The organism is Spirosoma harenae, from assembly GCF_054776975.1.
Map to the genome: position 1 here is coordinate 1 of NZ_BAAHBD010000009.1, position 57,671 is coordinate 57,671.

Annotated in this window: 48 protein-coding genes and 1 tRNA gene; 22 read left to right on the forward strand and 27 right to left on the reverse strand. The window is 46.3% G+C overall.

Going from position 1 to position 57,671, the window contains the following annotated elements:
• The first annotated feature begins 304 nt into the window (after positions 1 to 304).
• Complete coding sequence (locus ACYVE4_RS12890) at positions 305 to 871, forward strand: transposase (protein WP_461040403.1); 567 nt, start codon at positions 305 to 307, stop codon at positions 869 to 871.
• Between the two features lie 234 nt (positions 872 to 1,105).
• On the opposite strand, the gene ACYVE4_RS12895 is transcribed toward ACYVE4_RS12890, so the two are convergent.
• On the reverse strand, positions 1,106 to 1,618 hold the full coding sequence (locus tag ACYVE4_RS12895) for a DUF2480 family protein (protein ID WP_461040404.1): 513 nt from the start codon (positions 1,616 to 1,618) through the stop codon (positions 1,106 to 1,108).
• 158 nt (positions 1,619 to 1,776) lie between these two features.
• On the opposite strand from ACYVE4_RS12895, the gene dnaN reads away from it, so the two are divergent.
• Both dnaN and ACYVE4_RS12905 read left to right on the forward strand, forming a co-directional pair.
• On the forward strand, positions 1,777 to 2,898 hold the full coding sequence (gene dnaN / locus ACYVE4_RS12900; protein ID WP_461040405.1) for a DNA polymerase III subunit beta: 1,122 nt from the start codon (positions 1,777 to 1,779) through the stop codon (positions 2,896 to 2,898).
• A 110-nt stretch (positions 2,899 to 3,008) separates the two neighbouring features.
• Positions 3,009 to 4,265 carry a TCR/Tet family MFS transporter gene (locus ACYVE4_RS12905; RefSeq protein WP_461040406.1) on the forward strand — a complete coding sequence of 419 codons (1,257 nt, stop codon included), beginning with the start codon at positions 3,009 to 3,011 and terminating at the stop codon, positions 4,263 to 4,265.
• An 11-nt stretch (positions 4,266 to 4,276) separates the two neighbouring features.
• On the opposite strand, the gene ACYVE4_RS12910 is transcribed toward ACYVE4_RS12905, so the two are convergent.
• From ACYVE4_RS12910 to ACYVE4_RS12965, 12 genes are all read right to left on the reverse strand, one after another.
• Entirely contained in the window at positions 4,277 to 4,582 is a 306-nt protein-coding gene (locus ACYVE4_RS12910) for a hypothetical protein (RefSeq protein ID WP_461040407.1), read from the reverse strand.
• Complete coding sequence (locus ACYVE4_RS12915; RefSeq protein WP_461040409.1) at positions 4,582 to 5,253, reverse strand: hypothetical protein; 672 nt, start codon at positions 5,251 to 5,253, stop codon at positions 4,582 to 4,584. The genes ACYVE4_RS12910 and ACYVE4_RS12915 overlap by 1 nt, the downstream gene beginning before the upstream one ends.
• 37 nt (positions 5,254 to 5,290) lie before the next feature.
• Entirely contained in the window at positions 5,291 to 5,467 is a 177-nt protein-coding gene (locus ACYVE4_RS12920) for a hypothetical protein (protein ID WP_461040411.1), read from the reverse strand.
• An 8-nt stretch (positions 5,468 to 5,475) separates the two neighbouring features.
• Positions 5,476 to 6,558, reverse strand: coding sequence for an MFS transporter (locus ACYVE4_RS12925; protein ID WP_461040413.1), 1,083 nt, complete (start codon positions 6,556 to 6,558; stop codon positions 5,476 to 5,478).
• A gap of 108 nt (positions 6,559 to 6,666) precedes the next feature.
• Entirely contained in the window at positions 6,667 to 8,160 is a 1,494-nt protein-coding gene (locus ACYVE4_RS12930; protein ID WP_461040414.1) for a serine hydrolase, read from the reverse strand.
• 74 nt (positions 8,161 to 8,234) lie between these two features.
• Entirely contained in the window at positions 8,235 to 8,792 is a 558-nt protein-coding gene (locus tag ACYVE4_RS12935; protein ID WP_461040415.1) for a YceI family protein, read from the reverse strand.
• A 4-nt stretch (positions 8,793 to 8,796) separates the two neighbouring features.
• Positions 8,797 to 9,483 (reverse strand): hypothetical protein, encoded by a 687-nt coding sequence (locus ACYVE4_RS12940; protein WP_461040416.1) that lies wholly within the window; start codon positions 9,481 to 9,483, stop codon positions 8,797 to 8,799.
• Positions 9,484 to 9,496: 13 nt separating this feature from the next.
• The gene (locus ACYVE4_RS12945) at positions 9,497 to 10,015 is read right to left on the reverse strand and encodes a QcrA and Rieske domain-containing protein (protein WP_461040417.1); all 519 of its coding nucleotides are present in this window, start codon (positions 10,013 to 10,015) and stop codon (positions 9,497 to 9,499) included.
• 64 nt (positions 10,016 to 10,079) lie between these two features.
• A complete protein-coding gene (locus ACYVE4_RS12950) occupies positions 10,080 to 11,735 on the reverse strand; it encodes a porin family protein (RefSeq protein WP_461040419.1) in 1,656 nt (551 codons plus the stop codon).
• Positions 11,716 to 12,291, reverse strand: coding sequence for an RNA polymerase sigma factor (locus ACYVE4_RS12955; protein ID WP_461040420.1), 576 nt, complete (start codon positions 12,289 to 12,291; stop codon positions 11,716 to 11,718). The genes ACYVE4_RS12950 and ACYVE4_RS12955 overlap by 20 nt, the downstream gene beginning before the upstream one ends.
• A gap of 63 nt (positions 12,292 to 12,354) precedes the next feature.
• Positions 12,355 to 13,194, reverse strand: a complete 840-nt coding sequence (locus ACYVE4_RS12960) for a hypothetical protein (RefSeq protein ID WP_461040422.1) — start codon at positions 13,192 to 13,194, stop codon at positions 12,355 to 12,357.
• A gap of 100 nt (positions 13,195 to 13,294) precedes the next feature.
• A complete protein-coding gene (locus ACYVE4_RS12965; RefSeq protein ID WP_461040698.1) occupies positions 13,295 to 14,440 on the reverse strand; it encodes an App1 family protein in 1,146 nt (381 codons plus the stop codon).
• 132 nt (positions 14,441 to 14,572) lie between these two features.
• Between ACYVE4_RS12965 and ACYVE4_RS12970 the strand changes: the two genes are divergently transcribed.
• The 7 genes from ACYVE4_RS12970 (at position 14,573) to ACYVE4_RS13000 (ending at position 19,411) form a co-directional block, all read left to right on the forward strand.
• The gene (locus tag ACYVE4_RS12970) at positions 14,573 to 14,938 is read left to right on the forward strand and encodes a Rid family detoxifying hydrolase (protein WP_461040423.1); all 366 of its coding nucleotides are present in this window, start codon (positions 14,573 to 14,575) and stop codon (positions 14,936 to 14,938) included.
• A 95-nt stretch (positions 14,939 to 15,033) separates the two neighbouring features.
• Positions 15,034 to 16,575, forward strand: a complete 1,542-nt coding sequence (gltX, locus tag ACYVE4_RS12975; protein WP_461040424.1) for a glutamate--tRNA ligase — start codon at positions 15,034 to 15,036, stop codon at positions 16,573 to 16,575.
• 59 nt (positions 16,576 to 16,634) lie between these two features.
• Positions 16,635 to 16,925: a hypothetical protein gene (locus ACYVE4_RS12980; RefSeq protein ID WP_461040425.1), complete on the forward strand. Its 291-nt coding sequence runs from the start codon at positions 16,635 to 16,637 to the stop codon at positions 16,923 to 16,925.
• A gap of 120 nt (positions 16,926 to 17,045) precedes the next feature.
• Complete coding sequence (locus ACYVE4_RS12985; RefSeq protein ID WP_461040427.1) at positions 17,046 to 17,825, forward strand: TIGR00266 family protein; 780 nt, start codon at positions 17,046 to 17,048, stop codon at positions 17,823 to 17,825.
• 157 nt (positions 17,826 to 17,982) lie between these two features.
• Positions 17,983 to 18,273, forward strand: coding sequence for a hypothetical protein (locus tag ACYVE4_RS12990; protein WP_461040429.1), 291 nt, complete (start codon positions 17,983 to 17,985; stop codon positions 18,271 to 18,273).
• A gap of 89 nt (positions 18,274 to 18,362) precedes the next feature.
• A complete protein-coding gene (gene gldD, locus ACYVE4_RS12995; RefSeq protein WP_461040430.1) occupies positions 18,363 to 18,950 on the forward strand; it encodes a gliding motility lipoprotein GldD in 588 nt (195 codons plus the stop codon).
• On the forward strand, positions 18,938 to 19,411 hold the full coding sequence (locus ACYVE4_RS13000; protein ID WP_461040432.1) for a c-type cytochrome: 474 nt from the start codon (positions 18,938 to 18,940) through the stop codon (positions 19,409 to 19,411). The genes gldD and ACYVE4_RS13000 overlap by 13 nt, the downstream gene beginning before the upstream one ends.
• A 15-nt stretch (positions 19,412 to 19,426) precedes the next feature.
• Here the strand turns inward: ACYVE4_RS13000 and ACYVE4_RS13005 are convergent, their stop codons facing one another.
• From ACYVE4_RS13005 to ACYVE4_RS13015, 3 genes are all read right to left on the reverse strand, one after another.
• The gene (locus ACYVE4_RS13005) at positions 19,427 to 21,037 is read right to left on the reverse strand and encodes an acyl-CoA carboxylase subunit beta (RefSeq protein WP_461040434.1); all 1,611 of its coding nucleotides are present in this window, start codon (positions 21,035 to 21,037) and stop codon (positions 19,427 to 19,429) included.
• A 28-nt stretch (positions 21,038 to 21,065) separates the two neighbouring features.
• Positions 21,066 to 22,076, reverse strand: coding sequence for an MlaD family protein (locus ACYVE4_RS13010; RefSeq protein WP_461040436.1), 1,011 nt, complete (start codon positions 22,074 to 22,076; stop codon positions 21,066 to 21,068).
• Positions 22,077 to 22,260: 184 nt separating this feature from the next.
• Positions 22,261 to 23,088, reverse strand: coding sequence for an N-acetylmuramoyl-L-alanine amidase family protein (locus tag ACYVE4_RS13015; protein WP_461040437.1), 828 nt, complete (start codon positions 23,086 to 23,088; stop codon positions 22,261 to 22,263).
• Positions 23,089 to 23,263: 175 nt separating this feature from the next.
• Between ACYVE4_RS13015 and ACYVE4_RS13020 the strand changes: the two genes are divergently transcribed.
• On the forward strand, positions 23,264 to 26,266 hold the full coding sequence (locus tag ACYVE4_RS13020; RefSeq protein ID WP_461040438.1) for a putative LPS assembly protein LptD: 3,003 nt from the start codon (positions 23,264 to 23,266) through the stop codon (positions 26,264 to 26,266).
• A 94-nt stretch (positions 26,267 to 26,360) separates the two neighbouring features.
• Entirely contained in the window at positions 26,361 to 26,609 is a 249-nt protein-coding gene (locus ACYVE4_RS13025; protein WP_461040440.1) for a hypothetical protein, read from the forward strand.
• Between the two features lie 54 nt (positions 26,610 to 26,663).
• Here ACYVE4_RS13025 and ACYVE4_RS13030 read toward each other — a convergent pair whose 3' ends face one another.
• From ACYVE4_RS13030 to ACYVE4_RS13040, 3 genes are all read right to left on the reverse strand, one after another.
• On the reverse strand, positions 26,664 to 27,662 hold the full coding sequence (locus ACYVE4_RS13030; RefSeq protein ID WP_461040442.1) for a bifunctional heptose 7-phosphate kinase/heptose 1-phosphate adenyltransferase: 999 nt from the start codon (positions 27,660 to 27,662) through the stop codon (positions 26,664 to 26,666).
• Between the two features lie 88 nt (positions 27,663 to 27,750).
• Positions 27,751 to 29,262, reverse strand: coding sequence for an NADH-quinone oxidoreductase subunit N (locus tag ACYVE4_RS13035; protein ID WP_461040444.1), 1,512 nt, complete (start codon positions 29,260 to 29,262; stop codon positions 27,751 to 27,753).
• Positions 29,263 to 29,355: 93 nt separating this feature from the next.
• Positions 29,356 to 30,168 (reverse strand): TerC family protein, encoded by an 813-nt coding sequence (locus ACYVE4_RS13040; RefSeq protein ID WP_461040445.1) that lies wholly within the window; start codon positions 30,166 to 30,168, stop codon positions 29,356 to 29,358.
• Positions 30,169 to 30,578: 410 nt separating this feature from the next.
• Here ACYVE4_RS13040 and ACYVE4_RS13045 point away from each other — a divergent pair, with 410 nt between their 5' ends.
• Both ACYVE4_RS13045 and tamL read left to right on the forward strand, forming a co-directional pair.
• On the forward strand, positions 30,579 to 35,639 hold the full coding sequence (locus ACYVE4_RS13045) for a translocation/assembly module TamB domain-containing protein (protein WP_461040447.1): 5,061 nt from the start codon (positions 30,579 to 30,581) through the stop codon (positions 35,637 to 35,639).
• A gap of 6 nt (positions 35,640 to 35,645) precedes the next feature.
• Positions 35,646 to 38,069 carry a translocation and assembly module lipoprotein TamL gene (gene tamL / locus ACYVE4_RS13050; RefSeq protein ID WP_461040449.1) on the forward strand — a complete coding sequence of 808 codons (2,424 nt, stop codon included), beginning with the start codon at positions 35,646 to 35,648 and terminating at the stop codon, positions 38,067 to 38,069.
• A gap of 143 nt (positions 38,070 to 38,212) precedes the next feature.
• Here the strand turns inward: tamL and ACYVE4_RS13055 are convergent, their stop codons facing one another.
• Entirely contained in the window at positions 38,213 to 38,926 is a 714-nt protein-coding gene (locus ACYVE4_RS13055; RefSeq protein ID WP_461040450.1) for an arylesterase, read from the reverse strand.
• Positions 38,927 to 39,037: 111 nt separating this feature from the next.
• Here ACYVE4_RS13055 and ACYVE4_RS13060 point away from each other — a divergent pair, with 111 nt between their 5' ends.
• From ACYVE4_RS13060 to ACYVE4_RS13070, 3 genes are all read left to right on the forward strand, one after another.
• Complete coding sequence (locus tag ACYVE4_RS13060; protein WP_461040452.1) at positions 39,038 to 39,730, forward strand: ABC transporter ATP-binding protein; 693 nt, start codon at positions 39,038 to 39,040, stop codon at positions 39,728 to 39,730.
• 113 nt (positions 39,731 to 39,843) lie between these two features.
• Positions 39,844 to 42,342: an ABC transporter permease gene (locus tag ACYVE4_RS13065; RefSeq protein ID WP_461040700.1), complete on the forward strand. Its 2,499-nt coding sequence runs from the start codon at positions 39,844 to 39,846 to the stop codon at positions 42,340 to 42,342.
• Positions 42,343 to 42,413: 71 nt separating this feature from the next.
• Positions 42,414 to 44,009 (forward strand): CehA/McbA family metallohydrolase, encoded by a 1,596-nt coding sequence (locus ACYVE4_RS13070; RefSeq protein WP_461040454.1) that lies wholly within the window; start codon positions 42,414 to 42,416, stop codon positions 44,007 to 44,009.
• A 2-nt stretch (positions 44,010 to 44,011) separates the two neighbouring features.
• Here ACYVE4_RS13070 and ACYVE4_RS13075 read toward each other — a convergent pair whose 3' ends face one another.
• The 5 genes from ACYVE4_RS13075 to ACYVE4_RS13095 all read right to left on the reverse strand — a co-directional run bounded on the left by ACYVE4_RS13075 (position 44,012) and on the right by ACYVE4_RS13095 (position 49,545).
• On the reverse strand, positions 44,012 to 44,629 hold the full coding sequence (locus ACYVE4_RS13075; protein WP_461040456.1) for an ABC transporter ATP-binding protein: 618 nt from the start codon (positions 44,627 to 44,629) through the stop codon (positions 44,012 to 44,014).
• Between the two features lie 97 nt (positions 44,630 to 44,726).
• Positions 44,727 to 45,521, reverse strand: a complete 795-nt coding sequence (lpxA, locus tag ACYVE4_RS13080; RefSeq protein WP_461040457.1) for an acyl-ACP--UDP-N-acetylglucosamine O-acyltransferase — start codon at positions 45,519 to 45,521, stop codon at positions 44,727 to 44,729.
• 91 nt (positions 45,522 to 45,612) lie between these two features.
• Positions 45,613 to 47,007: a bifunctional UDP-3-O-[3-hydroxymyristoyl] N-acetylglucosamine deacetylase/3-hydroxyacyl-ACP dehydratase gene (locus ACYVE4_RS13085; RefSeq protein ID WP_461040458.1), complete on the reverse strand. Its 1,395-nt coding sequence runs from the start codon at positions 47,005 to 47,007 to the stop codon at positions 45,613 to 45,615.
• A gap of 78 nt (positions 47,008 to 47,085) precedes the next feature.
• Positions 47,086 to 48,120, reverse strand: a complete 1,035-nt coding sequence (lpxD, locus tag ACYVE4_RS13090; RefSeq protein WP_461040702.1) for a UDP-3-O-(3-hydroxymyristoyl)glucosamine N-acyltransferase — start codon at positions 48,118 to 48,120, stop codon at positions 47,086 to 47,088.
• A gap of 186 nt (positions 48,121 to 48,306) precedes the next feature.
• Complete coding sequence (locus ACYVE4_RS13095; RefSeq protein WP_461040460.1) at positions 48,307 to 49,545, reverse strand: HD domain-containing protein; 1,239 nt, start codon at positions 49,543 to 49,545, stop codon at positions 48,307 to 48,309.
• A 125-nt stretch (positions 49,546 to 49,670) separates the two neighbouring features.
• Here ACYVE4_RS13095 and ACYVE4_RS13100 point away from each other — a divergent pair.
• A tRNA-Ile gene (locus ACYVE4_RS13100) sits at positions 49,671 to 49,744 on the forward strand.
• A gap of 340 nt (positions 49,745 to 50,084) precedes the next feature.
• The gene (locus ACYVE4_RS13105) at positions 50,085 to 50,498 is read left to right on the forward strand and encodes a response regulator (RefSeq protein WP_461040461.1); all 414 of its coding nucleotides are present in this window, start codon (positions 50,085 to 50,087) and stop codon (positions 50,496 to 50,498) included.
• Between the two features lie 309 nt (positions 50,499 to 50,807).
• On the opposite strand, the gene ACYVE4_RS13110 is transcribed toward ACYVE4_RS13105, so the two are convergent.
• Positions 50,808 to 53,399, reverse strand: coding sequence for a response regulator (locus ACYVE4_RS13110; protein ID WP_461040462.1), 2,592 nt, complete (start codon positions 53,397 to 53,399; stop codon positions 50,808 to 50,810).
• Positions 53,400 to 53,995: 596 nt separating this feature from the next.
• Between ACYVE4_RS13110 and ACYVE4_RS13115 the strand changes: the two genes are divergently transcribed.
• Both ACYVE4_RS13115 and ACYVE4_RS13120 read left to right on the forward strand, forming a co-directional pair.
• The gene (locus tag ACYVE4_RS13115) at positions 53,996 to 54,310 is read left to right on the forward strand and encodes a hypothetical protein (RefSeq protein ID WP_461040464.1); all 315 of its coding nucleotides are present in this window, start codon (positions 53,996 to 53,998) and stop codon (positions 54,308 to 54,310) included.
• Positions 54,311 to 54,407: 97 nt separating this feature from the next.
• A complete protein-coding gene (locus tag ACYVE4_RS13120) occupies positions 54,408 to 54,776 on the forward strand; it encodes a hypothetical protein (RefSeq protein WP_461040465.1) in 369 nt (122 codons plus the stop codon).
• Positions 54,777 to 56,291: 1,515 nt separating this feature from the next.
• On the opposite strand, the gene ACYVE4_RS13125 is transcribed toward ACYVE4_RS13120, so the two are convergent.
• Positions 56,292 to 56,525 carry a hypothetical protein gene (locus ACYVE4_RS13125; RefSeq protein ID WP_461040466.1) on the reverse strand — a complete coding sequence of 78 codons (234 nt, stop codon included), beginning with the start codon at positions 56,523 to 56,525 and terminating at the stop codon, positions 56,292 to 56,294.
• A 484-nt stretch (positions 56,526 to 57,009) separates the two neighbouring features.
• Here ACYVE4_RS13125 and ACYVE4_RS13130 point away from each other — a divergent pair, with 484 nt between their 5' ends.
• Positions 57,010 to 57,432, forward strand: a complete 423-nt coding sequence (locus ACYVE4_RS13130) for a response regulator (protein ID WP_461040468.1) — start codon at positions 57,010 to 57,012, stop codon at positions 57,430 to 57,432.
• Positions 57,433 to 57,671 lie beyond the last annotated feature (239 nt).

The following is a 57,671-nucleotide window of genomic DNA, read 5'->3' on the forward strand; positions in this document are numbered from 1 at the left end:
GCAGCAGTATTCATTAGAAAACCTCCTGTTTTGTAGTTTGGCGACCACAAAGTTCAGGAGGTTTTCGCTTTTTTAGTCAGACCAAAAATTCGGGATGACTCATGCCTATGATTTCCTCCCAAGGTCTGTGTCCTCACAGACCCATTCGCGTCAGCCTGAATTGACTTACAAGGAAGCCCTCCGGTCTGTGAGGACACAGACCGGGGAGTAAGAATAACACTACACATTATTTCCAGCCGGTGACTTTACAGGATCCGTTACGTCAGTAGTTTCCCGAAAAATCTATGATGTAACTATCACTTTTATGAACTCGAGCGACTTGATTGACCGTCCCCGAAACTCTCATATGGATTTCGATCAGGTATATTTCTGGACAAATACAATCAAAGACTGGAAGCGATTATTAGCACCCGATAAATACAAAGAAGTTATTATTGATTGTTGGCGCGAGTTAGTGAAGCGGCAAAAAATAGCCATTTATGCCTTTGTCATCATGCCTAATCATTTACATGTTCTGTGGGAGATGCTTGAGCCTAATGGCAAAGAAATGCCGCACGCTAGTTTTAATAAGTTCACAAGTCACCGATTCCTGAATGACTTACGTATTCGCCATCCACAAGTATTGCCATTCTTTACAGTTGACGATGATGAGCGTCGCCATCGATTCTGGCAACGTGATGCCTTAGCCATATTGATGGATGACCACGTCAAAATGAAGCAGAAGGTACATTATATTCACAATAATCCCTTGCAGGAACGCTGGAATTTGGCTAAACGGCCTAAAGAGTATGCTTGGTCGTCAGCTCAGTTTTACGAAACAGGGGTTGATGGATTTGGTATCCTAACTGATTATCGGGAACGATTTGGCTAATGGTTTAGCCTACAGACTTTCTAACTTAGATCCGTCAAATGCTATTTTGACGGAAAGTTTACGATCTGTGAGGACACAGACCGAGGATTAGTAATCAGATAGCTATTTGTACAATACACTCAACCAAGGTCTGTGTCCTCACAGACCCTCTCGCGCCAGCTGAAATTGACTCAGAAGGAGCGTTCCGGTCTGTGAGGACACAGACCGGGGAAATAGAGAATTAGGGGCGGACCCCTACCCTTTCGGCCGTTTATAAAGCGGTACGGTGCTGCATGGCTCCCCAAATAACAGGCTTTGTACAACCGGGCGCAATACACGCGTCAACTCGACATAAGCGGCCGTTGGTACAGGCACTTTCGAGCACCCTTTGACGACGACACGCGCATCGCGATAGTCTTCGGGGTTGATATGAGAAATGGCGTCGAAATAGAGTTTTTCTTCCAAATCGGCCAGGTTACCGAATACGATAGTATTTGCATACGGTTGCAATTGCAGCGTCAGGAGCATGTACGCCCAGGTTGGGATGATGGCATCTTCGGTGCATGTGATCGCTACGTTTTTACCGGAATACTGGCTCCAGCCATGCTCTTTCAGGAACGCCCGAAAGTCTTTTTCTTTCAGGATAAGGCCCATGAAAAGGTTATCTTTCAGGTCATAAACGACTCGTTCACCGGAGTGATAATACTCTTCGAGATCAAGCGTAATCAGACCACTATTGGCTACGCGATTAACAATTTCTGCTTCCATAGTTTCCGTTCTCAATAACCCGTAAACAGCGTATACCGCCTAGCCGTTCATTGCGGGTAAATAACTCGTTAAGGTTTGGAAATACCGAACTTTCGAGCCGCTTTTTTTGCTACTTTTGTTCTTATATCCCTTTACGAACCGACTTAGACACTTGGCCCATGAAATTTATTGTTTCCTCGTCTGTCCTCCTAAAAAACCTTCAGCATATTAATGGTGTCGTGGCCACCAATCCGATTGTTCCGATCCTCGAAAATTTCCTGTTTCGCATTGAGGATGGGACACTTACGGTGACGGCGTCGGATCTGCAAACCACCATGACAACCCAGATTCCGGTCGAGTCGAGCGATAATGGTTCAATTGCCATTCCAGCAAAACTACTGCTCGATACGCTGCGGAGTCTGCCCGAACAACCCGTTACTGTCAATATCGATACCGATACATTCGGTACTGAAATCCTAACGGATAACGGTCGCTATAAACTTTCTGGTGAAAACCCGATTGACTTCCCGAAACTACCGACCGTTAACAAAAATATGTCGATCGAGATGCCGTCGGATGTGTTGTTGGGCGCCATTAACAACACTGTTTTTGCGACTAGTACTGACGACCTTCGCCCAGCGATGACAGGCGTGCTGCTACAACTGACCGGCGAAAATGCCACGTTCGTAGCCACCGATGGTCACCGGCTTATTCGTTACCGCCGAACCGACCTTAGTGCATCGGGCAGTACATCAATCATTATTCCTCGCAAGGCGCTGCAACTCCTAAAAGCATCTTTGCCGGAAAATACACCCGTTACGGCGGAGTTTAGCCAGTCGAACGCATCATTTACGTTTGGTGGGACCAAACTGATCTGCCGACTGATCGACGAGCGGTTCCCAGATTACGAAAACGCGATTCCGACGAACAATCCGAACGTAATGACCATTGGCCGAACAGATCTGCTAAATTCACTGAAACGGATCATGATCTACGCCAACCGGACAACGCATCAAATTCGCCTATCGCTGAAGAAAAATTCGCTGACGATTTCGGCTGAAGATTTAGATTATTCCAACGAAGCCAACGAAAAACTCCTCTGCGAATATGATGGCGATCCGATGGAAATTGGCTTCAATGCGAAGTTGATGGCTGAAGTATTAAGCAATCTCGGCGCGAAAATGCTGTCGCTCGAAATGTCAGCTCCCAATCGGGCTGGTCTGCTGATTCCGGCCGACAAAGAAGAAAACGAAGATATCCTGATGCTGGTGATGCCAGTGATGTTGAATACATACGCTTAAAAATAGTGATGAGCTATGAACGATGAGTGATGAGTTGGCTGACGAGAAAGCAAAAATCAAGCGTCAGCCAACTCATCACTCATCGTTCATAGCTCATCACTTACCCCAAAATGGCCAAACGCACTGCTCCGGCTCTGGTTTTTATATTCATTACGCTGCTTATCGACGTTACCGGGCTGGGGATTATTATCCCGGTTTTTCCGAAACTGATTGAGCAATTGATTCATGGAAACATTAGTCAGGCAGCTAGTTATGGTAGCTTTCTAACGTTTTCCTATGCTGCCATGCAGTTCATTTTCTCTCCTATTCTAGGGGGGCTAAGTGATCGTTTTGGGCGTCGGCCAGTGCTATTATTTTCATTATTCGGTTTTGGTATCGACTACATTTTTCAGGGTTTTGCCCCTAGTATAGAATGGTTGTTCTTGGGTCGGATGCTGGCAGGTGTGACCGGTGCCAGTTTCACCACAGCAACGGCCTATATTGCTGATATCAGTACCCCCGAGAAACGGGCACAAAACTTCGGTTTGATCGGTGCAGCCTTCGGCGTGGGCTTCATTCTGGGACCTGCTTTAGGTGGCTTTCTAGGCCAATACGGTCCCCGTACACCCTTTTTCGTATCGGCTGGGCTAACGTTACTCAATTTCCTTTACGGTCTGCTTATTCTGCCGGAATCATTAGCTCCCGAAAACCGTCGCCCGTTCGATTGGAAGCGGGCCAATCCAATTGGGTCGCTGAAGCGTTTGGGGAAGTATCCGGTTGTTTTGGGACTAGTGGCCTCGCTTATTCTGATTTACATTGCCGGATTCGCCGTACAAGGAACCTGGACGTTTTACGTCATGGAGAAATTCAAATGGGACGAAAAAACAGTGGGTTTTTCGTTGGCAGCCATAGGATTATCATTTGCTATTGTACAAGGCGGATTGAGCCGACTTATTATCCCGAAATTAGGTCAGCTACGATCTGTTTATATCGGTATGATGTTCAGCGCGATTGGGTTTCTTTTGTTTGGATTGGCAAACCAAAGCTGGATGATGTTTGCGTTTATGACCGTCTACGCATTAGGGGGCATTGCCGGGCCGACTATTCAAGGGATTATTTCCAATCAGGTTCCAGCGAATGAACAAGGTGAATTACAGGGAGCCTTAACCAGTCTGGTCAGTACGACATCTATTTTCGGCCCGCTGATTATGGGGAATCTTTTCTCCTTTTTTACCTCAACGAAAGCCCCTGTTTACCTGCCGGGCGCGCCGTTTTATTTAGGCTCTCTGCTTATTCTCATCAGCGCCTTACTCGCCCGACGAGGACTAAAACGAAATGGAATTCATCTAACGACAGAACAGCCCGTAGTTCCTACTGAGCCAGTGTAGAAGGCATACGATTACACCCATCCCAACCAGCCTAATCCGAAACTAACCGTATTGCACGTAAAGCCAACGAGCAGACTATACGGCCAGGTTGTTTTCCAAAGCACCCGAACCCAAACGCTTTCGACCAGGGCCACCAGGATTTCAAGCAGAAAAATATTTCCGCCGTAATTGAAGTAGTAATACATCAGAAACGGCCAGGTCGATGCGCTAATTAATATACCTAACCATAGAATGTTACCAGATTTGTCCTGTTTACGAAGGAACAGGAATAAAATCGGAATTTCGATTAGCCAGGTTTTTACCAGATAAATCCACATCAGCGCTTTCGACTACGAAGGTACAGGACGCTCAGTAAACCCATTACGGCTACACTTCCAACGGCCAACCAGTTCAGGTCTGGCTCTGTGGATGACGTGTAATTCCGATCTGGTTTTTGGGAAGGTTCGGGTCGTTCATTTTGGTTGAGATACGGTTTTTGCTCAATCGTCCCATCGACATAGCTGTATTTTACACTATCATAGGCTATTACAAGACCATCGTTTCCTATTTTTTTGATCGTCAATATATCCTCAATTACCCGAACAGGATCAGCCTCCTCTCTGGTAAAAATTCCGCTAATCTTTACACTCGAGCGAAGCATATCTGGATTTTCTTCAAAATAGTGTTCCAGTTTCTTCTCCGATTTTTCACTGCCTTCCAAACGATCCGATTTTATAGCCTCTTCGCTGAATTTTTCTTTCGCGATGGCACAAATAACTGGTGGAGCAAGCCTATAAAACGGAATACATTTCTGCGGTTGGATAATCTGGTAACTACGGCCATGGAATGCCTCATAGGTTAAAAACACATACCCAGAATACTGCACCATATTATTAATCCGAACACAGTAGTCTACCCCTTGCTGACCATCAGGGATGACGTCAGCCCGACTTCGGAATACGTCGAGAGTCAGCAACAGGCTAAGAAAAATCAAGTTTAAGGGTTTCATATTCGTGTAATCAATTTGCCTTCATAGGCAATTCCCTTTACATCTGTTTACGCTTCCGAACACGACGAACGATGAGCAATAAAACCACCGCGACTACACCGACAATCAACGTAGTATCCAGCAGCGGAGAACCTGTAGGCTGACTTTTGACGATGTCAGCAAAGGCATACGAAAACGTAATAGAGAAAAGCAGTGCAAGCATGTATTTTTTCATGTTCAGGGTTATTTACGCAATGTTGACGGTTGGTTTTCTGATGACCAGAAGGAGTAATACAAACCCCAGGTCAACAGTCCCAGCAAGATCAGCTGAGTGAAAAAGGAGAAATACGTGTCGAGCGGAACAAAAGATACCAGGCCCCCAAGTGCGATCGCCAATCCAAACGTTGCTCCACTCACTGTGGCGGGTGTATTGGGGAAAAGACGCTGTAAAGCGACAATACTAACGGGCGTCAGTGATTGCAATAGGCCCGTTCCGACCATCAGCCAGAACAATTTTCGATGCCCCCAACTGAGTGCCGGTATAGCAATTGTCAGCGCAACCAGTGCATAGATTTTCCAGGGGATCCGGTCGGTCAGCCAACCGCCAACCAGTTTCCCTGCCATAGCTGCCATTGCTATGTACAGAAGCCAATCATACTGATCGCTGTAAAGCAGTTGAATCATATTCCACACTGCCGACCGTAATGCAATGGCAGTCAGCAACAGAATCATTAGATAATCGTGATTATCCAGTGGTGGCCGCTCGGTAGAGAGGACTTGTTTTTGGGCGAGTGGAAAATTCGTTTTTACTAATGTCAGCATAACGAGCGTTAATCCAGCCATAAGTGCATAACCCACACCAGAAAATTGCATCGCACCCGACCAGCCCCCTAACGCTAATCCCATAACTCCAAAGGCCGAGAAGATCCCAACGAAACGTGATTGTTCGGGAAAGCTTGTCAGTATTACCGCTCCGCCCGCTACGTGAAAAACAGCGGAACTTACGCCAGCCAACACAACCGCAGGCCACACAAACTGCGCATATAGCAACCCTACTGATACGATCATACCAGCCAATGAAAGTACAGAAGCTTTCCGGTAATGTCCGATCTGATCTAGCCAGACTCCGGCAGGAAGTTGCCCGCCAAAAGCCAGTAAATTATACACCATGATCGCACTACCGATTTGTAAGAAACTGGCATTATGCGATAAATGACCAATCAGAAAACCGGCCGAAGCATCTGAAAAGCCATGCCCTATTCCGAGCGTTATTACAGTAGTCTGGTATCTTACTGTTCTGGAGGGATTGTTGGCTATGACGTTCATACGTATCTGTTAGTCATTGAATTAACTACGACAAATATCGAACGCCAAGAGCGATTTTAACATCTGGGAAAACCTATATTTTACGACCAGAATACCTGTAGATTTCGATTATTCTTTCTTAAACTCCATACCATCGATAACCAATGTATTTACTTTCCCGGAAACGCCTAGAATAAATTGCGCGCTGGTCTTTCCATACCACGCTTTGTGATAAGGACCGTAAAACAGATCGTAGTGCCAATGGGATAAAGTAGCAATTAGTGCATCGTTATTAACATTGGCGATCAATCGATTACCGCTTACGGTTACATTCGTTTCACCGTACAAAGGGCTCATGTATTTTCCGGCGTAGGCTATTAAAGGCAGCGAAGGAGATGTGTTGGGAATACGCTTATCAATAAACGCTTTCTCAGCTTTTTTACGTTGCGCTTTCAGACCATCGTAGAGCGTCTTAAACTCAGCGCTCCAGTCGCGATTGCCGCCCAACGCAAACCAGTCGAAGGTTTTGTATAGCAACGCATGACGCACTTCGGCATGATCGTAATTGCCAAAAACATAAACGCCAAGCTTCTCATCCGGCAACTGCCCGGTAATGGCCGTTAAACCGGATAAACTGCCAGTATGGAAATTCACTTTATGTCCTCTATAATCGTGCTGATACCAGGCTAGACCGTAGGTGCGCCAGTTTGGTTTTAAAACCTGCATGGTTGGGTATTCATCCTCGGGAAAGAACGTTTGTGGGGTAAACATTTCTTTCCAGGTTTCAGGCTTTAGCAAACGGCCACCACTGTATTTACTGCTGTCGAGCATACAGATTACCCATTTGCCGATATCATCCGCCGATGACCAGACCGCGCCCGCTGAACCGATTTCACTATCGGCTCCGTATTCGATAACCCGAATCGTATCATTGATGGCATAATGCGGTTTTGTCAGATTATTATCCTTGATGTAACCGCGTTTGGGAGCGGTGCGAGTCATGCCCAAGGGTGTGAAAATTCGTTCTTTCAGAAATTCGGCCCAGGTTTTTCCAGTAATTCGTTCGATGATCCGGCCAGCGGCTGAATAGAATGTATTCTGATACTCGAATCCGGCCCGAAACGGATAACTCGGCTTCACATATTGCATTCGACGGAACACCTCATTGGCCGGAATACTCATGGCCCCACTCATAAAATCAGTACTCCCGACCCCTGTATCATGAATCAGCAAATCGCGAATGCGTAGTTCGCGGGTTACGTACGGATCGTACAATTGAAGCTCGGGAAGGTATTTACTGACAGGATCGTTCCAGGCAATTTTACCCTCGTCTACCAACATGCCCATCAGCGCGACGGTCATGGCTTTTGTGGTTGACGCACAGGCAAATAAGGTTTGTGTATCGACTGGTTCCGATTTACCTAACTCCCGAACGCCATACCCTTTCTTAAAAATTACCTGATTATCCTTCACTACGACGATCGACATTCCGGGCACTTCCCAATGCTTACGAACGGTTTCTACATAGGTGTCAAATGCCTGAATTCGGCTAGCCGATATTGGCTTCTGCGCCAGAAGCGGGAGTGTATACAATGCAAAGAGGATAGTAGCGCGCAATTTCATGAACAGTTATAAAATATGGCCAGGAGCGCAATATGCCAAAAAAAACACTGCATACTGCGCTCCTGGCCATATATTCACAAACTGAACACAACATTAAATCTGAGCATCATGCCATCTTCGGTTTTCATACCCATCAGCGAGGGCCGTTCAATGCTATAGTCGCTCATGCTGACCGGAAATTCGCCGGTGAGCGTCAATTTGTTACCTGATTCTTTCCTGGTTGCCTGTAAGGTAACTGGCTTCGCAATACCATGAAAGGTTAATGTACCTTTGGCAGTCAGCGCACCATTATCGCCCACTTTAATATCCGAACTGGTGAACGTCACATTCGGGTATTTTATACCGTCGAGTACTTCTATCGCGTGCGAATCTCGGTTGTTGTTATCGCTATCGAACGATGCCACTTTCACCGCAACCGCTACTGTTTCGGGCTGTTTAGTTTCGTCGTTATAGATCATTGCACAACTTACATCATGGCTAACGCCTTCCCAGCTATGGAGCGGATGTTTGGCCGCATAGGTAACTGTTGAAGCGGCCTTATCAGCCATGATTTTGCGCTTAGCAGTAGGAGCCACAAAAGCCAATAGCATCCCGATGGCTAGTAAATAGCCACATTTAATTGTGTATTTCATGATCTTAGAAAGTTAAGGAAACCACCGAAACCGCATACGCCCCAAACGTAGTATAGGCAGCCGCTCGGTGATAAGGTTTTAGATCAGGATTCTTTTCAATCATGTGCGCCAGAACATTGGTCGCTACCATTCCCGACAGGTGCAGAATGGCCAGGTATTTATGCAGTTTGATGGACGAAAACCCTTTTCTTGCGCCCACAATCGGCGGAGGAGTTGTCAGCGACAGGGCTAACGTAGTGCCATAAGTAATATTAATAAAGGTAGCCGATCGTTCGTGCCACTTTTTGGTATCCACGTACTCCTGACCTTTGGCGTTGTAGAGTTTAGCTCCAAGTAATCCCTGCGCGATAAAACCAGCCAACGTAACAAAACCGCCAATCTGGTGCGCTACAAGCATTGTCCGTCGAACCTTTAATTCTTTTGCTCGACCTTCGGGCGTCAATGGAGCGACATTCATACTACGCAGTAATCCTTTCGGTCCCCAGAATGCCCGCTGTGTAAATAGCATTTTATGCGGTAACAACTCCTGTTTATCAGTTGAGTCAGCCAGGCCAGCTAGCAATTCATCAGCCGAAGCATCCGGTTTGGGCTTCGGAGCACTAGTAGTATCCTTACGCACACCCGTGGAATCCTGTGCGCGTAAGGAACCTAGTCCGAAGCATAAAAGCGAAATAAAAAACGCGTACTTCATTCGGTTCAATTAGTTAGGCAGTTACTGTCAAGGTATTACCGTCACTACTTAGCGACGTTTTGTATTGAGTCAATGCCTTTGTAGCAGGCCCCACATCAACAGCTCCTGTCGTGCTATATTCAGAGCCATGATTCGAGCAGTAGATATCGTCCTGATTCGCCCGATATACTACTTCTGACCCTTCGTGAGTGCAGGTTTTGGAAAGCGCGACCACAGAGCCACTTTTTGTTTTGGCCACGATCAGGCTGCCAATGATAGCGTAATTACCAGCCGTTTTCAATTTACTATACGCTGCATTGGTCAGATCAACAGTAAAGTTAATGGCACCTGCCGAGGTAACAGCATTACCTGTAACCCCTGCGCCTGGTGTGGTCGTACCACCGCCGGGCGCAGGATCATCGGAGCCGCCTTTCGAGCAGGCTGTCAGACCTGTACCCATACAATAAAATGCCATCAGAGCTGCACTGCTCATGCCCAGGCTACGCAGGAATTCTCCTCGCTTCATTTGGTCGGTTGTTTGATTACGTTCCATGTTTGTTCGTTTCATGTAGTTACATCAATTAATAGCCTACTCTAGACTACTAGTAGAGGTTTGGTCATAATTTTAAACGAAGTGAGAAAAATGCGCCCGTGCTTAGTAAGTTAATATTGAAGAATCCAACCCCTCGTAAAGGCATCTTCATAAAGGGTTCAACTTGCCACGACAATCGACGACTAATCGCCCGTTCATAGCCTATTGACAGATTAAAATTACTGACTCCATATCCACCTGTACTAGTCGTTGTATCAGTACGCTGTCCATAATATGAATGCGTATAATTGAATTTATATTCTTCGTCTTTAATGATATAACTCGTTACACCTCCGCTTATAAACCAGCGACTCCATAATCGCTTATCAGCCTGAGGATGTAGAATAATATCATAACGCAAGTTGATTGGTATATCAATCATATTGCAACGACCATCAATTGTTTCTGGAGGTGAGTATGGCATCCCTCCCGGTTTGGGGTTTTTTGCCCATATACCAGCCGGTGCCTTATATTCATCTCCTAACGCCCGGTAGACTTTAGTACTCTGTAAAACGCCAGCCTGAACGCTCCAGCGCGATGCCAATCGATATTCCAGCATCAATCCGACATTTGTACCGGGTCGGGAAAAGTTTTTCAGGCCAACCGAACTTAAATCAGGCGCTACAACAAATCGTACACTTAATCCTTTCTGAACCGGCACTGCTGGTGTAACCTTTGTTGAAACCGTATCCGGTTGCGCAATTACGGGGGGATTCGTAAATGTCACTTTTGGCCAATTTGCAGGTCGAATAGCCAGTCCGTTCAGTGTTGGCAAAGCAACAGATGTCGGTTCATTCAAAATCGTTGCGGTTGGATTTTCGACCGTAGTCGAGGCTTCCTGCTGCGTAAATTCCTGCTGATTTCTTGTACGTTGGTTCGTTAGCGAACCAGAACGCGAAGTCGCATACGTTGTACCCAAAATCGCAAGTTCTTCACGATGAGCCGGTTTTTTACGCCGTTGCCGAATCACAGTACCTGTTTTAGAACGAAGTGTTTCTGCTGAGCGGTTGGCTGCCATTTTTCTCCCGCTACCTGTCAAAGAAATGACTGTCGGATCAGAACGATTGACTCGATTGTTTCCAGCGAGTCGGCGGCCAGTTTTTACCGAATACGCCGATGAACCGGATTTCGTTGCAACGTTGGCAACTTCAGGTGCCGTGGTTGGCTTCGATCGTGTCATTAATCGATCAGAATTGCTTTCTGATTTTTCAGCACTTTTCTCCAAGTTTGCCCCACCAGCCGACTCTCGAACGGCATCGGTTTTCTGCTCGGAAGAAGCAACCGGAGCGGCATCCGGTTGCTTTTCGTCGGCTGATTGGGGTGATTCGATTAAATGTGTTTCTTTCGATCCTTGTGCTGTCGCAGCCAATTCAGGTTCAGTATCCGTTTTAATAACCTCAGATTCTGGCTTTGTTTTCGTAGACGAAACGGTTTTATTTTCAGTCGAATTCGCTTTTTGATACACAAACCAGCCTCCTCCCGTCAGCAGCAATAGCAGCAGAACGGGTAATCCCCACCGAAGCAGGTTTTTCCAGACAAATGACCCAGCCGGCCGGGTTTGTTCGTCGACGTCAAGGCGGGCTTTCATATCCTGCCAGGCAGCCTGATCGAATGGGGGATTGAACTCTTCAGCTGACTTTCTGAAGAGCCCATCCAATTGGTCATCGGTTAGCTCTGACATACTCGTCGTAGTTGATTTGTTTCAATAACTGGCGCAAATTTTCGCGCGCCCGAGCCAGGTTTGATTTCGACGCACCTACCGAAATGCCAAGTTGGTTGGCAATTTCCTCGTGCGTAAATCCATCCATAACATATAAGTTAAAAACCAGCCGATAAGCAGGTGATAGCTGCTGAATCAAAGCCAGCAAATCTTCGTGGGCTAATTGACTGAATGCGTCTACCGATTCCGAAACGGCAGTTTGTTCAATTTTTTCAACTCCTTCATGATGATGACGTACTTCCCGACGATATTGATCAACAGCCGCATTGATCAATATTCGCCGGAGCCACCCTTTAAATGGCTGTGCTGGATCGTACTGATCCAACCGTGTAAAGACCTTCAAAAATCCATCATTCAGTACTTCCAGAGCCTCTTCACGACTCGGAGCATATCGTAAGCAAACACTCATGGCATACCCATAAAACTGCCGGTAGAGCAATTCCTGACTTTGCCGGTGATTGCGCAAGCAACCTGCCAGTAAATCAGTTAAAGGAGGTATGTGCGGAGTATTAGCCAAAATTATTCCGTCTGTCTTTATGGATGGAAGTTAATGAACAATGGATTTCTCCAGGCTCGTTAACTAGTTCGGTGCTTCAACTGACGTCGTATTCACGACAGGCCAGACACCGGGTTTTGGTACACTTACGCCTTTGGTAGCCCCACGTTGACCATTATCGGATCCGAAATAATAGAGTGGCCATCCTTTATAGGTCAACTGGGTTTTTCCTACGGCAGTAATCGTCGTAAAATCACTGCGTTTGAGCACAGAAGGAAGTTCGCCAATCGTAGACGATGTCTGAAAAATAGGCCAGGTCGCGTCGTTGCTCAAATCTGCTTTTGTGTAATTGTTTTTATTCTTTTTATCGTTGGCAAATGCATACAGCGTTCGCCCGACACTGTCCGTCAAAAAAATCGAATTACCAGTGCCCTCTTTGGTATCAAAAGTATAGTTTTTACCATCATTTCCAACCAGTTGTCGTGACGCCAGCATGACAGTATAATTCGGTTTAGCGACTAACCATACATTGTTGACATTTTCGCCAGCGACATCCCCAGCTTTTGTATCATTTTGATAGTAATAGAGTGGCCATCCTTTAAATGTTGTCTGTTTACTACCATCCGTACGGGTAATCGTGCCAAAATCCGCTGCTTTCAGGCCTGCTCCAAGTGAGGGATTTTCTTTGTAGAAAATTGGCCAAACCGTAGCGCAGTTTCCCGTACAACTCGATACGCCAGCCACGTCGGGCGCAAAAAAATAGAGTGTTTTACCGCCATCTCCCGTAATTACCTTACCCAGCGAGGTAGTGCCAACGGAAATGTCGAATGTAGTAATGGGATTTTCTTCATCCTTACAACTAAGTAAAACGGTGGCTAATAGGGCCATTGCTGCCAGGCCTTTAGCCCAAAGGGACGATCTCATTTATCAACTGTGTTTTTAGTATGAGAAAAAGAACAGTTGAACCGGTTCGTCTGGCAATACGGGCATTCAAAAGGAAGGGTTGCGTAACAGATCAAAAAATTTATTCATTATCCGCACGTCGGTCGGCCCGAATCTCCGGAATCGTGTCGGAATCGATCAGCCCTAACGATGCAGCATGTTCAGCCGCAGCGACTGTATCAGCAACCAATAACATTGGGACTTTATAGGTTTCAGTCGTACGTATCAATTCGCGAACGGCTTCATCTCGCTGATCTTCTGATACATCGCGAATATAGATGGCCAAAATTCGACTGGGATTCTCACGAACGACCTGCGCGTAGATTTCGGGATCCTGCTGCCCGCTATCGCCAATCAGTACAAACGGCAGTTGCGGATTCACATCCATCACCTTCCGAATCATGGCCAGTTTATGCGTATGATGCCCTTCCGATGACAGCAAATTCAGATTCAAACTAAAATCCCGAAGCAATAACGGTCCTTTGGGAATGCCCTGAATCCGAAAAAAATCAACCAGCAAATCATATAAATTCCAGGGACTACTCGACACGAAATAGATCGGGTTGAAGAGCGTTGTTAGGGGGCCACTTTGCAACGCCCGATAAAAAGCCGCAATCCCGGCAAATGGCAATCGACTATAAGCATTCCCCAGAAATGTCAGCCGAGCCGTTTGCAATAGATTCGTCGCATCAGTCACCAAAACTGTATCATCAATATCAGAAATCACCCCGAATTTGCTGAACGGTGGCGAAACCATCAGATAGCCATCTTTACTAACAGACTGGTTATCATGCAATTCGACTGCATCGGGCTGTACTACGCCATCCAGCGAATACCGAACTGGAAACCAGGCCCGCCCCGCTGGTAAATTATCTGGCGGATTAATTGTTAGCTCAAAAAACCCTTCGTCATTTGTACTGGTCGTATACGATTCTCCAAACGCTTCGATCCGTACAGCGACATCAGACACGGCGTCGCTCTCAAAGCGTTGGTAGGTAGCCAGCAGATTTTGCCAGAATGTATCGTGATCGCTTGGTGTGCTTAGGTCACACTGACGTAGCACTCGTCCCTTGAGCCAAACCGCAGTTGGACTACCAAAACCACGGTAATAAATAATTTTATACGGTTTTTCGGCATCAAGTCGGCCAACGAGCCGGGTCTTGAGCCGATCAAAATGGGTTTCTATATCAGCAACGGTATTCAGTAAACTATCTTTCCAGCTAGACATATTCATGCGGTCATCCGGGGTTTAGTGATAACTTTGTGGGTGAAAAAATCGTCAGTCAATAGTTGATAGTCTTAAGCTTTTGTCAGTTACTGACTATCGACTATTGACTGACGATTATTGACTAATAAAATCATGAGCAAACAAATTGTTTATAGCCCGCAGGCACCCGAGCCCATTGGCCCTTACAGTCAGGCAGTAAAAGCGAACGGAATGCTGTTCGTTTCCGGCCAGATTGCGGCCGAACTGGCGACCAATAGCGATATTAAAGCCGAAACCCAGAAGGTTATGGAAAACATTGGTGCCATTCTGCAAGCTGCCGGGCTCGATTACACGAACATCGTAAAGAGCAGCATCTTTGTCAAAGACCTGGGTAATTTTGCCGCCATCAACGAAGTATATGGCCGCTTTTTCACCTCCGAGCCACCCGCCCGCGAAACCGTTGAAGTAGCCCGTCTGCCGAAGGATGTTAATGTTGAAATTTCAGTAATCGCTATTTAATTGAGTGATTGAGCGAATGAGTGCTTGGGTGAATACTTCGAATTGCCTTTTATTCACTCAATCACTCATTCGCTCAATCACTCATTATTACTCTTATGTCAAGTCCCGTTCGCGTTCGTTTCGCACCCAGCCCTACCGGCCCACTACACATTGGTGGGGTGCGTACTGCGCTTTATAATTACCTGTTCGCCCGCAAAATGGGTGGCAAAATGCTCTTACGTATCGAAGACACCGATCAGAATCGGTTTGTGCCGGGAGCTGAGGATTACATTTTAGAATCACTACGCTGGGTCGGTATTGAAATCGATGAAGGCCAGGGCGTTGGTGGTCCCGATGCACCTTATCGGCAATCGGAGCGAAAAGAAATTTATCAAAAAGAGGCCCAGCGTTTAGTAGACGAAGGTAAAGCGTATTATGCATTTGATACCGCCGACGAACTAGACGCTATGCGCAAACGGCTGGAAGATGCCAACGCGCCAGCCGCGCAATACAACGCCATCACGCGAACGCAAATGCGCAATTCGCTCACGATGAAACCCGACGAAGTGAAGGCAAGAATCGAAGCGGGCGATCCATTTGTGATTCGGTTAAAAACTCCCCGCAAAGAAGAAGTTCGACTAAACGATCTGATCCGGGGCTGGGTAACGGTGCATTCGTCGGCTATCGATGACAAAGTTCTGCTGAAATCAGATGGTTTGCCAACGTATCACCTCGCTAACATCGTCGACGATCATCTAATGGGCATTACGCATGTGATTCGGGGAGAGGAATGGCTGCCTTCGGCTCCGTTGCACGTTTTATTGTATCGCTACCTGGGTTGGGAAGCGACAATGCCGCAGTTTGCGCATTTGCCGCTTCTGCTGAAACCCGAAGGCAATGGCAAACTTAGTAAGCGGGATGCTGACCTGGGTGGTTTCCCCATTTTCCCGCTTCAATGGACCGATCCTGTTAGTGGACAAGTAGCGCGAGGGTTCCGGGAAGATGGTTATTTGCCCGAAGCACTGGTTAATTTTCTGGCATTATTAGGTTGGAATCCCGGTACCGAACAAGAGTTGTTTACGATGGACGAACTGATTTCAACGTTCGACATTGCACAGATTCATAAAGCGGGAGCCCGGTTCGATATTCAGAAAGCGCAGTGGTTCAATCATCAATATATCCGCCAGCGTCCAGATGCCGAGTTAGCTCCAACCGTACAAAAACAAGCGGAAGAGGCCGGCTTTACGTGTTCTCTGGAAAAAGCTGAAACGATTGTTGCGCTGCTCAAAGGTCGCGTCAATTTTGCTCACGAAATTTTCGCCGAAGCTGGTACTATTTTCAATGCCCCATCCAGCTACGACGAAGCGATTGCAATGGCAAAATGGAACGACGATGCCGTTAAAGCCATAACCGCTTTCCGGGATGCTTTACAAACTTTCGATGGTAACTTTATTGCAGATAACATTAAGCATACACTAAGCGACGCAATGCAGCAAGCCGGTATCAAACAAGGCAAAATTATGCAAGCGATGCGCCTAGCGTTGACCGGCCTCGGTACGGGTCCTGATTTAATGCTGACGATGGAAATCATTGGCAAAGACGAAACGATTCAGCGATTGGAGCGCGCGTTAGTGACATTAAAAACACCTGCCAACTAACTTTTTAAAACCTAAAAGGTCTGCGAGACCTTTTAGGTTTATATTCAAATCTTAAACTCATGGCTAAGAAAAAGACCAATCCCGACGAAAACGATAAACCACGGGTTCATAAAGAACTCGAAGGCTTCGATATTAAGATCAACTCGTTCGGTGAAATCACCACGAGTTTTGATATTGATCGAATCAATCAGTTTCTCAACAAAACCGTTGACGATAAGAAACTTCGCCATCGCACAGACCTAAATCTGAAAGGCGAACCGGAGTCTGACGAAAAGGAAGATCAGGACGATGAGGATCGGCTGTTCGATGAAACCGACAACGATTTGCCCGACGATATCAACCAGCGTTAGAAGTTCGACCGGTCTAAATGCCCGGTTGGTCTTTTTTTAACGCCGTTCGTCAGAAAATTTGCGTTTATAATGACGCCGATTCCGTAGTTTTCGACCACTATCGACTAATCTCATAATCGCATGTACTCGCACGAAATCGACTACAAAATCATTGGAGAAGACATTCAGATCGTAGAAATCGAGCTGGACCCAAACGAAACCGTTATTGCCGAAGCCGGCTCCATGCTCTTCATGGAGGATGGCATCACCTTCGAAACCAAAATGGGCGATGGCTCACAGCCCGATCAGGGTTTCCTAGGGAAATTATTGAATGCTGGTTCGCGGATGATTATGGGCGAATCCTTATTCATGACGCACTTTACGAACCGGGGTGTTGGCAAACGCAAAGTAGCTTTTGCGGCTCCTTACCCAGGTACGATTATGCCGGTTAACCTAGCCAATATTTATGGCAATACGCTTATCGTTCAGAAAGATGCGTTTTTGTGTGCAGCACTTGGCACGAAGTTGAGCATCCAGTTTAATCAACGCCTAGGCGCAGGTTTCTTCGGTGGCGAAGGCTTCATTCTGGAAAAAGTACAGGGCGATGGCATGGCCTTCATCCATTCAGGCGGTGTTGTAATAGAACGTACACTCAATAACGAAACACTGCGCGTCGATACAGGTTGCGTAGTTGGTTTCGAACCCAGCATTAGCTTCGATATTCAACGGGCAGGTGGTTTACGCAGCATGATCTTTGGCGGTGAAGGACTCTTTTTAGCTACGCTCCGAGGTACGGGTAAAGTCTGGATTCAATCCATGCCGATCTCGAAACTGGTTCAGCGACTGGCCCCCTACAGCGCCCAATCGCACAAAGAAGGAGGTTCAGTACTAGGCCAGTTGGGAAACTTGTTTGAGGGTTAATTATGAACCGCAACGGCGGACCGGCAGGACTTATTTGATTTGACTGACCAACTATGATGTTGTTGTCGGTATCAGGGAATCAAATAAAATTGAATACGTAAGACATTTTCTGCCAAAATCGTGTTAATCAGCTAAATCAAATAAATCCAGGTTCAGAATGGAAGTCATTTGCACCAACGACAATTTTCCGGCACCCGTATTAGCGTTTTACGCAGAATTTGGCGTGCAAACGCCCAAGCGCGATAAAATGTACACAATCCGCCAGGTAAAACGTCATACAACGGGCGAAACGGGCGTGTTGCTAAATGAAATCAAGAACCCTGACGTGCCAGTCAAGCATCCGGTGATGGGGGAAGTTTGGTTTGAACCAACGTTCAATATCAATCGGTTTGCTACCTTAATGGGGCAACCGGTTCGGCAGGAAGAGCTGGAAAATGTCAATGTCTAAGCAATAATAAGTTGCATTCAGCAAAAGCCTGACACCAAATTGTCGGGCTTTTGCGTTTTTACGTAGCCGGAATAGGCAATTCATCATTTATGATAAAGTACGTTTCGATTCTTCTTTCGGGAATTCTGTTAGCTGCCTGCGGTAGCAAATCGTCCGATAACTACGTGCCGAAACCTAAAGGGTTTCCAAGATTAGATTTGCCCATCCAACGCTACAAACTCCTTGATCCTGTCCATCCGTATCAGTTTGAGTACAACCAGATTGCCCGGATTTTGCCGGATTCCTTTGCCCGCTCAGAACCACACTGGATTTTCATCAATTACCCAACGTTTCAGGCCAGCGTTCAGTTGACTTACAAGCCTATCCGCAATGACGTAAATCGATTACATGCCATGCTGGAAGATTCGTACAAACTGGCGGCTCGACACAACATTAAAGCGTACGCTATCGAACAGAAAAAAATCCGACTCAAGTCCGGGTTAGAAGCTAGTCTTATTGATTTGTCGGGCGAAGTACCGAGTCAGGTACAGTTCATCACGACTGATTCCACTACGCATTTCCTGCGTGGTGCCTTATATTTCAATACAGCGACTGAAAATGATTCATTGCAACCCGTTATTCAATACATTCGCAAAGATATTTTGCATCTACTGAATACACTGAAATGGAGAAAATAAAGGGAGGTACGATTTACAAAGTACGATTTACGATCTTTTCGAGCGCATGTATTGCTCTTTTACTGGTTCAATCAGCTTCGTTTGCACAGGCTAAAAAGCCAGCCGCCAAACCTTCCGGCAAAGCAGCCGCTGTGGCAACAAAATCACCTGGGCAAAAGATCTATGAACAAAATTGCCTGAGCTGCCATCAGACAGATGGTTCGGGCGTACCGGGTCTAAATCCTCCCCTGCGTGGTACAGACTGGGTACTGGGTGATAAAACCCGGCTTATCAATGTCGTGTTGAAAGGATTACAGGGCCAGGAAATTGAAGGCGATTCGTATGATAATTCGATGCCAGCCCACGATTTTCTTACCGATGCACAAATTGCTGATGTGTTAACGTACATCCGCAGCAGTTTCGGCAACAAAGCCGATGCCATTACGCCAGATGAGGTAAAAACTACACGAGGGCAGAAATAAGAACTGCAACAATGTCTACGTTTGAATCACCCCAACCGAAAATGGCTTCATTATAGGAGCATGATTAGCCGCGGCAATGCCTTCAGAAAGAATTTGTCGCGTTTGTAGTGGGTCAATCACGGCGTCGACCCAAAGTCGTGAGGCTGCGTAATATGGTGATAATTGCGCGTTGTACTGATCGGTAATTTTGGTTAGCTGGGCTTGTTCTTCTTCTGGTGTCATCGGCTGTCCTTTGGCTTTCTGGGCAGCCACCTGGATCTGAAGAAGCGTTTTGGCTGCCGAAGCACCACTCATTACGGCCATTTGTGCCGTAGGCCAAGCCAACATTAGTCGAGGATCGTAGGCTTTGCCGCACATAGCATAGTTACCCGCTCCGTATGAATTACCAACGACAACGGTAAACTTCGGTACTACCGAATTAGCCATCGCACTTACCATTTTGGCACCGTCTTTAATGATTCCTCCCTGCTCAGCACGGCTGCCAACCATAAATCCCGACACGTCCTGCAAAAACACCAGCGGAATCCGTTTCTGATTGCAATTCATAATAAAACGGGCCGCTTTGTCAGCGGCATCACCATAGATGACGCCACCCATTTGCATCTCACCAGCTTGCCCCGTCTTGCCTTTAGCTTTTACTACTTTACGCTGATTGGCTACAATGCCGACCGCCCAACCGTCAATCCGGGCATAGCCACACAAGAGCGATTGACCATAACCAGGTTTATATGCATCGAACTGCGAGTTATCCACAAGCCTATCCACAATCTCCTGCATATCGTATGGCTTGACACGATCTACTGGCAGGATTTGATATATTTCTTCGGGATTCTTAGTTGGTAAAGCAGGCTCAATACGATCAAAGCCAGCCGATTCTTGATGACCAAGTTTATCGAAAATGTGCTTAATCGCATCCAGACAGCTTTTATCGTCGGGGTATTTATTATCAACGACGCCCGAAATATCGGTTTGTGTGACAGCACCGCCGAGTGTTTCCGCATCGACATCTTCGCCAATCGACGCTTTGACCAGATACGGCCCGGCCAGAAAAATAGAGCCTGTACCTTCAACAATTAGCGCTTCGTCAGACATTATTGGTAGGTAGGCTCCGCCCGCTACGCAACTACCCATAATAGCCGCTACCTGCAAAATACCCATAGCCGACATGTGTGCATTATTACGGAATGTTCTCCCGAAATGCTCTTTATCGGCAAACACATCATTCTGTAAGGGCAAATAAACGCCCGCACTATCGACCAGATAAATGATAGGCAACCGATTCTCCATCGCGATTTCCTGTGCCCTGAGGTTTTTCTTGGCGGTTATTGGAAACCAGGCCCCTGCTTTCACCGTAGCGTCGTTCGCGACAATCACACACTGACGGCCTGATACATAACCAATTCCAACCACTACCCCCCCAGACGGGCAACCGCCATGTTCGGCATACATGCCTTCACCGGTAAATAGGCCGATTTCTGTAAAGGGTTTATCCTCGTCGGTAAGGTAGGTAATGCGTTCGCGGGCTGTCAATTTCCCTTTTCGATGCTGATCTTCAATTTTTTTTAGACCACCACCGAGCTGGGTTTGTGCAGTGCGTTGTGCTAGTTCATCAAGAAGCGATTGCATGAAAAATAGGAGTTCAGAAAACAACCGGTTACTGATTGATTTTCTTCGCGGTTGAATCAGTCGAAGTAACCGTGGTAGTTGTGGTGCTAGAGGCTGGTGTTGGCGCTACATATGGTTTTTCCTTTTTGCCAAAGAGCGAAAACTGTACATAGCGTTTGGGATGTTCACGCAGGTCCGTTAGTAATCGTTCCAGGCTGGCAGTAGTCGCGTTTACATTCCGATATAATTGTTCATCAGAAGTAAGCTTACCTAAAGAACCACGTCCGTTATTTACGTCAGCCAGAATCTTTTGCAGATTATCGACAGTTTTATTGACCGTCAGCAACGTTTGTTTCAGTTGCAATCCCTGAAGCGAATCGGCAAACGTATCAGCTTTGGCCAGAATTGGTTTGAGTTGCTTTTCGGTTTCAACCAGCGAGGCCGACAGATGACTTACATTCGCCAAGGTGGCTTTTAGCCCAGCCCGATTTTCAGCAATGGTCAGATCGAGTGTTTTAACACCCGCGTTCGCACTTTTTAGCGTTTGGTTGAGCATGGCACCTGTCTGATCGAATTGGGCCACTACCTTATTGAGTTGATAGGTGAGCGAGTCAACGTTGTCGAGTACAGGGAGTGTTTTTTCGCGAATTAATGCAGAGAGGCCCGTTTCCTTAGCAGCCACCAACATACCACCTTCTTCAAGTTCTGGTGCTTTCGGGGCGATACTTAATGTAATGAGTTTCCCGCCCAGTAAGCCATCATCGGCCAAAAAAGCTTTTGAGCCTTTTGTAACTCGAATACCCTTATTCAGCTCAATCGTAACTAATAGTTTATTACTCTGATTTTGCAGAATCTCAATACTTTTTACTCTACCTACCGATAAACCATTGATTCTGACTGGGTTCGACGGAACCAGACCATCTATATTATCGTAGACAACCTGATATTTATTTGTTGAGGAAAAGAAATCAGAACCTTTCAGAAATCTAAACCCAAAATAGAACATCATCAGCGACACGATAGCCAATAAGCCTACTTTTATTTCCTGTGAAATTTTCATGCGTTGTGTGAAGGTGAACAGCCTTAACGTCTGTGCCAATCAATCTGGTTGAAGCTATAACCAACTTTGAAGGCTGTTTGTCCCTAGACAATTAGATTTATTAGTATGTGTTGTTCGTCAATAATCAGCAGGAATAAAGCATTCTATCAAGACTTATCACAAGCCCCTGGCATTTTATAAATGATTATTCCGTCGTTTCAATCTCTTCTTTGTATTTCACAAAGGCTTTATAAATTGCTTCGGCCATTTCCTCCTGCCCTTCATCTGATCGCAGATAATCCTCCTCGTCCCGGTTGGTGAGGTAGCCACTTTCGATCAGGACACTAGGCATGGTTGTTTTCCACAAAACAATAAAACCAGCCTGTTTCACACCATTACTTTTACGACTTGCATTATGCCGAAAACTATGCTCCAGCTTTTCGGCAAAACTGATGCTACTGGCAATAAACGCATGCTGAAAATTAGCCAGCATAATCGTAGCCAGGGGTGAGTTCGGATCAAAACCTTTGTAGGTTTGCTGGTAATTCTTTTCCTGCAAAATAACCGCGTTTTCTCGACGAGCTACATCAAGATTACTTTGCGTTCGGTGCAACCCTAATGTATAGGTCTCGGTACCGTACACTTTGTTGCTGGATGGGCTGGCATTGCAGTGAATCGAAATGAATAGATCGGCTCGATTTCGGTTGGCAATAGCTCCTCGTTCCAATAATTCGACAAAGTGATCAGAAGTTCGCGTATAAATAACCCGAACATTTGGATGCCGTACCTTAATTTTACGGCCCAGTAACAAAATTAAATCCAGATTAATGGTTTTCTCTTTCGCATAGCGGCCGTGAGTACCGGGATCTTTTCCACCGTGGCCTGCATCAAGGACAATCGTACGAAGCTGATTAGGAGCGTTACTAACCGATGTGTTCGCTCCACCTGAGCGTCGGATAGTGTCTTGCGTTGGATCAGACCATACGGAATCAGGTGTGGTTAAGGCCAGCAAAGGCACCACGACTAAAATCAAAGTTGTTACTATTCCGGGAGCGGACAGCCCCTGGGGTTTAATAATTTTTAACAGCCAAAAACGTTTCAAAGCGATAGCAGGATAACTCTTCGTAAATACCTTTGTAAGCCATAGACTTAACAGTTTATGGGCAAATATAATTTTTTAAATAAACCTGAAAAACAGAGACTTTATTTTGTGGCTCTCGCATAAACGACCGTTAGGGATTCAGATTACTCTTAGTCTGATCTGGTTACTCTGGGCGGTCAACGCATTAGGGCAGGCTAAACCATCGACTCAAAAGTCCACAAAACCGTCGACAACAACGGCTCCGTCTACATCAAAAACGATTAAACCTGGGATTGTTTCACCTAATATCGTACGACCACAAAGCCGCACGACTATTAACAGCGATTCAATCCGTGTTGCCGCTCGCGATACAACTAACTCTGATTCGACCAGTGCAGATAGTTTTAAAACAACGGTCAAATACCAGGCCAAAGATTCAACAATCTATGCAGCTGATGGTCAGACAGTTGAGCTATTCGGTGACGCTAGTGTAATCTACGGTGATATATCCCTCAAAGCCGAATACATTCGGCTGAATTACCTCACCAATGAAGTCTATGCGAAAGGTCGATATGATTCAACGACTAAAAAGTTGATTGGTCGACCTATTTTCCAGGATGGCGAAGGAAAATACGATACCAAAGAAATTCGATACAATTTTAAATCCAGAAAAGGACGTATTCAGGGCGTAATTACTCAGCAGGGCGAGGGGAACATTCGGGGAACAACCGTAAAAAAAGACGCAGAAGATAATCTGTACATTGGCAAAGCGATGTACACAACCTGCAATCTGGCGACTCCGCACTTCCACATTAATGCCAGTAAACTAAAGGTAATTCACAGTAAGCAGGTTGTTGCCGGGCCGTTCAATCTGGTAATCAATCAGATCCCTTTGCCGATTGGATTACCCTTTGGCTTTTTCCCATTTCCAAAGCGAAAGGAAATTGGCGTATCAGGAATTATTGTGCCTCAATATGGCGAAGAACCAAACGGGCGAGGGTTTTATCTGCGCGACGGTGGTTACTACTGGGCAGTTAATGAGAACCTTGGTCTGCAATTCAAAGGACAGATCTATTCGCGTGGGAGCTGGGGCCTAGGTCTCTCATCGGCTTATAATAAACGATATCGCTACAGCGGCAGTGTAAATCTCCAATTTAACCGCAACCGCTCTGGCGACCGAGTCGATACAACCCAAAGTCCACGAAATGATTTCTCGTTTACCTGGTCCCACTCCCCTATTCCGCGTGGACGAGGAAGCTTCTCCGCTAACGTAAACGTCAGCAGTAACAGCTACAACCAGTTCAACTCCTACAGCACCCAATCATATATTTCCAACGTAGCCGGGTCGTCGATTCAGTATAGCCGTACGTTTGGGCAATATGCTCGGGCGGGTGCTAACATACGGGTAAACCAGCAGTTTGGGCAGGTTAATCAACGAACAGGCATTCGCGAAAATGGCAAAACCGACGTTTCATCGGATTTCAATTTTGGCATTAACCAGATCGCGCCTTTCGCGCTAAAAGGCGGAACAGGACGTTGGTACGAAAGTTTCCGGGTTGGCTTGGATGTGAGCGGCTCCATTGCCGTTAGCAATACCATCCGGAGTCAGTTGGATACGACGGGCTTAGGCTTTCCAGTCGTTACCAATTTAAGGACGGTTAGTACGCTTGAACGCTATCAGGATAGTATTACCCGCGCAACGAATCTTCGTCTGGGTATTGTTACAGCCGATCCTAATCTGATTGCGTTTAGTCTGGCCAACGCTAACCGCATCTGGCAGAATCGCACAATACAGGCTCGGTATAGCATTCCCATTTCGCTGCCTAATGTTAAGTTGCTGCGTTACATTAACGTAACCCCCGGTTTCTCATTGCAGGGTAACATTTATAGCAAAAGGCTGGAACCTAACTTAGCGTATAATGCAGTGCATGATACGATGAAAATTGATACGGCACGAGGCTTTTTTCCATCGTATAATTTCTCAATTAATGCGAGCATGAATACACGTTTCTACGGGACTTATTTTATTCGTGGAAAGCGTATTGAAGCGATTCGTCATACCGTTGCGCCGTCTATTTCCTTCAGTTATGTACCTGATTTCACAAATCCGTCTTACGGGCAGTTTTTTGTATTGGACGCCAAAGGGCCACTAGCCAATTTGCCGCTCTACCGTCGAACCATTTCAAGATTCCGGGGAATAGATGGCGGAACTAGTAGTGCCTCCAGTACAGCATCGGCATTTATAAGTTTTGGGATCGTCAATCAGCTGGAAATGAAGGTTCGGACCAGAAGCGACTCGTCGGGACAGGATTTTAAGAAGATTCCGATTTTCGATAACTTAAGTATCAACGGAAGCTACAACCTGCTGGCACCCGATTATAAGCTATCGCCCATTTCGGTTAACGCCAATACCCAGATTTTCAAGAATATCAGTTTCAACTTCTCATCCACCTTCGATCCATATGCAACGCGACCTTATGGAGGTATAGCTCAATATTATTTCCCTACTACCACTACGGTGCTAACCCCGCTATCCTATTCACCTTCACTGCAATCGTTGCAGGAACCTTACTTAGATCAGCAGTATGCTCGGGTTCCGAATCTTTATGCTTTTCAGGCCGGTCAAGGGTTTCTTCGCTTAACGAACTTACAGGCCTATGTGAGTGCCCGATTTGCACCAAAGCAAGCGGATAAAAAGAAAACCAGTACGAATGCGTCGGAAGCGACGATGAAGGCTATTAACAACAATCCAGAATTGTACGTCGATTTCAATATACCCTGGTCGATGAACATCAGCTATACATTCGGGCTGACGAAATTAACCCCTGAACTGTCGCAGGTGGTACAGGCGCTAACGCTGACGGGTGATTTAAGCCTGACGCCGAAATGGAAAGTTACGATCAATACAGGCTACGATTTTCAGTTCAATAGCCCAACGTTAACAACTATTGGGATTAATCGTGACCTCCACTGCTGGGAGATGGCCTTTAACTGGACACCTTATTCAGGTAACAATATTCGTTCAGGCAACTACTCGTTCGATTTACGGGTGCGGTCGTCGATCTTGCAGGAATTGAAACTGAGCCGACGTCGGAGTTTCTACGACAACGGTGGCTTCTATGGTCGATAAACGTTTTGTTGAATCGGCTGGGCAGCTCATTCTAATTAGCCAATATTACAAAAAACAGTAACTTGCAGCTACAATTACTTTCTGACTATTTGCTATGAACGACCGCGATAAACAACGCCTTGACGAACTGGAAGTAAAAACAGCTTATTTACTAGCTCGCCAAGATGAACAGGAAACCCGCATGGCTCAAATTATAGCTCGTCTGGTCTACATTGAAGCTCGTCAGTATCGGATCATGAAGGAGTTGGGCATGGACCCCGAAAAAATCGATACGCCCCAAACGGCTCAGCAAGATGCTAAATCGATTAATCTCACCGCTATTCCCGAACAACGGCTGAACTGATTCGTGCGTACCTTTTTCAGGTATCAAACTATTGTCAACTAGCCAACGGGAAGCTTAGACTAAATTCTCTTTTGCTTCCTGCTTCAACAGCATTTTATCGATGGGTACCACGCCTACCGATTCACAAACAAGTCCACCGCCCAGGTTCGATAGTCCGGCAATAATGCCTGGTGGCTGTTTCAGTGCCACACAACAAGCCGCAATACTAATCACGGTATCGCCTGCACCCGACACATCGGCAATCTTGCGAATATGAGCCGGAAGCCTCTGCTTCTCTCCGTTGAAATCAATAAATACGCCCCGCTCTGATAACGTGATTAGCGCACCCTTTAGATTAAGTTCTGCCTTCAATTGATTGACAGCCCTTTCAAATTCAGTATCATTATCTACGTCAAAGTCAATTTTTAAGCCTTCGCGAAGCTCTTTCAGATTAGGCTTAAAAAGTGTTGTGTTATGATAAGCTAAGAAGTTGCGTTTTTTCGGATCAACAACGGTTGGAACTCCTTGCTCGTTGGCGAAATCAGTAATCTCAGCAATGGCTTCTTTACTCAGAACACCTTTATCGTAGTCTTCAAAAATAACGACGTGGCACGTTGGAATCAGTTCTTTGGCCTTGGCAACCAACTGTGTTCGTTCGTCGGTCGTAATGTATTTGTCTGTTTCGGTATCTACCCGCACTACCTGCTGCGATCCGGCAATAATCCGTTCTTTGATGGTTGTAATCCGGTCGTTACTACGAATCAGTCCAGTACAATTCAGCCCCCGATCGCAAAGTTCCTGTTCGAGCTGGTCGCCCGGCGTATCCGTTCCTATGACCGAACAGATGATTGCTTCGGCTCCCAAGGCCTGTACATTCAACAGAACATTACCAGCTCCTCCCAGACGCAATTCACGACGATTAAACCGCACAACCGGTACAGGCGCTTCTGGTGAAATACGCTCGACATGCCCCCATACGTACGAGTCAAGCATGACATCGCCGATGATCAGTACACGAAGTTTATCGAACTGGTCGAACAATTCGTCGAGGGTCATATCCAAAACAGGATTCATAAAAAAAGACATATAATGTTGATGCAAAGAAACGAAAAAGGCGTCTTAGTCTGACGATAATCCTTTTTGACGGGCAGCTACAAATAATTTACCAATTTGTTAACCAGCCCGTTATAACTTCTGGTTTCAAGAAAAATCCAATGACAGGAATCGTTAGTCCTATTACTAACCAGATGGCTGGTTTAGGTAATGTACGGGTACTAGGAGATTCCGTTATAGCAGACCGAAAAAAGAGCAGGAAGGGTATTTTAAGGTAATAAATGAGCGAAATCAGGGCATTTAATATTCCTAAAGCGAACAATACAAACAACCAAGTTTCACCCGTCCGCTCGTAGGCGTTATAGAGCGCTGTAAATGAAAGTAGTTTAGCCGTGAATCCGACTGTTGGCGGTAATCCTGTTAGGCCAAGCATAACGACTGTTAAAGCTATCGATAGTAAGGGCTGTTTCGCTCCTAAACCAGCCATATTCCGGATTGTCAGATCACTCCCGTTGCTGTACGCCAGTAAATCGATCAAAAAGAAGGCCGCCAGCGACATAAATAAATACGTGCCAACGTAAAATAGAACGGCATTGAAACCAGCCTCATTCATAGCCACAACTCCAACCAACAAAAATCCGGCATGGGCGATGGTCGAGTAAGCCAGAAGACGTTTGGCATCCGTTTGTCGAAGAGCCGAAAGGTTACCAATCAAAATACCCGACAATGCTAATACGGCCAGTGGCGTTTGTAAGTCCGCCGTGGTAGCACCGCTCATTGATGATTCTATTGGTAAGGCAGTAACCGTACGCATCAATACCAATATAGCGGCTGCTTTGGGGGCTACCGAGAAAAAAGCAGCTACAGGAACGGAAGCGGCTTCGTAAGCATCGGGAGTCCAGATGTGAAACGGAACCCCGGCAAGTTTGAACAATAATCCTGCTAGAGTCAGCAGCAAAGCAACGGTAGCGACTGGTATTTCCTGCTGAGAAAGTCCAGCCCCAAACGCTTCAGCAGTCAGATCGAGTGTACCCGTCATGCCGTAGAGTAACGACATGCCATAGAGCATTATGGCCGAACTGACGGCACCAAATAACAAATATTTTATACCTCCTTCCGATGCTTTTTTATCAGCCACGAGTGCCGTTAATAGATACGAACAGATGGAAACCAGCTCAATGCTTAGGTAAATACTCAGCAAATTGACGGAGATCGTCATCAGGAATAAGCCTAACGTCATGGCAACGAGCAGCGAGTACCATTCCAAGGGTAATTGGGTGGGGTCATCCACCCGTTTCGACGAGATAAAATACTCGTATAGCAATACCCCAACAGCACTTAAGGCAATGACAACCTGCATAAAAATGGCCTGTGTATCCACAAAAAGCAGGTGCATAAACAGGAAACCACGTATCGGCGACCAAACTGCCCATACACCTGCAATCGACACAACCAGCACGCTGAAAACAGCCAGATACTCACGCGATTTTGACGGCCCGATAGCTCGAACCAATACCAATTCGATAATCAGCAGAATACAGACAGATACTGATAACCAAACCTCAGGCCCAAATCCACCCAGGCTATTAAGAATATCGTATAGTTGATCGGTAAGAGACAAAGCTTTTGAGTTGTCAGTCCATAGTCGTCAGTCGATAAGAAAAAATAGTCATACGGCTACTCTTGCCTGTCAACTAATGACCGTTGACTTTTTTTAAATCATTCCATCTTCTCCCGGTCGGCCTTCATAATTATGTAGCTTAACAGGTTTCTGTTTTTTACGAAGACGAATATTGAGGAATTCAACGAGTAATGAGAAAGCAATGGCGAAATACAAATATCCTTTCGGTACACTACCCACTTCCTGATTGAAAATAACCACTTCGGATAAGTGAGCTCCTTCGGCCAGCAGCATAAATCCAATCATAATCAGAAAGGCGAGCCCTAACATTTGAATTGTAGGATGGTCATTAACGAATTTACCTACTGGGCCAGCAAAGAACATCATAATCAGGATAGACAGCACAACGGCGATCATCATCACAGCCACGTTCTGCGTTAGTCCGATGGCGGTGAGGATTGAGTCGATGGAGAAAACGATATTGGTGATGGCAATCTGCGTCACCACGCTCGAAATAGTGGTTTTGCTTTTACCTGCCCCCGCTTCGTCCTCATGGTCAGACCCTTCCAGTTTATGGTGAATCTCTGAAGTGGCTTTGTAAAGCAGAAATAGCCCACCACCAAACAAAATCAGGCTTTGTCCAGTAAAAGCCGCTTTAAACCAACCCGCATCAAGATGCGTAAACGGTTTGCTAAGCGATATAACAAAGGAAATACCCATCAGTAGCACAAGCCGAAACGCCATAGCCAGGGCTAAACCAATATTACGAGCTTTGGGCTGGTCTTGGCGAGCTAGTTTGTTAGCTGCGATGGAAATGAAAATAATATTATCGATACCCAGAACGATTTCCAGAAATGTCAGGGTCAGCAGGCTGACAATAGATTCAGCAGTGAAGAGGTCGCTCATTCGTTGAACAGATGTACGGCTCAAAAATACCCCCTACGAACCGGGTCTGCAACAAATTCGATTAAGAAAGACGCATTTAATCGTGCAGAAGGTAGCCAATTCGGATGATTGGCGACTGATTTTCCTGAAACTAAGCAACACAACCTTGTTGGTTGACGTATTAAAGAAAGAGAATTATAGTTTAATCTGAGAATATGGCACGCTTCGTGACGAACCATAGTCGTATTCGTATACTTAGTAACGTAACATTGGATGACGGTAAAATCTAACTTTAACCGTAGCGCTTATTCGTACTGTCCGATCCTTTGCTAACAAGCCGTAACATAATCCATAATAGACGCGTTATCCATGTAGCTTTTGGGATACAAATGCGTCTCTAAACTGATTTTCTGACAGAACTGGTACTTGCTGTGTCGAAAATAATTGTTCGTATTTTACTTGGTTTGCTTGCGCTCGTCTTATTACTGGCGGGGTTTGTGGTGCTTGTAACCACTACACCCTGGGGCCAGCAATTTGTCACAAAGCAGGTAAATTCCTATCTGGCCAAAAAACTTCAATCACCCTTTCATATCGGTCGAATCAGTTATTCCATCCCTGACTGGATCGAACTGGAGGATGTGTTTTTCAAAACGCCCAAAGGAGATACATTGCTCAATGGGGGTCGAATGCGTGTCGATCTGGATATGTGGGGGCTCCTCAACAACCGCGTCGCAATCAACCAGATTGAGCTGGAACATATTCGACTGAATATCAGCCGGACATTACCTGATACAGCATTCAATTTCCAGTATATTTTAAACGCCTTCGATACAGGATCAGCACCGGAACCTTCCGACACGGTATCGACGCCAATGGCAATTAATCTGACAGGAATTGCATTACGGGATGTTCGGATTAAATACAAGGATGACGTAGCAGGTGCCGATGTCAACGCCTATCTCGACAGTCTTCGCGCTACGTTTAGCGATACCGATGTCGACAAATCAAAGTATCATTTATCTAGCGTAACAGGAACTGGGCTAAACGTGTACACACGATTGTACGAAGGTTTGCCTACTCCGCCGAGCGCCCCCAGCAAACCGGGCGATACCCTTAATCTGGCTCTTGGAAAATGGCAGCTTACCAATACAAAATGGGATGTACGCGTCGAAACAGCTGATTTCCAGACAAAAGGAGCGACAGAACGACTCGCTATGGAATCGGATTATTTCTATCTGGATGGCGAGAAAATTGGCATAAAATCGCTTGAGTTGACCAACGGAGATATTGCTGCATTACTGACGAAACCTACGAAAAAACCAGCAACTACTCAGCCGGCCTCTGCGTCAACAACAGGTCAACCGGGTTGGCAGGCTAAACTCACGAATGTTCGATTTGCCAACAATCGAATTCGATTCGACGACGAAACCGCTCCCCGTCAGAAACAGGGCCTGGATTACGGTCATCTTGACTTACAGAATCTGGGTATTGATGGTCGTTTTCTGGTTTATCAGGATTTAGGGAAACGTGGACAGCGCATTAGCGGGCAACTGCGAAATGGCCGTTTCCAAAGCACAAGTGGCTTCAACCTTCAGAAACTTGACGGAAATATTCTCTATACCGACACAACCACAACTGTCACAAATCTTTACGTTCAAACGCCAACAACGCTCCTCCGCGATCAGGTCATTCTACGTTACGACTCACTCGGTCAGTTGACCAATCCTCGATTTGCGAATCGGGTGAACGTTCGGGTTAATCTACGCGACAGTCGTCTTTCGGTAGGTGATGTGCTACAACTCGCCCCGGATTTGGCTACTACACCACCATTTGCGGGGAACAAGGGCGGTGTATTTCGAGCAAACGCCCAGGCGGTAGGTACGCTGGCAGCGCTTAATCTACCCCGGCTAGAGTTCACGATGTTATCGGGAACTAAAATCCGGGCCAGTGGTCGGTTAGCCAACGTGACTGATCCTGATCGATTGGGTGTAGTGATGACCGTTCAGGAAGCATCAACCAATTTAGCCGATATTAATAAGTTAGTCCCCAAAGGGACCATTCCCTCATCAATTGCGTTGCCTCCGTCAATTAAATTGACTGGTAAAGTCAATGGAAAATTAGACGATCTGATTCTGGATACGAAAGTGAATACAGCCTGGGGGACGGCTAATTTCGACGGACGGTTGGCTGGGTTTGTTTCCGGGAAGAAACAAACGTATAAAGGCACACTGGCTTTAGCTGATTTTGATGCAGGAAAGTGGTTAAAGCAAACCGGCACCGTTGGAAAAATAACCGGTCGAGCCACGGTCGATGGACAAGGCATTGATGTAAAAACACTCACGACCAACTTTGATCTGGCCATACAATCAGCAGAACTACAGGGATACACTTACCAGAATCTAACCGCAAACGGGCGATTGTCAAGCGGAAATCTGGATGTAAAAGGTGCGCTTAAAGATCCAAATGCGGCTGTGGCACTGGATATCAAAGCCGATCTGAAGAAAGAATTTCCCAGTGTGGCTGGCGAAACAGTTATTCAGGAACTGAATCTGCAAAAGCTCAAACTATACAAAGACCCGTTATCGCTCAAAGGTCGGATTGTCATGGATATGGCGTCTACCAATCCGGATAAACCTGTCGGTACTATTTCGGCAAGAGACGCGGTCATCAATCTTGATGGGAAAGAGTATCCCGTCGACTCGCTTTATGCCAAATTGGATGCGAACGGGGATACCAAGAGTGTTTTGGCTCAGTTGCCGGGGGCGCAGCTAACCTTAAATGGCGAGTTTAACTATCCAGAACTCTACGACATTATTGCGGGGGAAATCGGCCAGTATATTGCTTTACCTGGGCTTGCGTATAAGCGAATTCCACCTCCTCACGCCTTTACGCTCAACCTGAAAGCCTATCAAAATCCACTCTTCCAGGCATTTGTGCCAGCGCTGACCCGCATGGACACGATTCGATTGGATGCGTATCTGGATAATAAACGCGATACAACATTTTCGGGAACACTGCGAACGGGCGTGATTGTGTACGATACGACAATGCTAAAGGGCAGCACGTTTGCCTTACGGGGAGCCAATAACCAGTTAAAAGTTGATGGGCAAATTGATGGGGTACTTTATGATGGAATCAATATTCGTCAAACGAATCTGAACGGGGTAGCCGCTGATAATCGCTTCAAGTTTGCCATCGTCAATAAGGACTCGCTGAATAAGGATTTACATGGGTTGGCCGGTACACTTAGTATTGTCGATTCCAGTTATCGGTTCCAGTTTGCCCGAAATGGCTTGTTAACCAATTATCAGCGCTGGCAAACCGATACGAGTGGTTTTGCGCAATACGGTAACGACGGCGTACTGGTTAATAATCTACGGATCGAACAAGGTCAGCGAGCGCTTGAAATAAATAGTACCGAACAATACAACAATGCACCGATCAGGGTAACCGCCCATTCCCTTGATATAGCCAATCTGGCACGGTTAGCGAATCAGGATACCACACTGGCAGCCGGTGAATTGAATGGTACAGTCATTATTCGCGATTATATGGGCACGGATAATAAACTGGCATTTATTGGCACAATCTACGTTGATAGTCTGGAGGTTATGGATAAACCGATCGGTAATCTCACGGCACGTTTTAGAAATAGTTCCGATGGGCGCATCAGCGTCAACACCACGCTTATTGGCCCCTACAATGATGCCAGCGTTAACGGATTTTATAATCCGGAAGATGCAAAAAAAGCACTCGATCTGGCCATTAACTTAAAACGATTAGATGCCCGCACGATTGAAGCCTTTAGCTTCGGTGAATTACGACGGGCCAAAGGGCAATTGACGGGCGATTTCACGGTGGCGGGCGCTGTAGATAATCCGGTGATGAACGGTAGTGTCGCTTTCGACTCGGTGGCTTTTAACATCAAACAACTCAATGCGACCTACCACATCGACCAGGAGAAACTAGCCTTTGCGGGTCAAACGATTACGCTGAGCGATTTTAGTGTACGCGATTCGCTCGGCCGTACGCTGAACACTAATGGAACGGTTGTCCTCAAAAATTTGCCTGATGTAGCCTACAATCTGCGGGTTCAGGCCGATCATTTCCAGGTATTGAATGCGGCTCGTAAAGACAACGATTATGCCTACGGCCAAGCAGCCGTTAGCACAGATCTGCGTATTAAAGGAACCGGATCGAATGCCTCAATCAATGGTACTGTTCGATTGGAAGACGAGAGTAAAATTACGATGGTACTTCCCGATGAATCCATCAATGCGAATGAATCCAACGGCATCGTAACGTTCATCAATCATAATGATTCGCTGGCGTTAGCCAAGTATTTGATTCAACCCAAAGCCGATACGACTCGTCCCCGATTGGCTTTTGAAGAACTAAGTGCTTCCACGATTTCCGTCGATCTGGAGGCAGATGAAAAATCGGAGTTAACGATTATTGTCGATGAATTGAATGGTGATTATCTGCGGGCACGGGGCAACGCCCGACTCAATGTGGGTATTAATCCATCCGGCCAGTTGACGGTATTAGGCCGTTATGAAGTTACGGAAGGTGAATATTCGCTGACGTATCAGGTGTTGAAACGAAAATTTGAGTTGCAGAAAGGAGGATATATCAACTTCACAGGCGATCCACTCAAAGCCGATATTAACATGACGGCGATCTATAAAGTCTCTGTGCCGCCGGGTGATCTTATCGGTAGTGAAACGACCTCGTTAGATGCGACTGCGGCCAAGCGCAAACTGCCTTTTGAAGTGTACCTGACGATTAGCGATAATCTGGCCGCTCCTAAACTAGGGTTCGACATTCGACTGCCCGAAGCAGAAAGTGGTGCTGCCCAATCGAGTGCGCTTGGCACCAGTGTTGAGAACAAACTGAAAACGCTTCGGCAGGATCAGTCACAGATCAATAAACAGGTATTTGCTCTACTCGTTCTGAATCGGTTCTTACCTGAAAACACATCGGATTTCTTCTCAGGCTCCGACAATGGTGGACTAAATACCCAAGCCGAAAACATTGCCAGAAGCAGCGTTAGCAAATTAATTTCCGATCAGTTAGGACGTCTGGCATCGAACGTATTAAAAGGATTCGATGTCGACTTCAATCTGCTATCACAGGCAGGTAGCGCCAATACGGGTGGTACGACCAATGGCTCCCGAACTGATCTGAATGTTGGCGTATCGCGCAGTTTTCTGGCAGGTCGGGTAACGGTTTCGGTTGGTAAAAACTTTGTCCTTGATAACTCAGCCAGTGCTGCAACTCCTAGTCAGAATCAGGTATTCGATAACGTATCGGCCAATTATAATGTAACTCGCGATGGTCGGTATGTTCTGCGTGCGTACCGACGAAATGATTATCAGGCGGTTCTTGATGGATACATTATCGAAACGGGCATCGGTTTTATCATTACGATGGATTATAACTCAATAAGCGAAATCTTCCGGCGGTCATCGCCCGGTCCATCGCTGAATTAATGCGTTATGAACTACTTATTACGAATAGTATCCTACTACCAAAACCATTTGTCTGCCACAACCATTCTGGCAAGAAAAGGGCGGCTCATTGCAGCCCCCTTGCCTTATGCCCTATGCGTTCTCCTAAGCGCCTGTAATATCGCGAAACACTTGCCAGCCAATGAGCGGCTTTATATGGGCACAGATATAGTGATTCATGCCGACTCAACCATTTCGAAAGACGATCAGAGCGGTCTGGAGGATCAGTTGTCTGATATAGCCCGCCCACGACCGAATAAACAATTGTTTGGCTACCCCTATAAAGTAGGGCTTTATTATCTATTTGGCGAACCGAAAAAACCAAACGGATTTCGGGCCTGGTTTCGCAATAAGTTTGGTCAGGAGCCAGTATTTGCCAGTGCGAAAGCCATCACATCCAATGTCCCTATTTTTAAAGCAACTCTACAGAATCAGGGATATTTCGGATCGGATGCCAGTGGGAAACTAAAAGAAGATGGCTACAAAGCGCGGGGTGTTTACGATGTTGACGTAAAACAACGCTATTACATCGATTCTGTTGGCTTTCTGGTTGATTCGACTCCCGTTAAGAAGGCGCTTTTGACATCAAATCGCCGAACTGTTATCAAAAAGGGCGATCCATACCTGTTCGATAATATTAAACTAGAGCGGGAGCGAATTAGTCAGGCCATCAAGCAGCGGGGGTTTTACTATTTCTTACCGGATTACGTTGCTGTGCTGGCCGATAATGATTCGGTAGCGCATCGGACAAAGCTCTACTTCGCTATCAAACCCGATATTCCTGAGGCAGCCGCTGTTCCCTATTACATCCGGGATGTATTCATTTACTCGAACTACAATCTTTCTACGGCCCGTAACGATACGAATCGGCGAACGGCCTATAAAACCGACGAGCAGTTTCGGGTCATTGATTCTACCCATCGATTCAATTCGAAGTTATTCCGCGACATTGTGACCGTACAGCCGGGGCAACGGTACAACAGCCGCATGCAGGACTTAACGCTATCACGATTTATCAATGTCGGCGCATTTAAATTTGTCCGGAACCGGTTCGATCCTGATCAACAGGGCGATTCTGCTGTGCTGGATGTCCATTATTACCTGACTCCCTATCCCGCCAAATCCATACGAGTTGAGTTGGATGGCACGTCAAGATCCAATAATTTCAACGGAACACAAGTTATTGTAAGCTGGCGCAACCGGAATGCTCTTCGTCGTGCTGAGCTGTTAACCATCAATGCGAATGCTGGTATTGAGTATCAGGTTGGCGATGTGCAGGAAACGGTCACGAACTACCGATTCGGCACAGATGCTACTTTAAGTTTTCCCCGATTAGTAGCCCCTTTTCGCTTCCGATACGACCAACGACAGGCCCTCCCCAAAACAAATGCAACGATTGGTTATCAGACGATTATTCGGGGAGATCTTTATCGAATCAATTCCGCACAAACCACATTTGGGTACGCCTGGCGGCAAAATCAACAGGTTGAGCATGTGTTTCAGCCGTTCAGTATCAACTACGTCTATGTACCACTGAATAGCGTGGGAGAGCGCGTCTACGATATTTTGTTTGATCCTGAGATTCCGCAAATTATCAAATCACAATACCAGACTACCGTTTTTCAGTCTGACCAGTTGATTCTCAGTTCGCTCTATACATTCAATTATAACTCACCTGCGCGGTCAATATCGCCAAATACATTTCGCTTCACAGGAAATGCGGAAGTTGCTGGTAATCTGGCTAGTCTTTTCTTTCGAAAACAATTGCCGACAGATCCTCGAAATGGCATATTCGGCGTTCCTTACGCCCAATACGTTCGGTTCGACGCGGATTTCCGATACTACCGCAAATTGAATCCCAAAGTAACATTGGCCAACCGCTTCTTTGCGGGAGTAGGCGTTCCGTACGGGAACTACAATGGGTATCAATTGCCCTTCACAAAACAATATTTTGTAGGTGGTAGCAATAGTATTCGAGCATTCCGTCCCCGTGCCATTGGCCCTGGCCTGTTCACCCGCGACACGATCCGCAATCTACCCCCTTTTCAGGATGGCGGAGGTGACATTAAGCTGGAAGCCAATACCGAGCTACGAGCTAAATTCAATAAGTTTTTGGAAGGAGCCATATTTGTCGATGCTGGCAACGTCTGGACCTACTACAATCTGGAGAATTTTGACGGAGATATCGAGACGTTCTCGCCCAATTTCTACAAACAGATTGCTGTAGGCGCTGGTGTCGGTATTCGCCTTGATCTATCATATTTTCTGATTCGCCTTGATCTGGCAACACCACTCCGAAAACCATACAAAACAGATGGTAATGAGTGGGTTGTCGACAAAATGGCTTTCGGTAGCAGCGACTGGCGAAAGCAAAATCTAGTCTTTAATATTGGCGTCGGGTATCCGTTCTAACTTGTTTCAGATTCGTCTGTCTACTCAAAACTATTTTTGTCATCCTGACGACAGGAAGGATCTTATCGTTTCATAACAATCAGCTAAGGACAATTTGAGATCCTTCCTGTCGTCAGGATGACAAAAAATGGCAATCAATTCTCCTATTTCAAAATCGGCTGAAGCACTTTCCAAACTGTATTCGCTACAATTTTATGGCCTTCGGGAGTAGGATGAATACCATCCGGTTGGTTTAGTTTAGGAATACCGCCGACCCCTTCGAGCAGAAAGGGAATTAAAACGGCTTTGTTTTTATCGGCCAGTTCTTTAAAGAGTTCACGAAACTCTTTTGTGTACGAAGTCCCCATGTTGGGTGGAATCTGCATACCGGCTAATACAATGGTTGCGTCCGGGCTTTTCTTCCGAACCGTATCCATAATGGACTGTAAATTCTGCCGAGTGGCCGATAACGGTAAACCACGGAGACCATCATTACCACCTAACTCAAGCACAAAAACCGCTACAGGCTGACGCATTACCCAGCTAATCCGGCTTTTACCACCAGCCGTAGTTTCGCCACTCAACCCCGCATTGACAATGCTATAATTCAAACCTGCCGAATCTATTTTTTGTCCGACCAAAGCCGGAAATGCCTGTGCTGGTTCGACGCCATATCCAGCAGTTAAGCTATTTCCGTAGAAAAGAACAAGTTGCTTTTTCGATGGAGTAGCTGCAGAAGCCGAATCTACATTCGTAGCATTTTGGCGCGTTTTATCGCCTGTTTTCGTATCAGATTGCCCACAATTCCAGACCGTTAAGCCCAACAACAGTCCGCTTATCACAGAATACGCTGTTTTTCTGATTGTTAAGAACTTCATTCGTTATATGTCGGTTTGCTTTACACAAGAGAACGCCAGAATTACACTGAATTATTCCTTCCTCCGCGTAAATCTCCGTTATCTCTTTGTTTAGAACAACCGTTTTGCTCCATGAGTATCCTGCACGTTGAAAATCTTACGAAAACTTATTCAAGTGGCGGTCGTGAACTGACTGTACTCCACGACGTTAATTTTACGCTTGAGCCAGGCGATACCTTTGCGATTGTTGGGCCGTCGGGTAGCGGCAAAACGACATTACTCGGCTTATGCGCCGGTTTAGATCGGGCGTCATCAGGAAGTGTTTACCTGAACGACATTCGGCTGGATACACTCAGCGAAGATCAACGAGCAGCCATTCGTAATCAATATGTCGGATTTATTTTTCAGAATTTTCAACTTCTGCCTGCCCTGACAGCGCTCGAAAATGTAATGGTGCCGCTCGAACTTCGCGGGGAAAAAGGAGCCGCTAAAACCGCTCAGGCACTATTGGATCGGGTTGGATTAGGTCAACGTGGTCATCACTATCCTACACAATTATCCGGCGGTGAGCAACAACGAGTTTCTTTGGCGCGAGCGTTTGCCAACCGACCTAAACTCCTCTTCGCCGATGAACCAACGGGCAACCTTGATGCCGATACCAGCGCTACCGTAGTAGACCTACTATTCGAACTCAACCGCGAAGCCGGAACCACACTCGTATTAGTCACGCACGACATGGAATTAGCCTCTCGTACGCAGCGAGTTATTCGAATTAAAGGAGGAACGGTGGTTAGTGATCGAATGACTGAATTGTTGAATGATTGAATAAACACACGCGCCAGCTATTCTATCATTCAATCATTCAACAATTAAAAATGGACTCTCCTCGCTTTCATACCACGCTCCTCCCCCGCCCTGGTTTCAACTGGCTTTTTCGAATGGCCTGGCGCGACAGTCGCCGGAGTCGTCAACGGTTATTACTATTCATGTCCGCTATTGTTCTGGGCATTGCCGCTTTAGTGGCCATCAATTCGTTTGGCGATAATCTTGCCCGAAGTATCGACGATCAATCGCGTGAACTGCTCGGGGCCGATCTTACGATTTCCTGGACACGTACACCACCCGCTAAAACGCAGAAACTACTAAAAACGATTGGGAAAGATCGAGCTTACGAGGTTTCGTTTCCATCTTTAGTATCCATACCTAAAACGGGCGGTGTCCGACTAGCGCAGGTGAAAGGATTGCAGGGCGCTTTCCCGTATTATGGCGTTTGGGAGGTTCAGCCGATGTCGGGCATACAAACATTCCGACAAGCGGCTAGCCGGGTTGCATTGGTCGATGATGCGCTCTTGGTTCAATTAGGCGCTCAACCCGGCGATTCGGTTCGAGTCGGCAATTTATCATTCCTGATTGCTGGTCGCATAACTAAAACACCGGGACAGGCTTCCGTCGCGGCTACGGCGGCACCTACTGTGTTTATTCCCGCCAAATTTCTGGAAAGTACCGGCTTGTTACAGCGCGGCAGTAGAATTGGTTATAAATATTACTATCAATTCGCCCCTGGCAGTGATGTTGAAAAATTCATCAAACCGCTTTCTGCGCAATTCGATAAGGAAGGCATCAATTATGATACCGTTGCCGGTCGCAAAAAACAAACCGGACGCGCTTTTGGCGATCTGACAAAGTTTCTGAGTTTAGTCGCGTTTGTGGCTTTGCTACTAGGGTGTGTAGGAGTCGCCAGCGCCGTTCAATTGTACGTAAAAGAGAAAATTTCTTCCGTTGCGATTCTTCGTACACTGGGAACAAGCGGGCGTCAGGCGTTTCTGATTTACCTGCTTCAAACCGCTTTGATGGGTTTGCTGGGTGCTATTATTGGTGCGCTGGTTGGCTCAGCCATTCAATTAATTCTTCCGCGTGTATTTGGCAATTTTCTTCCGATTACCGTCGAAACAACGTTGTCAGTATCGGCTATTTTGGGCGGTATTGGCACAGGGTTGCTTATTTCGGTATTATTCTCGCTGCTACCGTTGCTGGCGATTCGGAACGTCTCTCCACTGCGAGCCATTCGTAATTCTTATGAAGACGATTTAAGTGGCCGCGACCCACTACAATGGCTGGTCTACCTGCTCGTCGTTGGCTTTATTGTCGGATTTGCTTATTTACAAACGCAGAATCTGATGCTGGCACTCGGTTTTACGGGTGGTCTGACACTGGCTTTTGGTGTATTGACAGCCCTCGGGCTTGGCCTAATCTGGATCGTTCGTCGGTTTTTCCCTGTCTCCTGGAGTTACGTCTGGCGGCAAAGCCTGGCGAATCTTTATCGCCCCAACAATCAAACGCTTATTCTTGTAACGTCAATTGGTTTAGGCGCTTTCCTGATTGCAACGCTTTACTTATCGCAGGGCTTATTGCTCGGACAGGTTGAATTATCAGGCAGCGGCAAACAACCAAACATGGTTCTGTTCGATATTCAAAATGAGCAACTTCCGGGCGTAAAACAACTGGTAACAGCGCAGAAATTACCCGTTTTACAGCAAGTACCCGTTGTAACAATGCGCTTATCGGATATCAATGGCAAGACGAATGAAACCCGAAAAGACACATCCTTTAAAACACCGAAGTGGGCCTTTACCCGCGAATACCGGGTTACTTACCGCGATACGTTGATTTCATCGGAAAAGCTTATTTCAGGTAAAGCGCCTTATCAGGCCAACGGAGCAATTTACGTCTCTCTTGAAAAAGATTTCGCTGACCGTATGCATCTCAAATTGGGCGATACACTCAACTTTAATGTACAGGGAGCGCCTATTCAGACCATTCTGGGTGGAACGCGCGAAATTGAGTGGAATCGGGTACAGACTAATTTTCTGGTCGTATTTCCGGCGGGTGTGCTGGAACAGGCTCCGCAATTTCATGTGCTAATGACGCGTGTACCAAGCAATCAGGTCTCTGCTCAACTCCAACGCGGTTTAGTCAGTAATTTCCCGAATGTGTCGGCCATTGATCTGGGGCTAATCCTGAAAACGATTGATGAGATTTTAGAGCAAATCTCGTTCGTTATTCAATTTATGGCCTTGTTCAGTATTCTGACGGGACTTTTAGTATTAGCTAGTTCAGTGGTTATCAGCAAATACCAACGACTTCGCGAAAGTGTACTCCTGCGTACGTTAGGAGCTAGTCGTGAGCAGATTCTGAGCATTAAGGTTGTGGAATATGGTCTGCTAGGTTTGTTAGCCTCTCTGTCGGGCATTTTGCTCTCATTGGTCAGTACCTGGGCATTGGCGCAGTTTGTTTTTGAAGTTCCGTATCGCCCTAACGTCGTTCCTCTGGCCGTCGTTGCTTCCGTCGTTACGATTATGACAATTCTGATTGGCGTTTTCAACAGTCGCGAAGTACTGACAAGACCCCCATTAGATGTATTGCGAGCGGAAGGGTAAAAAAGAGAGCAACCAGCATTACTAAAACACATCGTATTTATTTTGCTGTCAATCATCCCTAAGCCATTCCTATGTTCGGCCTGTTAAAGCGAATCTTTTTATGGATCATTGTGCCATTAATAGCCGCACAAGGGCAGCCAACGGGACAACTAGCCGTTACCATTCTTGACGCTACTACCAACCAGCCTACGCCCGTTCGGGTGCGAATCACGCGTAATAATCAACCTGTGTCGCAGTTACCTACAGAAGCCATTGCGGTTATGTATGGTCTCTGGGATCACGAAGATGGCTACGGATTCCAGCCCGATAGTTCGTTTTACGTAGCGGGTCATTTTCGGCTATCGTTGCCCGCAGGCACTTATGAGTTATCCCTATCTAAAGGCACTGAGTTCCTCCGGCAAACGCACAAACTGACTATTACAGCAGGAAAAAAGACGCCAAGAACATTTCGTCTGATGCGCTGGATAAATATGGCAAGCCAAGGGTGGTATTCCACCGACGGCCATATTCATCTCCGGCGATCACCTCGCGATAACCCACTCATTTTAAGCTGGTTGAAAGCCGAAGATGTACACGTTGGGGCCTTGTTGCGTATGGGCGATTTTTGGGAAACCTACTATCCGCAATATGCATATGGTGAGAAAGGCGTTTACCAGCAGGGCGATTATATGGTAACCAGTGGACAGGAAGACCCACGCACTTCCGAGCTGGGCCATGTCTTTGCCATAGGAGCTGCCGATCGCGTTCGAAAAAGTAGTCGGTACTATTTCTTCGATGAGGTTTTTGATAAAATTCATCAGTTGGGTGGTATTACGGGTTACGCCCATCAGGCTGAAACGTTCCATGGCTATAGAGGCCTAACGCTTGATGGCTTGCGGGGCAAAGTGGACGCTTTCGAATTGCTTCAGTTTTGCGTAGATGCTCATCCGCTACATGCTCAGCATTACTATCATTTACTCGATCTGGGTATTCCTCTCATTGCCACTGCGGGGTCCGATTTTCCGTGGTGTGGGCAAGATCATGGTCATGGACCTGTCGAGCATTCCTCCCGGATTGGCAATGCCCGATTTTATGCCTATCTGGGTAATACAGGGCAAAAGCTTTCGCTATCAACCTGGCGCGATGCGGTTGCTGCCGGTCATACGTTTGTTTCCAGCGGTCCGATGCTCGACCTAAAAGTGGCAACTGCGATTCCCGGCGATCATCTTGATATAAAAAAAGGAGACTCAGTTTCTATTACTGTTGATGCTTATGGCCATGCCAATCAGGTACCGCTCGATACGCTGGAGCTAATCATTCATGGGAGAGTAATTGGGCGTGTGACGACACACGAACCGGGCCAATCGACGCAGCATTTATCCCTTCAGCTTACCTTACCTCACGTAGAAAAAGGTCAGTGGATTGCGGCCCGTTGTTCAGCAGGTCCAAATCAGGCGGCTCATACAACGCCGGTCTATCTAACTGTCGATGGTGGAGGCTTTTATAATCCAGAAACCGCCATGCAATATCTGGATTTGAGCGAACGCTATTTAACCGAAATCGAGCAACAATTCACCCCCAATCCAGATAAAATTGATCAGCAGGCCTGGAAGTATAAAGAGGGTTTACAAACCCGGATCGCTGAAACCCGACGGGTTATTAATGAACTAAGAAGGAAATTAAAGTAACCTTATTTCCACTGTGTAATATCAATCACATTGGGGCAGAAATCGTATTCGTCGGGTTGATTCGAGCCGATCAATAGGAGTTGATCTGGACGCAATTGTCGAATTTGCTCATGATACCAGTTGGTTCCCTGACGGTCGAGATTTGACGTAGGTTCATCCAGAATAACGACTGGCGAATCCGAGAAAAACGCCAGGCCTAGCTTCACACGCTGCTTCATCCCCGACGAATAATATTTGATTTCTTTATGCCGGGCATGACTTAACAATAGTCGATCAGCCATCATGGAAGCGGTCATTCCTTCCTTAAATGGCTTAAATGTCAGATGAAATTGCAGTAGTTCATCTAAGGTCAGTTCCTCCACTAATTCCAGGTAAGGAGCAGCAATACTCACCTGCCGAAACCAGTTATCGGGCTCTATCGTCGTTCCATCTAGCGAATAAGTCAGTTTGCCTTCTGTGATGGGTAAACTTCCCGCCAGCAGTTGCAGGAGCGTCGACTTACCACTCCCATTCGGGCCAACGAACGTAAAGCTAGTTCCGGCAGTCAGCGTTAGATCGACACGCCGAAAAATCCACTCTTTCCGGTATTTTTTACCTAACTGCTCAGCCGTTATTTTCATAGATAGTGACGCGTGATGAACGATAAGTGATGAGTAATAGATGAATTCAGCTGAAGTACTTATTACTTATTGTTCATCACCGCTCCAGCGGCCATAATTACTCTCGCTCACCCGTTGCCGACGGACCTCGCATAATACCCCGCTCTGAACTACGAATGAAGTTTATAATTTCGTCCCGCTCATCAGAAGCCGGAAGCTCCAATTCGATCTGCGTCAAGGCATCGGCATTATTAAGCCCCCGCAAATACACGTATCGGTAAATTTCCTGAATCTGATTGATCTGTTCATTGGTGTACCCACGGCGACGGATGCCAACTGAATTAATACCTGCGTAGGTCAACGGTTCGCGGGCCGCTTTCGAAAAAGGAGGAACATCTTTCCGCACCAACGATCCGCCCGAAATAAAGGCGTGCGCTCCGATACGAGTAAACTGAAGCACCGAACACGAACCACCGATAATAGCCCAGTCGCCCATGTGTACGTGGCCCGCCATCTGCACGTTGTTGGTGATGATACAATAATTACCGATACGGCAATCGTGCGCAACGTGGGCATAGGCCATAATCAGGCAGTTAGTACCAATTTCTGTTTTCCAGTGTTCCTCTGTTCCCCGGCTGATGGTTGCGTATTCACGAATCGTTGTATTATCGCCGATAAACGTTCGGGTGTATTCGTTATTAAATTTCAAATCCTGCGGAGTCGATGAAATAACCGCTCCTGGATAAATTTTGCAATTACGGCCAATTCGAGCACCTTCGTTAATGACAGCGTGCGAACCAATCCAGGACCCCTCACCAATTTCAACATCTTTATGAATGATGGCAAAGGGTTCAATCACTACATTCTGCGCAATTTTCGCTTCAGAGTGAATATATGCTAATGGTTGAATCATATTTTTTAAGTGATGAGTGATGACCGGGCCGCTGGAGCGGTGATAAACGATGAGTGTTTTGGCGTATTCATCACCCATCACTTATCATTTATCACTTCTTTTTGACCAGGCTGGCAATCATATCGGCTTCACATACCAGTTGGTTGGCTACGTAGCCCCGGCCCTGCATTTTGACAATGCCCCGTTTCATGGGAGAGGTAAACTCACATCGAAATATTACGGTATCACCAGGCAAAACGTTGCGACGGAATCGACAATTTTCAATACCTACTAAAAACGGCCAGTAATTTTCAGGATCAGGAACGGTACTCAACACCAGAATTCCGCCCGTTTGCGCCATCGCTTCGAGCTGCATGACACCCGGCATAACCGGATTGCCCGGAAAGTGCCCAGGGAAGAATGGCTCGTTCATGGTTACATTCTTGATACCCACCACACTATTCTCATCCAGCGCAATGATTTTATCAATCATCTGGAACGGGTAACGGTGGGGCAACAACTGCGATATCCGATTGATATCCAGCACTGCCGGTTGCATAGGGTCGTATTTCGGAACCTGATTAGCTGCGTTTTTCTGGATCAATTTCTTGATTTTTTTAGCAAACGCCACATTGGCCGCGTGACCTGGTCGGGCGGCCAGAATCTGCGCCTTAATTGGCCGACCAATAAGCGCTAAATCCCCAACTACGTCGAGGAGTTTATGGCGGGCCATTTCATTAGGATGGTGCAGTTTGAGGTTATTCAAAATGCCATCCTGCTTATTAACACTTACTTTGGGCTTATGCAGCAAATCTGCCAGGTAATCCAGTTCGCCGTCCTGCACATCGCGATCCACAATTACGATGGCATTGGTCAGGTCTCCCCCTTTAATCAGATTCTGCTTGTAGAGCATTTCCAATTCATGCAGAAACACGAACGTGCGGCTGCTGGCAATTTGCTCCGGAAACTGGCTAATATCGTTCAGATATGCATGTTGGCTGCTAATTACGCGAGAGTTGTAATCGACCATTACCGTTATGCGGTAATCGTCAAGTGGTAAAGCCGCCAGTTCGATATCCTTTTCAGCATTCCGATAATGAACGTATTCGCTCACTTCGAAATAATTCCGGGTCGCGTTCTGTTCTTCGATACCAGCATCGCGCAGGGCATCGATGAATTGAATCGATGAACCGTCCATAATTGGAGGTTCAGGGCCATCCAGTTGAATCAGAACATTGTCTAACTGCAAACCGACCAGCGCAGCCAATGTATGCTCGACGGTATGAATTCTTGCGCCACTCTGTTCGATGGTTGTTCCACGAGAAAGATCGACGACATTATCCACATCGGCGTCCACAATGGGTTGCCCAGGCAGATCAACGCGCTGGAATTTATAGCCGTGATTGGTCGGCGCGGGCAAAAACGTCATCGTGGCCTGAACGCCCGTATGAAGTCCTACGCCCGATACCGAAACGGCTTTCTGAATGGTCTGTTGTTTGGTATTCATTCTTTCGTCAATAGTCGGATGTCGATAGTCGCCAGTCAACGTTGTCTTTAGGTAATCTATCGACTGACAGTTATTGACTTACGACTCTTTTTCATTTTTCTTTTCCAGCTTCGTTACGCGTTGTTCCAGATCGGGTAAGCGACGGAAAACAGCTAACGAACGCATACTTTCTTTCAAGCCAAAAGCGGGCGAACTATTAATAGCGGTTCCTTCTTCCTCTACATTCTTTCCAACGCCCGATTGGGCACCCACTTTAGTCCCATTGGCAATAGTCAGGTGACCAGCAAAACCAACCTGTCCGGCAATAACACAATTATCCCCGATTTTAGTCGATCCCGATACACCCGATTGGCCAGCGATTACCGTGTTCCGACCAATTTCAACGTTATGGGCAATCTGAATCAAATTATCCAGCTTTGCCCCCTGTCGAATAATGGTCGATCCCATGGTCGCGCAGTCAATAGTCGTATTCGAGCCCACATTCACAAAATCTTCCAGGATCACGTTGCCGAGTTGCGGAATTGTTTTGTAGGTACCGTCGGGCTGGGGTGCAAAACCGAATCCTTCGCTACCGATCACTGCATTAGGATGAATTACGCAATGCCGGCCAATCACACAATTATCCAGTATTCGGACTCCGGGATGAACAATGGTATTATCACCGATCTGTACATTGTTTCCAACGTAGGCGTGTGGATGTATCTTCACATTATTCCCGATCTGGCAATTCCGACCGATATAGGAGAAGGCTCCCCGATACACCTGTTCCCCAATCTGACTCCCATCGCCAATGTACGATGGTTGTTCAACCCCCACCCGCGCAAAAATTAATTGCTTATGGTACTCTTCCAACAGGCGCGTAAAGGCAGAGTAGGAATTTTCAACAAAAATTAGTGCTGATAAAACAGGCTTTTTAGGCTCAAATGACCGATCTACAATCACCGCCGACGCCCGTGTGGTGTATAAATGCGGTTCATATTTTAGGTTCGACAGGAACGAAATATCGCCTGGTTTACCTTCTTCAATTTTCGCTAATCCAGTGATTGCCAATGAATCATTTCCGGCGACTTCGCCCCCCAGCAGTGTGGCAATCTGCTTGACTGTAAACTCCATATATGTATGACGGCCGTCGCAAAGCACCCAATATTGGCGGGCGATCAGGCCGCTAAGGTAACGAAGAAATTGCACTTTTCTGCAATGGGTCGATTAAGAGGAGCCTAGAAAATGGGCTAAACAAGGCGAGACGATGGCACCAACAAAGGGTTATGCCACTTTCTACTTTCTAAATTGTATTAGCCATTAACTCAGGTTTCTGGCCCAGCAGACATAATAACGACGTACAATATTGGTTAGCACCTGAATATTCGACAAATCCGAAGCATCTGCAATGTCGATCACCTGGCCCGTTTTAAGTTTTATCGCGATTCGATCTCCCGATGGCAAATAAGCCGCGTTAGTCGCCTGTCCTTCCACCAGAAAATAGGAAAGCCAGTCCTCCGGCATCCCCGTCTGGCGCATCTGTTTTTCGAGTTCGGTTAATAACTCCCCGGCAAACGGCTCAGTCGATAACATAATCTTAAATAGATTCCGATCCAGCAACATCTGGCAAAGTTTCGCCAACACCGGATCAGTATGGGTAGCCCCTTGTTTGATACAAGCCCACACATCGAAATCATCTAATTGTGTGAAAGCATCCAGATAGTTACGATCCGTCTGAAAATTAGTCATGGATACACTTTCGCACAGAAATAGGCGAAACGCAGCTGATGCCACAAGGGATTCTGCACCGCCTTGCCGACTCAGGAATCGCGCCCGGCGCAAAATCTGAATCAACATCGACTCGCAACAAATGGATGTTTTATGCAGATAGACCTGCCAATACATCAGTCGTCGGGCATTGAGGAAATTTTCTACGCTCAGAATACCTTTCGCTTCGACGACCAACTGATCATCGACCAGATCGAGCATTTTTATGATGCGCTCCGCTCCGATAGCCCCTTCTGCCACACCCGTATAATACCCATCGCGGTTGAGGTAATCCATCCGATCCATATCGAGCTGACTCGACACAAGCTGATGAAAAAAAGGCCTTTCGTAGGTCCCTTCGAACATTCGAATTGCCAGCGATAAGGCACCGCCAAACTGTTGGTTGAGTTCATGCATGAGCATGAGTGAAATCTGCTCATGATGTACGTTCTCTAACAAACAACACTCCAGCACATGCGAAAACGGACCGTGGCCAATGTCGTGCAATAAAATCGCAATCTGGGCTGCTTCACATTCATCGCTACTGATCGAATGGCCTTTACTTTGAAGGGTTGCCATTGCCTGACCCATCAAATGCATGGCACCCAGGGCGTGATGGAAACGCGTATGTAAGGCTCCTGGATACACGTACTCCGATAAGCCTAACTGTTTAATTCGTCGAAGTCGCTGGAAGTAAGGGTGCTCAACTAAATCGAAAAGGAGTTCGCTCGGAATCGTAATAAAACCGTAAACGGGGTCGTTGAGAATTTTCTTTTTGTTAGGCGCTGGCATTAGGCAAATATACCGGACAAGAACACAGGATTACAGGTATATTCTCCGAAAATCGGGCCAATACTATTCATTCTCTCAAAAAATCTGTAAATTTGCTCCGCTGAATTGAACTATCAATCAGCAACGGGCTTGTAACTCAGTTGGTTAGAGTAACTGACTCATAATCAGTAAGTCCTTGGTTCGAGCCCAAGCTGGCCCACGTTGATAATGAAGCACTTACACGTAAAACTGTAGGTGCTTTTTTGTTTGGTTTACATGCTGGTTTACACAACTCCTTCAGAACCGTTTTTCCCTATACGCACCTCCTACCTCTAAGCAATGCGGTAAATACCGCTAAACACAGGGCAATGGCGGGCTAATTTCTGGCTGGTAATGGTAAAGGCCCTATATAGAAGTTTACCACCTTGCCACCCAAAAATGATAACTTTTATCGATATTTAAGCGGATTACCTTACACACTAAAAAAGCTGGGTATGCATGCCTATTGCCACTAGTGATAGGTTTGTTTAGCTTTCAATAACCGTACGTACAAGAGCCTAATGGATCGACTGATTACTCAAGCTGTCTTTGTCGCCGATGATGACGAAGACGACCGTTTTTTATTACAACTGGCCTTTGAGCAACATAGTCCAGAGTGCCAACTAATCTTTGTCGAAGATGGAATGGCGTTACTGGAAACACTTGAAGTGACATCAGTAAAACCCTGTTTGATTATTTTAGATTTGAACATGCCTCGCTTAAATGGGTTTGATGCGCTAGTCGCCTTGCGAGCTAATCCATCTTATGAACACACTCCGGTCGTCATTTTAACGACTACGGACTCCGCTGACTACATTCATCAGGCAGAGGCTTTAGGTGCTAATGACTTTATCACTAAGCCACTAAATTTAAAATTATTAGGCCAACTGGTTCTGCAGTTGCGGCATCATTGGCACCTTGACGCCTGTTTATAGGACCCTTTGCCTTTATAAATAAGAATCAGGTAATGGCGTATTGACGGTTCCAGCAACACTCTGGAAGGTGATAGTGGTATTACCAGTAGGCTCGAATGATGTGAACCGGATCAATCGGTACGCCGAATCAACGCTTAGACGCGGGTTATTGCGGTCTGGATGGGTAATACGAATGCTGTAGGTGAGCAGTCGTGGGGAAATTACAGGGTGAGCGTGGATGAAGTGGAAAAGCAGACGGGGTGCGACTTGCTGTCGAATGTGCCGGAGAGTGTGCAGAAGGTGGTTGAGAGTAGGATTGATCAGGTGGCCTTATAACTCCCTATGGACGGCCAGCTGTACATAGTGACTGATTAAGGGTAATACTCGCTTCACCTCAAGAATATACTGTTCAACCAGTGGCATGATTAACTCAGGCTCTTTCTGGGCTCTCACTAGCGATTCGATCTCCAGAATTAAGCGAGTAGCCTCGCTCAACCCCAGCATTTTAGTATGCACTTGCTGGGTGTGAAGGATTCGTTTGATTTCGGCTATATCCTGCTGATTGAGCGCCAGCTGGAGTTGGTCTAGACCCAGGGGCGTTTCCTCCAGGTAAATCTCCAATAGTTCAAGGGCCAATTCCTGATCGTTGCCAACCGCCATTAGTAACGGCTCAACCAAAAAGTTGCGGGCAGCTGAATTAACTAGTTCGTCTTGGGATGAAGGAGGGCTAGTCGGTGCGTCGGTGCCTACGTATTTTCGCAGTAAGGCCTGGAGCTCGTGAAGCTGGAACGGCTTAGGCAGAAAATCATTCATGCCGACTTTAAGACACTCCTCCTGCTCACTAGGCAGGGCATGGGCGGTCATGGCAATTATAGGAATCGTGCTTTTCAACGTCATTCGGATCTGACGTGTCGTTTCATAGCCATCCATAACGGGCATTTGAAGATCCATTAAAATGATATCAAAGGTGTTCTGTTTCAGTAAATCCAGCGCTTTCTGACCATCTCCCGCCACTTGGGCCCGGTAGCCTAATCGCTTTAGCACCTGAAGGGCTAGTTTTTGATTCATTAGATTATCCTCAACCACCAAAATATGAATATCCTCTCTGATGGCTGTCGTTGGCGATAGCTGATTGGGATTGAGGCTGATTTGTTCTTTAGCAATTACGTAGGGTATCTCAACGGTAAATCGGGAGCCTTCCCCTGGCGTACTGCTTACAGTAACCGAACCACCCTGCAGCTCGGTCAGGGCTTTGACAATGCTAAGACCTAGACCGGTGCCTCCGTAATAGCGAGTGGTAAAGTCTTCAGCTTGCTGGAAGCGGTTAAAGATGGTGGGTAAGACTGTCGCGGCAATCCCAATCCCCGTATCCTGCACGCTGAATCGGGCCAGTACCGATTCAGCACCTGCTTCTGCTCCCTGGTCAACTTGCAAGGTGATCCGCCCCTGCTTGGTAAACTTGATGGCATTGTTGAGTAGGTTGAGTAAAATTTGGGTGAGCCGGGTTGGGTCACCCAATAAAACGGAAGGCAGGGTTGGATCGACATGGACAGTCAGTTGTAGGCCCTTATCCTGAGCCGTCGTTTGACACATCGCCCGGATAGAGCTGGTGAGCATGGGGATGCTGAACGGAATTGATTCAAGTTTGATCATCCCTGCTTCCAGCTTCGAGATGTCCAGAATATCATTGACAATTGTCAGTAAGTTCTTTCCTGCCGATCGGATCAAGCCAATAAACTCTTTCTGATCCTGATCCAGAAGGGTACTCTCCAGTAATTCAGAAAAGCCCAGCATGGCATTCAGGGGTGTGCGTATCTCATGACTCATGTTGGCTAAGAAGTCTTGTTTGATCTTGGCGGCTTTTTCCGCTAGTTGCCTGGCCTCCTGTAACCGCTGCTGGGATTGAACCCGATCACTAATGTCGATGCTCGACGTAATGACATATTGCAATTGACCCTCTGGATTGTAAACGGGTGAGGCTGTGCTAAGCAGTTGAATTGACTTGCCATTGACTCGAAGCTCCAGGTCATCGGCCTGGGCGGCTTTCCCCTGCAGCGCCTGGTACGTCGGCCGCTGCTCGAGAGGATACGGCTGCCCGTCCGGAAAGCGAACGAGTTGACTCGACGCGGCCATCTCCGTATAGTGACCAGACTCGGTAAGGCTATGCAGTAAGTCCGTGGCCGCCTGATTGGCGTAATAGAACTGGCCATCGGCCTGGACGATGACAACCGAAACCGGCACAGCATCCAGTAACTTTTGGGTTTGTTGTTCGCTTTCCGTCAGTTTCTGATTAAGCTGGTTACTTTTTTGTAAGGATTGGTAGAGTACATAGATCGCCCACAGGATCATTCCTAGAGCCGCAATAGCCCCCACCAGGTTACTCAGTAGGGCATAGGAAGCCGATCGTTTACTTTGGGCAACCCGGGTCTGGAGTAAAATATTTTCGTAGCTCTCGGTTGCTTTGAGCACCTGCTCGAAGTGGCGACTGATGCTTAAGGAATAGGCAATCGAATCCAGGCGAGCCTTACCTTGCTCAACCCCTCCGTCTTTAAACAAGGAACGACTCCGGACCAGTTTCGCCTGAAAAAGGGTATCCAGGGCCTGTAGCCGTTTTGTTTGAATTGGGTTATCGCTGGTCAGGTCTCTTACAGCCCTGAGCTGCTGACTCATTTCACGGCTAGTTCGCTCAAAATCCGATTTAAAATAGAGATTGCTGCTGAGTGAATACCCGCGTAAATCATTATCCATGGTCGTCAATAGGGCGAGCATGCGTTGGGTTTTGTTGAGCACCTGATACGTATGCACGACCCAGTTATTCATGCCAATCAATCGATAGATCGTCTGACGGGCGTTGAGGCCGATCAGTATGGTTATAAGCAATCCCAGGGCGACCATTAGGGTAGTGCGTCGATTCCGGTTCATAGAAGGGTAAATCAGAGGAATGGATTAAGTTTACGGTAGCCGGCAAGCCAGGTAAGCCTTGGCTAATCGAACCGGTTGGCTATTGATCGTTTTTTACAGCTAAACGTAGACAGAATCGTAACGTAGTAAAGTTAACCTTTGTTGGTAAATAATAACTTATTTGGTCTTTTACTTAAATATTACATAAATCAATAAATAAAAATAGTTCTGTTTCGATTAATAATCTCTAATTAGACTAACGAATCGGATTTCATTTAAATAAGGATACTTGGTTGTTACAAATCAGACCAAGGGATAGTATTGAGTCAGTGCCCCCCACCTTTTGCAACGGTAAATGAGTTCCTATTTAGTTGCCTACACCGTGTGAAGAACATCCACTTTTATTGAAAGACGCTGGATTGATAAGATATAGTTTACAGGAGAGATTTTAGGGTTATCCTAAGAATTTGTAAGCGGCATAGGACTTGTAGACACTTAATTAAATTTTCTATATTTATTCTAAACAAAACAATAGCCCATCCGTCATTATAGGATGTACTTACAAACAGTGTCACTACTTGTTTTTAAGTCCATTTCCATTCTATACATCCTGTAAAATGATTGATTACCATCAAGCCAGTCACTTTGACTTGCTTTATCAGCATTTATTAGATCCCTGGTCTCCTGCTCAGGATATTGTGGAGTTGGCCAATGCCGAAAGCCAACACGACCAGCAAATGACCTTTCAAATCCTGGAACGTGTGCGGGCTAACCTACTTAGGCTTATTGAACGCATCGCACCCGGCCGAACATCCGGTCAGGTGCTGGCTTATTTACTCTCTTCGGCCAGGGAGGTGGCTAGTTACTCAGCCGTCTGTCAGGTAATTGCCGAGCTCGATGAGCTAGCTAAACTGGACGTTCGCTTAGACTAGCCCTTCTTTAGCCTAGTACCTGATCCTTCTATTCGCCAGGCAAGTAGCCTGGTTTAAGCAACGGAACCTCTACCATTCATTCTATTTTCCTAAAGCGGTGAACAAACAAGCCATTATTGAGGCCATTGATCAAACCAAAACCGAGTTAAGTCAACTCTATCCCATTACTCCAGAAGCGACCAATCGCTTGTTAACTGTCCTGCTGGGCCTATTGCAACAACTCATCCTCATCACCCCTGAGCAGAGTATGGTCGATAACAACCAGGTTCAGGAAGTGGCGTATTATAAAAATGCCTGGCAGGCCCTGGCTCACACCCAAGCTAAAGAGGGCTATCAGGTTGCATGGGCGTATGGACAAGCCCAACAACCCAACGCAGCTAAAAAAAGGCATCTTGAGCTGGAAAAGGCCTTCCGAACTTTGATCGCTCAAGTAAATCTGGATACGTTGATCGTGGGTCAACTTTAGACTAGCTTGGAAAAAGGGAAGAGAGTAGAGTTTCAAGCTTATTTGCACGTATGACAAATCAAATCCCCTACCAGCGATGGTAGGGGATTTGATTTTATAAGCACATATATGGTTTAGACTTCACTTGCTAGCTATTAGTAACAAGAATCGCTGATCCCAATAGAATCAGCGATTACTCCTAATCCATATATGTGATCACAGGCTCTGTGGGCAACCTCTGATGGGAACATTATAGGTCGTAAATAGCACAATTGGCAACTTATTAATTAAGTGGTAAGTGATGACTGAGTCACAAAAAACGCTCTTACTAGCAGCCCAGGCGTTTGCGCTTCAATTCACAGCATAAGATAGCGGTAGCTAGCAAATTTAATTCTAACATACTGCAAGGTTTGTATTGATGCCATTCTAGGAACGGTACTGAAAGAGTTTAGGGAAACGTAGGCTTCAAGATTGGAATACTCTTGGCTGTTTTTGCTCGGGAAGGCGTTTTTCATGTCCAAGCTAGTAGCGTATTTTACTACCCTTTAGAACTCAAAGACCTTTCTGGGCATTCGCTCTTTGTTGGGAAGCGGGGACCATTAGCTTACTTTTATAACTAAATGATAATCAGCACTAAAACAAGTGACTCCTTCAGCTTATATTCGTGGTTTAGTTACTAATCCCTATACAATGTAATGGACTATTTACCTACTAAGCAGCAGACTCCCTCCGAAAAGCCAGCCTTTGACAAGCTGCTTGCGACCTATCTTCAACAGGTTGGCCAGCGCTTTGAAGCCGATAAATCGGTTCAAGAGGCCGTAAAACACCTCCAAAAGCGGATAAGAAGTTATCGTTGAACCAATCCTTAGGCCACAAAAAATACCCAGACAATAAGTCCGGGCATTTCCTTTATTCCCATATATGTAGTCAGGTGTGAAACACCTCAACAAGGGTTCTTAGGACGTAAAATGCCTGGGTTAGTAACGGGTGAAACGGAAGATTTTTTGGGAACATAAAACCGTCAGGTCTGTTAGAGCTGACGGTTAGAGCACGTAACCTCTAATAGATTGATTCAATGGACAGAGGTATTAACTCTATGCCAACAAAAAATGCCGATTCCGGCAGAAACTTGTCGTCTGTTCTAGCCTGATTACTAAACAAGTTAGCGGAGCTAGTAGCCAAACCGTTGAGGAAACGGGAACACTGGTAGGCTCAAAAACACCACTGGTAGGCGACAAACAAATAGCCCCTCCCGGTAGGGCTGAGGCTATCTGTCACTCGTCATATATGGGAATATAGGCGTAAGGTATTTAAACCCAGCGACTAATCAAAAGGATACAAAAAAGCACTGGCCCAAAGGCCAGCGCTTCCATATACCCATATATGTAATCCGAGGGTTAGTCGGACTACTTAAGTAACTAGACTATCCTAAAAATGTTATAAATACACCTAATTTGTCCCCTATCCTGCCCGATAGTATACCAATAGCTTATCCGACACACTATTCTCAGTTTGTTTGACTTCATTTAGTCAAGGTTAATTCAACGACACATCAAAAGATGGCAACGATTCATCCGGCTGGTAGTCGATCAGCATCAGCAGGAAACGCAAATCCACTTCTTTGATAACTGGCTGTGAGAAACCCAGAAAGTAGAATTGCCCCATATCCTCCACCATACGCCCGGCAATGCCTTTATAGTTGTAGGTGTCCGATCGATCAGCAACCGCAGTAAAGCCCAGGTATATCAGAAGGGCAGGTGTGATTTCCATAGCCGAAGATAGGCAAGAAAAAAAGAATGTTTTTTCAACTGCATTTTTACTACTTTCATCACTTTAGTCGATGGTAGAGATAATGCATCGATTCGGAAAGAACTATACCCAGATAGCCAGCAAATTGAACCAAGCAGGTTTGCGTACCTTAATAGCATGCGAGTTCCAGGCTACGCAGATCATACGGCTGATTCTGCAAATCCAAAAAGTGACTAACTTTTGATTGGCCTTATCAAGCCAAAATACGGCTAGCTTAACCTAGAACAGATTGAGCAATAAATACAAACACACGCTTAAGTATGTCAATAAGTAACAAATAGCTTATTGAGAAGTTAACTATATAGGCTCATCGCCCTTTAAAGCGTTCTGCTTATTCGCCTGGTTACCCAAGTTGGGAAAACGACCTTTGACGGACCCGTAACAACCGGTTGTTGTCCCGCTCACTTGGTCATAGCAATCCACCTGTTCGGTAATCAAGAGATGTATGAATAAGAACGGACCGGTCATTGTCATCGAAGATGATGAAGATGATAAGATATTATTTGAACTGGTATTTAAAAAACTGGCCTATCCCAACAAAGTACACTATTTCCCCGACGGTCAGGAAGCTTTAGATTTTTTAGAACAGACAGCAGAAGTTCCCTTTCTGATCTTGTCCGACATCAATATGCCTAAATTAGACGGCTTTGCCTTACGGCAGAAAATTCATGTCGATGCGCAACTTCGTTTGAAATGCATCCCCTACCTTTTCTTTTCTACTGGTGTTGATCAACGAACGGTGATTGATGCCTATAGTTTATCGGTGCAAGGCTTTTTTATCAAACCGACCAGCTTTGCCGAACTAGAAAAGACGATCAGCTTGATCATGGAGTATTGGCAGCGATGTGCCTCCCCTAACAACTTTTAAGGGTGCTATCATTAATTAAAGTTTAGTCAGATGCCGACCCACAAAGCTGCCAGTTAACATACCGGCATTAAGTACAGTTGCTTTGATCAGTGAGTTTCTCTTTAAATACTATTGCCGGAACAGAAGGGATGCCGAGGAGGTCGTGACCGCAATCGGTGTGCCGACCCAAGCCGGACCGTGGTTTATGTACTTTTCTTTAATGTACCCATTTATAGGAAAACGTTTGGTAGACTGTACCA

Excerpts from the sequence above, each read along its gene's own strand:
- ACYVE4_RS12890 (WP_461040403.1), top strand. The coding sequence starts at position 305 with ATGAACTCGAGCGACTTGATTGACCGTCCCCGAAACTCTCATATGGAT.
- ACYVE4_RS12895 (WP_461040404.1), bottom strand. The coding sequence starts at position 1,618 with ATGGAAGCAGAAATTGTTAATCGCGTAGCCAATAGTGGTCTGATTACG.
- dnaN (WP_461040405.1), top strand. The coding sequence starts at position 1,777 with ATGAAATTTATTGTTTCCTCGTCTGTCCTCCTAAAAAACCTTCAGCAT.
- ACYVE4_RS12905 (WP_461040406.1), top strand. The coding sequence starts at position 3,009 with ATGGCCAAACGCACTGCTCCGGCTCTGGTTTTTATATTCATTACGCTG.
- ACYVE4_RS12910 (WP_461040407.1), bottom strand. The coding sequence starts at position 4,582 with ATGTGGATTTATCTGGTAAAAACCTGGCTAATCGAAATTCCGATTTTA.
- ACYVE4_RS12915 (WP_461040409.1), bottom strand. The coding sequence starts at position 5,253 with ATGAAACCCTTAAACTTGATTTTTCTTAGCCTGTTGCTGACTCTCGAC.
- ACYVE4_RS12920 (WP_461040411.1), bottom strand. The coding sequence starts at position 5,467 with ATGAAAAAATACATGCTTGCACTGCTTTTCTCTATTACGTTTTCGTAT.
- ACYVE4_RS12925 (WP_461040413.1), bottom strand. The coding sequence starts at position 6,558 with ATGAACGTCATAGCCAACAATCCCTCCAGAACAGTAAGATACCAGACT.
- ACYVE4_RS12930 (WP_461040414.1), bottom strand. The coding sequence starts at position 8,160 with ATGAAATTGCGCGCTACTATCCTCTTTGCATTGTATACACTCCCGCTT.
- ACYVE4_RS12935 (WP_461040415.1), bottom strand. The coding sequence starts at position 8,792 with ATGAAATACACAATTAAATGTGGCTATTTACTAGCCATCGGGATGCTA.
- ACYVE4_RS12940 (WP_461040416.1), bottom strand. The coding sequence starts at position 9,483 with ATGAAGTACGCGTTTTTTATTTCGCTTTTATGCTTCGGACTAGGTTCC.
- ACYVE4_RS12945 (WP_461040417.1), bottom strand. The coding sequence starts at position 10,015 with ATGGAACGTAATCAAACAACCGACCAAATGAAGCGAGGAGAATTCCTG.
- ACYVE4_RS12950 (WP_461040419.1), bottom strand. The coding sequence starts at position 11,735 with ATGTCAGAGCTAACCGATGACCAATTGGATGGGCTCTTCAGAAAGTCA.
- ACYVE4_RS12960 (WP_461040422.1), bottom strand. The coding sequence starts at position 13,194 with ATGAGATCGTCCCTTTGGGCTAAAGGCCTGGCAGCAATGGCCCTATTA.
- ACYVE4_RS12965 (WP_461040698.1), bottom strand. The coding sequence starts at position 14,440 with ATGTCTAGCTGGAAAGATAGTTTACTGAATACCGTTGCTGATATAGAA.
- ACYVE4_RS12970 (WP_461040423.1), top strand. The coding sequence starts at position 14,573 with ATGAGCAAACAAATTGTTTATAGCCCGCAGGCACCCGAGCCCATTGGC.
- gltX (WP_461040424.1), top strand. The coding sequence starts at position 15,034 with ATGTCAAGTCCCGTTCGCGTTCGTTTCGCACCCAGCCCTACCGGCCCA.
- ACYVE4_RS12980 (WP_461040425.1), top strand. The coding sequence starts at position 16,635 with ATGGCTAAGAAAAAGACCAATCCCGACGAAAACGATAAACCACGGGTT.
- ACYVE4_RS12985 (WP_461040427.1), top strand. The coding sequence starts at position 17,046 with ATGTACTCGCACGAAATCGACTACAAAATCATTGGAGAAGACATTCAG.
- ACYVE4_RS12990 (WP_461040429.1), top strand. The coding sequence starts at position 17,983 with ATGGAAGTCATTTGCACCAACGACAATTTTCCGGCACCCGTATTAGCG.
- gldD (WP_461040430.1), top strand. The coding sequence starts at position 18,363 with ATGATAAAGTACGTTTCGATTCTTCTTTCGGGAATTCTGTTAGCTGCC.
- ACYVE4_RS13000 (WP_461040432.1), top strand. The coding sequence starts at position 18,938 with ATGGAGAAAATAAAGGGAGGTACGATTTACAAAGTACGATTTACGATC.
- ACYVE4_RS13005 (WP_461040434.1), bottom strand. The coding sequence starts at position 21,037 with ATGCAATCGCTTCTTGATGAACTAGCACAACGCACTGCACAAACCCAG.
- ACYVE4_RS13010 (WP_461040436.1), bottom strand. The coding sequence starts at position 22,076 with ATGAAAATTTCACAGGAAATAAAAGTAGGCTTATTGGCTATCGTGTCG.
- ACYVE4_RS13025 (WP_461040440.1), top strand. The coding sequence starts at position 26,361 with ATGAACGACCGCGATAAACAACGCCTTGACGAACTGGAAGTAAAAACA.
- ACYVE4_RS13030 (WP_461040442.1), bottom strand. The coding sequence starts at position 27,662 with ATGAATCCTGTTTTGGATATGACCCTCGACGAATTGTTCGACCAGTTC.
- ACYVE4_RS13040 (WP_461040445.1), bottom strand. The coding sequence starts at position 30,168 with ATGAGCGACCTCTTCACTGCTGAATCTATTGTCAGCCTGCTGACCCTG.
- tamL (WP_461040449.1), top strand. The coding sequence starts at position 35,646 with ATGAACTACTTATTACGAATAGTATCCTACTACCAAAACCATTTGTCT.
- ACYVE4_RS13055 (WP_461040450.1), bottom strand. The coding sequence starts at position 38,926 with ATGAAGTTCTTAACAATCAGAAAAACAGCGTATTCTGTGATAAGCGGA.
- ACYVE4_RS13060 (WP_461040452.1), top strand. The coding sequence starts at position 39,038 with ATGAGTATCCTGCACGTTGAAAATCTTACGAAAACTTATTCAAGTGGC.
- ACYVE4_RS13065 (WP_461040700.1), top strand. The coding sequence starts at position 39,844 with ATGGCCTGGCGCGACAGTCGCCGGAGTCGTCAACGGTTATTACTATTC.
- ACYVE4_RS13070 (WP_461040454.1), top strand. The coding sequence starts at position 42,414 with ATGTTCGGCCTGTTAAAGCGAATCTTTTTATGGATCATTGTGCCATTA.
- ACYVE4_RS13075 (WP_461040456.1), bottom strand. The coding sequence starts at position 44,629 with ATGAAAATAACGGCTGAGCAGTTAGGTAAAAAATACCGGAAAGAGTGG.
- lpxA (WP_461040457.1), bottom strand. The coding sequence starts at position 45,521 with ATGATTCAACCATTAGCATATATTCACTCTGAAGCGAAAATTGCGCAG.
- ACYVE4_RS13085 (WP_461040458.1), bottom strand. The coding sequence starts at position 47,007 with ATGAATACCAAACAACAGACCATTCAGAAAGCCGTTTCGGTATCGGGC.
- lpxD (WP_461040702.1), bottom strand. The coding sequence starts at position 48,120 with ATGGAGTTTACAGTCAAGCAGATTGCCACACTGCTGGGGGGCGAAGTC.
- ACYVE4_RS13095 (WP_461040460.1), bottom strand. The coding sequence starts at position 49,545 with ATGCCAGCGCCTAACAAAAAGAAAATTCTCAACGACCCCGTTTACGGT.
- ACYVE4_RS13105 (WP_461040461.1), top strand. The coding sequence starts at position 50,085 with ATGGATCGACTGATTACTCAAGCTGTCTTTGTCGCCGATGATGACGAA.
- ACYVE4_RS13110 (WP_461040462.1), bottom strand. The coding sequence starts at position 53,399 with ATGAACCGGAATCGACGCACTACCCTAATGGTCGCCCTGGGATTGCTT.
- ACYVE4_RS13115 (WP_461040464.1), top strand. The coding sequence starts at position 53,996 with ATGATTGATTACCATCAAGCCAGTCACTTTGACTTGCTTTATCAGCAT.
- ACYVE4_RS13125 (WP_461040466.1), bottom strand. The coding sequence starts at position 56,525 with ATGGAAATCACACCTGCCCTTCTGATATACCTGGGCTTTACTGCGGTT.
- ACYVE4_RS13130 (WP_461040468.1), top strand. The coding sequence starts at position 57,010 with ATGAATAAGAACGGACCGGTCATTGTCATCGAAGATGATGAAGATGAT.